The organism is Streptomyces endocoffeicus (assembly GCF_016741935.1).
Lineage (GTDB): Bacteria > Actinomycetota > Actinomycetes > Streptomycetales > Streptomycetaceae > Streptomyces > Streptomyces endocoffeicus.
In genome coordinates this window covers 57672-113721 of sequence record NZ_JAERRG010000010.1, presented here as the reverse complement: position 1 = coordinate 113721, position 56050 = coordinate 57672, and the positions used below count along the sequence as shown (strand labels likewise).

At 72.3% G+C, this 56050-nt stretch carries 54 protein-coding genes and 2 pseudogenes (1 of these 56 running past the window's edge); 14 read left to right on the top strand and 42 right to left on the bottom strand.

The window, feature by feature from the left end:
• Positions 1–27 precede the first annotated feature (27 nt).
• The 3 genes from JK364_RS24860 to JK364_RS24850 form a co-directional block, all read right to left on the bottom strand.
• On the bottom strand, positions 28–1545 hold the full coding sequence (locus tag JK364_RS24860) for a lysine N(6)-hydroxylase/L-ornithine N(5)-oxygenase family protein (protein ID WP_201853410.1): 1518 nt from the start codon (positions 1543–1545) through the stop codon (positions 28–30).
• Positions 1542–2942 carry a pyridoxal phosphate-dependent decarboxylase family protein gene (locus JK364_RS24855; RefSeq protein ID WP_201853409.1) on the bottom strand — a complete coding sequence of 467 codons (1401 nt, stop codon included), beginning with the start codon at positions 2940–2942 and terminating at the stop codon, positions 1542–1544. The genes JK364_RS24860 and JK364_RS24855 overlap by 4 nt, the downstream gene beginning before the upstream one ends.
• A 177-nt stretch (positions 2943–3119) precedes the next feature.
• Positions 3120–3356: a hypothetical protein gene (locus JK364_RS24850; protein ID WP_201853408.1), complete on the bottom strand. Its 237-nt coding sequence runs from the start codon at positions 3354–3356 to the stop codon at positions 3120–3122.
• Between the two features lie 125 nt (positions 3357–3481).
• Between JK364_RS24850 and JK364_RS24845 the strand changes: the two genes are divergently transcribed.
• Entirely contained in the window at positions 3482–4102 is a 621-nt protein-coding gene (locus tag JK364_RS24845) for a dihydrofolate reductase family protein (protein ID WP_201853407.1), read from the top strand.
• A gap of 180 nt (positions 4103–4282) precedes the next feature.
• Here JK364_RS24845 and pepN read toward each other — a convergent pair whose 3' ends face one another.
• A complete protein-coding gene (gene pepN, locus JK364_RS24840; RefSeq protein WP_201853406.1) occupies positions 4283–6904 on the bottom strand; it encodes an aminopeptidase N in 2622 nt (873 codons plus the stop codon).
• A gap of 79 nt (positions 6905–6983) precedes the next feature.
• On the bottom strand, positions 6984–7361 hold the full coding sequence (locus JK364_RS24835) for a chorismate mutase (RefSeq protein ID WP_201853680.1): 378 nt from the start codon (positions 7359–7361) through the stop codon (positions 6984–6986).
• 357 nt (positions 7362–7718) lie between these two features.
• Between JK364_RS24835 and JK364_RS24830 the strand changes: the two genes are divergently transcribed.
• On the top strand, positions 7719–8105 hold the full coding sequence (locus tag JK364_RS24830) for a VOC family protein (RefSeq protein WP_201853405.1): 387 nt from the start codon (positions 7719–7721) through the stop codon (positions 8103–8105).
• 132 nt (positions 8106–8237) lie between these two features.
• Here the strand turns inward: JK364_RS24830 and JK364_RS24825 are convergent, their stop codons facing one another.
• On the bottom strand, positions 8238–9035 hold the full coding sequence (locus tag JK364_RS24825) for a S1 family peptidase (protein ID WP_201853404.1): 798 nt from the start codon (positions 9033–9035) through the stop codon (positions 8238–8240).
• A 264-nt stretch (positions 9036–9299) separates the two neighbouring features.
• On the opposite strand from JK364_RS24825, the gene JK364_RS24820 reads away from it, so the two are divergent.
• Positions 9300–10187: a hypothetical protein gene (locus tag JK364_RS24820; protein ID WP_201853403.1), complete on the top strand. Its 888-nt coding sequence runs from the start codon at positions 9300–9302 to the stop codon at positions 10185–10187.
• An 82-nt stretch (positions 10188–10269) separates the two neighbouring features.
• Positions 10270–10743 carry a PPOX class F420-dependent oxidoreductase gene (locus JK364_RS24815; protein ID WP_164434212.1) on the top strand — a complete coding sequence of 158 codons (474 nt, stop codon included), beginning with the start codon at positions 10270–10272 and terminating at the stop codon, positions 10741–10743.
• Between the two features lie 16 nt (positions 10744–10759).
• Here JK364_RS24815 and JK364_RS24810 read toward each other — a convergent pair whose 3' ends face one another.
• The 18 genes from JK364_RS24810 to hisI form a co-directional block, all read right to left on the bottom strand.
• Positions 10760–12256, bottom strand: coding sequence for a glycosyltransferase family 39 protein (locus JK364_RS24810; protein ID WP_201853402.1), 1497 nt, complete (start codon positions 12254–12256; stop codon positions 10760–10762).
• Between the two features lie 57 nt (positions 12257–12313).
• A complete protein-coding gene (locus JK364_RS24805; RefSeq protein WP_201853401.1) occupies positions 12314–13372 on the bottom strand; it encodes an ABC-2 membrane transporter-related protein in 1059 nt (352 codons plus the stop codon).
• Complete coding sequence (locus JK364_RS24800) at positions 13369–14301, bottom strand: ABC transporter ATP-binding protein (RefSeq protein WP_201853400.1); 933 nt, start codon at positions 14299–14301, stop codon at positions 13369–13371. Before JK364_RS24800 ends, JK364_RS24805 begins: the two co-directional genes overlap by 4 nt.
• The gene (locus JK364_RS24795; RefSeq protein WP_099013411.1) at positions 14298–14720 is read right to left on the bottom strand and encodes a GntR family transcriptional regulator; all 423 of its coding nucleotides are present in this window, start codon (positions 14718–14720) and stop codon (positions 14298–14300) included. Before JK364_RS24795 ends, JK364_RS24800 begins: the two co-directional genes overlap by 4 nt.
• A gap of 262 nt (positions 14721–14982) precedes the next feature.
• On the bottom strand, positions 14983–16443 hold the full coding sequence (locus JK364_RS24790) for a glutamate synthase subunit beta (RefSeq protein ID WP_201853399.1): 1461 nt from the start codon (positions 16441–16443) through the stop codon (positions 14983–14985).
• Positions 16436–20986 carry a glutamate synthase large subunit gene (gene gltB / locus JK364_RS24785; protein WP_201853398.1) on the bottom strand — a complete coding sequence of 1517 codons (4551 nt, stop codon included), beginning with the start codon at positions 20984–20986 and terminating at the stop codon, positions 16436–16438. Before gltB ends, JK364_RS24790 begins: the two co-directional genes overlap by 8 nt.
• A gap of 300 nt (positions 20987–21286) precedes the next feature.
• Complete coding sequence (locus JK364_RS24780; RefSeq protein ID WP_201853397.1) at positions 21287–22018, bottom strand: VIT1/CCC1 transporter family protein; 732 nt, start codon at positions 22016–22018, stop codon at positions 21287–21289.
• A gap of 188 nt (positions 22019–22206) precedes the next feature.
• Positions 22207–23190: a prolipoprotein diacylglyceryl transferase gene (gene lgt, locus JK364_RS24775; RefSeq protein WP_201853396.1), complete on the bottom strand. Its 984-nt coding sequence runs from the start codon at positions 23188–23190 to the stop codon at positions 22207–22209.
• Between the two features lie 70 nt (positions 23191–23260).
• Entirely contained in the window at positions 23261–24079 is an 819-nt protein-coding gene (locus JK364_RS24770) for a DsbA family protein (RefSeq protein ID WP_201853395.1), read from the bottom strand.
• A gap of 221 nt (positions 24080–24300) precedes the next feature.
• Positions 24301–25119: a tryptophan synthase subunit alpha gene (gene trpA, locus JK364_RS24765; RefSeq protein ID WP_201853394.1), complete on the bottom strand. Its 819-nt coding sequence runs from the start codon at positions 25117–25119 to the stop codon at positions 24301–24303.
• On the bottom strand, positions 25119–26366 hold the full coding sequence (gene trpB / locus JK364_RS24760; protein ID WP_201853393.1) for a tryptophan synthase subunit beta: 1248 nt from the start codon (positions 26364–26366) through the stop codon (positions 25119–25121). The genes trpA and trpB overlap by 1 nt, the downstream gene beginning before the upstream one ends.
• Positions 26367–26455: 89 nt before the next feature.
• Entirely contained in the window at positions 26456–26608 is a 153-nt protein-coding gene (trpM, locus tag JK364_RS58115) for a tryptophan biosynthesis modulator TrpM (protein WP_372453215.1), read from the bottom strand.
• 23 nt (positions 26609–26631) lie between these two features.
• Entirely contained in the window at positions 26632–27441 is an 810-nt protein-coding gene (trpC, locus tag JK364_RS24755; RefSeq protein ID WP_020872130.1) for an indole-3-glycerol phosphate synthase TrpC, read from the bottom strand.
• Between the two features lie 164 nt (positions 27442–27605).
• Positions 27606–28016, bottom strand: coding sequence for a DUF2752 domain-containing protein (locus tag JK364_RS24750; protein WP_201853392.1), 411 nt, complete (start codon positions 28014–28016; stop codon positions 27606–27608).
• A 117-nt stretch (positions 28017–28133) separates the two neighbouring features.
• Positions 28134–28391: an HGxxPAAW family protein gene (locus tag JK364_RS24745; RefSeq protein ID WP_201853391.1), complete on the bottom strand. Its 258-nt coding sequence runs from the start codon at positions 28389–28391 to the stop codon at positions 28134–28136.
• A gap of 595 nt (positions 28392–28986) precedes the next feature.
• The gene (locus JK364_RS24740) at positions 28987–29682 is read right to left on the bottom strand and encodes a TIGR02234 family membrane protein (protein WP_372461981.1); all 696 of its coding nucleotides are present in this window, start codon (positions 29680–29682) and stop codon (positions 28987–28989) included.
• Positions 29683–29798: 116 nt separating this feature from the next.
• Positions 29799–31334 carry an anthranilate synthase component I gene (locus JK364_RS24735; protein ID WP_307841379.1) on the bottom strand — a complete coding sequence of 512 codons (1536 nt, stop codon included), beginning with the start codon at positions 31332–31334 and terminating at the stop codon, positions 29799–29801.
• 47 nt (positions 31335–31381) lie between these two features.
• Entirely contained in the window at positions 31382–31771 is a 390-nt protein-coding gene (gene hisI, locus JK364_RS24730) for a phosphoribosyl-AMP cyclohydrolase (RefSeq protein ID WP_201853388.1), read from the bottom strand.
• A 156-nt stretch (positions 31772–31927) separates the two neighbouring features.
• On the opposite strand from hisI, the gene JK364_RS24725 reads away from it, so the two are divergent.
• Entirely contained in the window at positions 31928–32989 is a 1062-nt protein-coding gene (locus JK364_RS24725; protein WP_201853387.1) for a hypothetical protein, read from the top strand.
• Between the two features lie 192 nt (positions 32990–33181).
• Positions 33182–33814 (top strand): TIGR03085 family metal-binding protein, encoded by a 633-nt coding sequence (locus JK364_RS24720; protein ID WP_201853386.1) that lies wholly within the window; start codon positions 33182–33184, stop codon positions 33812–33814.
• 96 nt (positions 33815–33910) lie between these two features.
• Here JK364_RS24720 and JK364_RS24715 read toward each other — a convergent pair whose 3' ends face one another.
• From JK364_RS24715 to JK364_RS24705, 3 genes are all read right to left on the bottom strand, one after another.
• Positions 33911–34741, bottom strand: coding sequence for an endo alpha-1,4 polygalactosaminidase (locus tag JK364_RS24715; RefSeq protein ID WP_201853385.1), 831 nt, complete (start codon positions 34739–34741; stop codon positions 33911–33913).
• Between the two features lie 271 nt (positions 34742–35012).
• Positions 35013–35888 carry a polysaccharide deacetylase family protein gene (locus tag JK364_RS24710; protein WP_201853384.1) on the bottom strand — a complete coding sequence of 292 codons (876 nt, stop codon included), beginning with the start codon at positions 35886–35888 and terminating at the stop codon, positions 35013–35015.
• Positions 35889–35941: 53 nt separating this feature from the next.
• On the bottom strand, positions 35942–36676 hold the full coding sequence (locus JK364_RS24705; protein ID WP_201853679.1) for an SDR family oxidoreductase: 735 nt from the start codon (positions 36674–36676) through the stop codon (positions 35942–35944).
• 200 nt (positions 36677–36876) lie between these two features.
• On the opposite strand from JK364_RS24705, the gene JK364_RS24700 reads away from it, so the two are divergent.
• Positions 36877–37347, top strand: a complete 471-nt coding sequence (locus tag JK364_RS24700) for an OsmC family protein (RefSeq protein WP_201853383.1) — start codon at positions 36877–36879, stop codon at positions 37345–37347.
• Between the two features lie 2 nt (positions 37348–37349).
• Here JK364_RS24700 and JK364_RS24695 read toward each other — a convergent pair.
• Positions 37350–37775, bottom strand: a pseudogene (locus tag JK364_RS24695) (alkene reductase); the annotation flags it as partial.
• An 83-nt stretch (positions 37776–37858) separates the two neighbouring features.
• Between JK364_RS24695 and JK364_RS24690 the strand changes: the two are divergent.
• From JK364_RS24690 to JK364_RS24680, 3 genes and pseudogenes are all read left to right on the top strand, one after another.
• Positions 37859–38020: pseudogene (locus JK364_RS24690) on the top strand (MerR family transcriptional regulator); the annotation flags it as partial.
• 121 nt (positions 38021–38141) lie between these two features.
• Positions 38142–38813 carry an RNA polymerase sigma factor gene (locus tag JK364_RS24685; RefSeq protein WP_201853382.1) on the top strand — a complete coding sequence of 224 codons (672 nt, stop codon included), beginning with the start codon at positions 38142–38144 and terminating at the stop codon, positions 38811–38813.
• A complete protein-coding gene (locus JK364_RS24680) occupies positions 38810–39886 on the top strand; it encodes a CU044_5270 family protein (protein WP_201853381.1) in 1077 nt (358 codons plus the stop codon). Before JK364_RS24685 ends, JK364_RS24680 begins: the two co-directional genes overlap by 4 nt.
• A gap of 555 nt (positions 39887–40441) precedes the next feature.
• Here the strand turns inward: JK364_RS24680 and hisF are convergent.
• From hisF to hisD, 8 genes are all read right to left on the bottom strand, one after another.
• Positions 40442–41212, bottom strand: a complete 771-nt coding sequence (gene hisF, locus JK364_RS24675; protein ID WP_201853380.1) for an imidazole glycerol phosphate synthase subunit HisF — start codon at positions 41210–41212, stop codon at positions 40442–40444.
• Positions 41209–41619 (bottom strand): Rid family hydrolase, encoded by a 411-nt coding sequence (locus JK364_RS24670; protein WP_201853379.1) that lies wholly within the window; start codon positions 41617–41619, stop codon positions 41209–41211. The genes hisF and JK364_RS24670 overlap by 4 nt, the downstream gene beginning before the upstream one ends.
• Positions 41616–42347: a bifunctional 1-(5-phosphoribosyl)-5-((5-phosphoribosylamino)methylideneamino)imidazole-4-carboxamide isomerase/phosphoribosylanthranilate isomerase PriA gene (priA, locus tag JK364_RS24665; protein ID WP_201853378.1), complete on the bottom strand. Its 732-nt coding sequence runs from the start codon at positions 42345–42347 to the stop codon at positions 41616–41618. Before priA ends, JK364_RS24670 begins: the two co-directional genes overlap by 4 nt.
• Positions 42348–42401: 54 nt before the next feature.
• Entirely contained in the window at positions 42402–43046 is a 645-nt protein-coding gene (gene hisH, locus JK364_RS24660; protein WP_201853377.1) for an imidazole glycerol phosphate synthase subunit HisH, read from the bottom strand.
• Positions 43037–43201, bottom strand: a complete 165-nt coding sequence (locus tag JK364_RS24655) for a CG2302 family histidine operon protein (protein ID WP_201853376.1) — start codon at positions 43199–43201, stop codon at positions 43037–43039. The genes hisH and JK364_RS24655 overlap by 10 nt, the downstream gene beginning before the upstream one ends.
• A 91-nt stretch (positions 43202–43292) precedes the next feature.
• Positions 43293–43886, bottom strand: coding sequence for an imidazoleglycerol-phosphate dehydratase HisB (gene hisB / locus JK364_RS24650; protein ID WP_014059975.1), 594 nt, complete (start codon positions 43884–43886; stop codon positions 43293–43295).
• Positions 43883–45001 (bottom strand): histidinol-phosphate transaminase, encoded by a 1119-nt coding sequence (locus tag JK364_RS24645; protein WP_201853375.1) that lies wholly within the window; start codon positions 44999–45001, stop codon positions 43883–43885. Before JK364_RS24645 ends, hisB begins: the two co-directional genes overlap by 4 nt.
• A complete protein-coding gene (hisD, locus tag JK364_RS24640; RefSeq protein WP_201853374.1) occupies positions 44998–46323 on the bottom strand; it encodes a histidinol dehydrogenase in 1326 nt (441 codons plus the stop codon). The genes JK364_RS24645 and hisD overlap by 4 nt, the downstream gene beginning before the upstream one ends.
• A gap of 156 nt (positions 46324–46479) precedes the next feature.
• Between hisD and JK364_RS24635 the strand changes: the two genes are divergently transcribed.
• The 3 genes from JK364_RS24635 to ybaK are packed head-to-tail and all read left to right on the top strand — an operon-like array spanning position 46480 to position 49380.
• The gene (locus tag JK364_RS24635) at positions 46480–48075 is read left to right on the top strand and encodes an oxidoreductase (protein WP_201853373.1); all 1596 of its coding nucleotides are present in this window, start codon (positions 46480–46482) and stop codon (positions 48073–48075) included.
• Between the two features lie 55 nt (positions 48076–48130).
• Positions 48131–48871 (top strand): LON peptidase substrate-binding domain-containing protein, encoded by a 741-nt coding sequence (locus tag JK364_RS24630; RefSeq protein ID WP_201853372.1) that lies wholly within the window; start codon positions 48131–48133, stop codon positions 48869–48871.
• A gap of 11 nt (positions 48872–48882) precedes the next feature.
• Positions 48883–49380: a Cys-tRNA(Pro) deacylase gene (gene ybaK, locus JK364_RS24625; protein ID WP_201853371.1), complete on the top strand. Its 498-nt coding sequence runs from the start codon at positions 48883–48885 to the stop codon at positions 49378–49380.
• Here ybaK and JK364_RS24620 read toward each other — a convergent pair.
• From JK364_RS24620 to JK364_RS24595, 6 genes are all read right to left on the bottom strand, one after another.
• Positions 49269–50102, bottom strand: coding sequence for a hypothetical protein (locus JK364_RS24620; RefSeq protein WP_201853370.1), 834 nt, complete (start codon positions 50100–50102; stop codon positions 49269–49271). The genes ybaK and JK364_RS24620 overlap by 112 nt on opposite strands.
• A gap of 213 nt (positions 50103–50315) precedes the next feature.
• Positions 50316–51053 carry an SDR family NAD(P)-dependent oxidoreductase gene (locus JK364_RS24615; protein WP_201853369.1) on the bottom strand — a complete coding sequence of 246 codons (738 nt, stop codon included), beginning with the start codon at positions 51051–51053 and terminating at the stop codon, positions 50316–50318.
• A gap of 13 nt (positions 51054–51066) precedes the next feature.
• A complete protein-coding gene (locus tag JK364_RS24610; protein WP_201853368.1) occupies positions 51067–51849 on the bottom strand; it encodes an SDR family NAD(P)-dependent oxidoreductase in 783 nt (260 codons plus the stop codon).
• 21 nt (positions 51850–51870) lie between these two features.
• Positions 51871–53199 (bottom strand): MFS transporter, encoded by a 1329-nt coding sequence (locus JK364_RS24605; protein ID WP_201853367.1) that lies wholly within the window; start codon positions 53197–53199, stop codon positions 51871–51873.
• 228 nt (positions 53200–53427) lie between these two features.
• Entirely contained in the window at positions 53428–54306 is an 879-nt protein-coding gene (locus JK364_RS24600) for a polysaccharide deacetylase family protein (protein ID WP_201853366.1), read from the bottom strand.
• On the bottom strand, positions 54299–55360 hold the full coding sequence (locus tag JK364_RS24595) for an asparaginase (protein WP_201853365.1): 1062 nt from the start codon (positions 55358–55360) through the stop codon (positions 54299–54301). Before JK364_RS24595 ends, JK364_RS24600 begins: the two co-directional genes overlap by 8 nt.
• A 190-nt stretch (positions 55361–55550) precedes the next feature.
• Here JK364_RS24595 and JK364_RS24590 point away from each other — a divergent pair, with 190 nt between their 5' ends.
• A protein-coding gene (locus tag JK364_RS24590) for a LacI family DNA-binding transcriptional regulator (RefSeq protein WP_201853364.1) crosses the window boundary here: on the top strand, positions 55551–56050 show its 5' portion. The gene runs 526 nt beyond the window's last position; the window shows 500 of its 1026 coding nt (coding positions 1–500); the start codon lies at positions 55551–55553; its stop codon lies off the right edge, out of view.

The following is a 56050-nucleotide window of genomic DNA, read 5'->3' as shown; positions in this document are numbered from 1 at the left end:
GCAGGACGAGGCGTGCCCCCGGCGCGGTCAGGTCCGCGTCGGGGTGAGGGGGCTGCGCTGGTCGGGGAGGTGCGGGTTGCCGATGACGGTGCCGCACCGTCCCGACGGCTGGAGCCCGAAGGCGGTGAACGCGGTGCGGGACGGCAGCCGGTAGGCGGGGTCCGTGAGCAGCGAGTTGAGGATGACGGCGGAGCGCCAGGCGGCGAGGCCGAGGTCCGGGGTGCCGACGCCATGGGTGTGGCGCTCGGCGTTCTGGACGTACACCGAGCCCTTGATCATGGGGTCGAGGACCAGGCGGTGGTCGGCGTCGACGCGGGGGCGCTCGGAGGCGTCCCGGCGGATGTAGGGGTCGAGGGCGGCGAGGAGGGTGTCGACGCGGCGCTCTCGGTAGCCGGTGGCGAGGACGACGGCCTCGGTGGTGTGGCGGGCCCGGGTGCCCTGCTCGGTGTGTACCAGGTGTAGTTCGAGCTGGGCGGCGGCGATACGGCCGGCGGTGCGGACGGTGACACCGGGGGTGAGGACGGCGCCGGGCCAGCCGTCGGAGTGCAGGGCCCGGCGGTAGAGCTCGTGGTGGATGGCGTCGAGCGTCTCGTGGGCGATGCCCTTGTAGAGCTGCCACTGGCGGGGCAGCAGCTGGTCGCGGACGGGCTCGGGCAGGGTGTGGAAGTAGCGGGTGTAGTCGGGGCTGAACTGCTCCAGGCCGAGCTTGCCGTACTCCATGGGCGCGAAGGCGGGGGTGCGGGCCATCCAGTGGAGCCCTTCGGCGCCGAGGGGGCGGTTGCGCAGCAGGTCTAGGAAGACCTCGGCGCCGGACTGGCCGGAGCCGATGACGGTGACATGGCCGGTGACCAGGAGCCGTTCGCGGTGTTCGAGGTAGTCGGAGGAGTGGAGGACGGGGACGTTGGGGGCGTCGGCGAGCGGGCGCAGGGGTTCGGGGACGTATGGCTCGGTGCCGACGCCGAGGACGAGGTTGCGGGCGTAGACGCGGCCGAGGGCCCTGCCCTCCTCATCGGTCGCGGCATCGGCTGCGGCCGGATCGGACGCGGGGGCGTCGGCGGCCGGGCCGGGCCGGGCGAAGTCGATTTCGAACAGCTCGTATTCGTGGTCCCAGCGGACGGCGTCGACGCGGTGGTCGAAGTGGAGTCCGGGGAGCTGTTCGCTGACCCAGCGGCAGTACGCGTCGTACTCGGCGCGCTCGATGTGGAAGCGCTCGGCGACGTAGAAGGGGAACAGCCGCTCATGGGCCTTGAGGTACTGGAGGAAGGTCCAGGGGCTGCCGGGGTCGGCGAGGGTCACCAGGTCGGCGAGGAAGGGGACTTGGACGGTCGCGCCGTCGATGAGGAGGCCGGGGTGCCAGTGGAAGGCTGGCCGCTGCTCGTAGAAGGCGGTGCGCAGGGCGGGGACACCGTGGGCGAGGGCGGCGAGGGAGAGGTTGAACGGGCCGACGCCGATACCGGCCAGGTCCACGGGCCGGTCGGCGGCCCGGTCGGCGGCGGTGGCGGGATCGGCGGACGCGGCGGGGTGGGGGGGTTGTGCGGTGCTCATGGGGTGGTGTTGCCTTCCACGAGTTCGAGCAGCCCGCGCAGATCGTCGGGCTGGATGTGCGGGTTGAGAACGGTGGCCTTGAGCCACAGCCCCGAAGGAGTGGCGGCGCGGCCGAGGACGGCCGCCCCGTGGTGGAGCAAGCGGCGGCGCAGCGCGGCGACGGCGGCGGGCGGTGCCCCGGTGGGGCGGAAGAGAACGGTGCTGATGGTGGGGCGGGCGTGGAGCTCGAGCCCGGGGCGGGCCTCGATGAGGTCCGCGAGGTGCTGGGCGGCCGCGCAGACGTGGTCCACGAGTTCGCCGAGACCGCGGCGGCCGAGCGCCCGCAGCGTGACGGCGATCTTGAAGATGTCGGGGCGGCGGGTGGTGCGGAGCGAGCGGCCGAGCAGATCGGGCAGGCCGGCTTCGGTGTCGTCGTCGGCGTTGAGGTAGTCGGCGTGGTGGGCCAGCGCGGCGAGCGCGGCGCCGTCGGGCACGGCGAGGAGGCCCGCGGCCACCGGCTGCCAGCCGAGTTTGTGCAGGTCGAGGGCGACGGTACGGGCGCGGTCGAGCCCGTGGAGCCGTTTGTGGAAGGTGTCGCTGAAGAGGAGGGGCGCGCCGTAGGCGGCGTCGATGTGGAGGGTGGCGGCGTGGTGGTCGCAGACGTCGGCGATGTCGGGGAGCGGGTCGATGGCCCCGGTGTCGGTGGTGCCGGCGGTGGCGACGACGAGGGTGGGGGCGTCGCACGGCTGGTCGAGGGCGGAGTGGAGCGCGACCGGGTCGAGGACGCCGCCGGGGGTGGAGAGGGTGAGGGGCTCGGGCAGCCCGAGGAGCCAGGCGGCGCGCTGGACGCTGTGGTGGGCGTTGGCGCCGCGGACGATACGGAGGGGAGCGCCCTGGGCGGCCTCGCGGGCCAGGAGCAGGCCGAGCTGGTTGGATTCGGTGCCGCCGGTGGTGACGAGGGCGTCGGGGTCCAGGCCGTGGGGGTGGACGAGTTCGGCCAGGGCGCGGCAGGTCAGCGTCTCGAGCGCACAGGCGGCGGGGGCCTGGTCCCAGGAGTCGAGGGAGGGGTTGAGCGCGGAGACCGCGAGGTCGGCGGCGGTGGCGACGGCGAGCGGCGGGCAGTGCAGATGGGCGGTGCAGCGGGGGTCGGCGGGTTCGGCGGCGCCATGGGCGAGGGCGCGGACGAGGCTGCGCAGCGCGTGGTGGGGCCCCTCCCCCTCGTCGGGGATGAGCGGCCGGGCCGCACCGCGTATCCGCCGGGCCACCGCGGCCGGTCCCCCGGCCGGTAGGGGCCCACCGCGGTCGGCGGCGCCGTGAGCGAGGGCGTTGAGGACGGTGTCGACCATCGGGCGGAGCACGTCCGGTCCGCTCTGGCCCCCGGCGAGGAGGCGGGCGGTTCCGGATGCGGGCACGGGCATGGGTGTGCCCCTAGGGGGTGTCTGGGCGGCGGGCAGGGCTGCCTAAATTACTTCGCGCGCCGGTGGTCCGATCCGGGGTCGGGGTCAAGTGCACCCGTACGTGGTACGGCCCGGCCCCGCGGATTGATCGACGGGGCCGGGCCGCCCCGGGCCTGCCGCCTCGTCCGGCCCGATCGGTTACTCGATGTGCCCCGTCTCGGGGTCCACCTGGCGGAGGAAGTCCCGTGCGGACTCCTCCAGTTCCGGTGTGCTCATGGAGTCGGCTCCGTGCACAGCGGTGGTGAAGCCGTAGCCCGGGTTGGGCCCGGTCAGCCAGGTGAAGTCGTACGTCCCGGATTCGCCGGGACGCTCGGCGACGTCGAACCGCTCCCCGTCGACCTTCAGCATCCGCTGGCGGCGCGCTCCTCGATCCATGCCGTCAGTCTGCCCCGTGCCCGGACCGGGATGCGATCGGCATCGCGTCATGCCTGTTCCGGGTCGCCGCTCGACGGCAAGCTCACCGCGGAGGCGACGGAGGCCGCCACGAGGAGGAGAGAGCGATGATCGAACGAACGGGCAGGGTGATCTGCGACATCACGATCTCGGCCGACGGGTACTCGGCCGGGCTCGACCAGACCGAGGAACGGCCGTTCGGCGACGACGGCGGCGACGGATCCGGCGACAAGCTGCACGCCTGGATGTTCGATACGCCCGACGAGAACCGGGCCGAGGTCGACCGGATGACCGCCGCCGCGGCGTTCATCATGGGGCGCAACATGTTCGGCCCGGTGCGCGGCGCATGGGATCGGCGGTGGAACGGCTGGTGGGGCGGCAACCCCCCGTTCCACGCACCGGTGTTCGTGCTCACCCACCACGCGCGCGAGCCGCAGCCGATGGACGGCGGCACCACGTACTACTTCGTCACCGACGGAATCGCGTCGGCGCTGGCACAGGCACGCGCGGCGGCCGGCGACGGCGAGGTCGCGATCCATGGCGGCGCGACCACCGTCAACCAGTACCTCGCCGCCGGTCTGATCGACGAGTTGCGGCTGCACATCGTGCCGTTCACGCTCGGCGCCGGCACGCGGCTGTTCGAGGGCGTCCCGCCGCTGAGACTGGAGCAGGTGACGTCGCGGTCGGCGAGCCTGGTCACGCATATGACCTACCGCGTGCTGCCCTGAGCCCGGCGGCGGTCATGCGATGCGGAGGAGGCCGGCCGACGTGAAGTTCGCGCACGCCGGGACACCGCCCCAACTGCGCGCCGCCGGCCGGCACCCCGGGCCGACCGGCCCCCACCCCATCACCGCGCGGCAGGGGCGGCGGGGCGACCGAGCGCCCTCGCCGTCCCCGCCGTCGCGGGGTCACCCGCCCTGCTTCTCCCGTACGCGCAGGGCGCGCCGCAGGTCGTCGATCTGGTCGGCGAGGCGGCGGTGGAGGGCGGGTACGGCGTCGGGGGAGGCGAGGCACTCCTCGCCCAGGCGCAGGGTTTCGGCGTCCACGGTGCTCGGGAAGCCGAAGCGGGCGACGGTGTCGGCGATGGCGGGGCCCCGGCGGGCGCCGAGCGCGACGGCGGCCGGGAAGTAGCGCGGCACGTAGTCGGCGAGGACGTCGTGGTGCTCAGGCTGCCAGAAGCCCGCGACGGTCGCGGTGACCAGGTAGTTGGAGAGCTCGGCCCTCTGGCCGTCGGCCCCCTGACCGTCGGCTCCCTGGCCGTCGGTGTGCCGGTCGTCCTCCCCGTCCCCGAAGAGGGTCTGCCACGCGGCCTCCTTCGCGGCGGCGTCCGGCAGGGCGGCCCGGCAGCGGGCGGCGCCCTCCTGGCCGGTGGCGCTGGAGTCGCGGGCGCGTTCGGCGTCGATGTCGGCGGGGCCGACGGCGCCGAGGACGGCGAGGCGGCCGAGGATCTGCCAGCGCAGCTCGGGGTCGAGGGCGGGGCCGCCGGGGACGGTGTCGCCGTCGAGCCAGTCGCTGAGCTCGGCGGGCGCGGTGGCGCTGCCGATGAACGTACGGACGGCGGCGAGCCGCAGCCCGTCCCCGGAGCCGTCCTCGGTGCGGCGCAGCAGATCGCGGCAGGTGGCGCTGATGGTGGCCAGGGCGGCGGGGCGCCACTCGGCGGGGAGGTAGCGGTCGGCGATCTGGGTACGGGCGAAGGCGAGGACGCCCTGGACGATCGCTATGTCGGTCTCGTGCGGCAGATGCGCGCGGGCGGCCTCGAGGTAGTCGGTGGCGGGCAGGTCGCCGTCGCGCACCATGTCGCGGGCGGCGTTCCAGACCACGGCGCGGCTGACGGCGTCGGGGAGGCCGGACAGCGAGCGGTGGACGGCCTTCCAGGAGGCGGGGTCGAGCCGGATCTTGGTGTAGGTGAGGTCGCCGTCGTTCAGCAGCAGCAGATCGGGGCGGGGGCCGGTGAAGGAGAGGCTGAGGCCGGGCTCGGCGCCGTCGAGCTCGGCCTCGACGCGCTCGCGCAGGACCAGCTGGTGCGGGGCGGCGGGCGCGTGGTCGTACAGGCCGATCGCGATGCGGTGCGGGCGCCGGGTGGGGAGGTCCCCGTCCGGGCCGCCGCCCTGGTGGCGGATCTCGGCGCTCCACCGGTCGCCGTTGGCGGTGACGACCGGCGCGAGGGTGTCGACACCGGTGGTGCGCAGCCAGCGGTCGGCCCAGGCGTGGACGTCACGGCCGGAGGAGCGGGCGAGCGAGTCGATGAAGTCGGCGAGGGTGGCGTTGCCGAAGCGGTGCCGGGTGAAGTGGTCGTTGATGCCGTCGAGGAAGGTCTTCTCGCCGAGCCAGGTGACGAGCTGACGCAGCGCGGAGGCGCCCTTGGCGTAGGAGATGCCGTCGAAGTTGAGGCGGGCGGCGGCGGTGTCGGGGACCAGCTCGGGCGCGGGCGCGACCGGGTGGGTGGAGGGGCGCTGGTCGGCGTCGTAGCCCCAGTTCTTGCGGCGGACGCCGAAGTCGGCCCAGGTGTCGGTGTAGCGGGTGGTCTCGGTGAGGATCTGGTAGCCCATGTACTCGGCGAAGGACTCGTTCAGCCAGATGTCGTCCCACCACTTCATGGTGACGAGGTCGCCGAACCACATATGGGCCATCTCGTGGGCGATGACCATGGCGCGGGTCTGGCGCTCGGCGTCGGTGACGGCGGAGCGGAAGACGAATTCGTCGCGGAAGGTGACCAGGCCCGGGTTCTCCATGGCGCCGGAGTTGAACTCGGGGACGAACGCCTGGTCGTAGGAGTCGAAGGGGTACGGCTCCTCGAAGATCTCGTGGTAGCGGTCGAAGCAGCGCCGGGTGATGTCGAAGAGCTCGTCGGCGTCGGCCTCGAGATAGGGCGCGAGGGAACGGCGGACATGCAGCCCGAAGGGGAGTCCGGCGTGCTCGGTGCGCACCGAGTGGTACGGGCCGGCGGCCAGCGCCATCAGATAGGTGCTGATGGGCGGGGTGGGCGCGAGCTGCCAGCGGCCCTCCCCGGGGGCGCCGACGCGGGTGGCGACGCCGTTGCCGAGGACGGTCCACTCGGGCGGGGCGGTGACGCGGACGTCGAAGACGGCCTTGAGGTCGGGCTGGTCGAACGCGGTGAAGACGTCGTTCGCGTCCGACATGCAGCACATGGTGTAGAGGTACGTCTCACCGTCGGCCGGGTCGGTGAAGCGGTGCATGCCCTCGCCGGTGTGGGAGTAGCGCATGTCGGTCTCGACGCGCAGCTCGTGCTCGCCCGCGGTGAGCCCGGTGAGCGGGAGCCGGCCGCCCGCGAGCGCCTCGGCGGTCTCACCGGTGAGGTCCAGTTCCCGGCCGTCGAGCACGGCGCGGTGGAGGGCCGCCGGCTGGAGCTCGGCGAAGGTGTCCGCGCCCGCCTGGCGCGCGCTGAAGCGGATGGTCGTGACGGAGCCGAAGAGCTCCTCCCCGCGGGTGAGGTCGAGGTCGATGGTGTAGCGGTGGACCTCGATGAGGCGGGCTCGGTGCTGCGCTTCCTCGCGCGTCAGTACGGACATGGGGACATGCTGCCCTACGTGCGGCGGGCCGGACACGGGTGGGAAGTGGTTGCCCGGGGCGGACAGTCGCCCGGGCGCACTACCGGAGTGCGCCCTCGGGCCCCTCGGTGCCGTTGTCGGACCGCGCGATGGTCTCGTGGTGCCGGATGACCTCGGCGATGATGAAGTTGAGCAGCTTCTCGGCGAAGGCGGGGTCGAGCTTGGCGCTCTCGGCGAGCTGCCGCAGCCGGGTGATCTGGCGCGCCTCACGGGTCGGATCGGCCGGGGGGAGCCGGTGGGCGGCCTTGAGGTGGCCGACCTGCTGGGTGCACTTGAAGCGCTCGGCGAGCATATGGACCACGGCCGCGTCGATGTTGTCGATGCTGTCGCGCAACCGGGTCAGCTCGTCGAGGACGGACGGGTCGATCCCCTCGGGGTCTCCCGGCGTCGCCGGCTGTCCGGCGGTGTGGTCGCTCATGCTGTGCGTCATGCCTCCCGAGAGTACTTTTCCCCGGGGCCCGGTTCCGCCCGGGGTGCTTCGGCCCGCGTCGGCCGCGTCCGGGGCCTGCCCTCGGTCGGCCCCGGACCGCCCCGACCCCTGTGGGGGGTTTGGGGTCCGGCCCACGGGGGCGCGGAAGGGGGCGGGGCGGTCGTTGGTGGAGGGCCGCTGCCGAATACGGCGCCTCCACCGTGGAGGAGTCGCCTGGGCGGGGAGAGGTTCCACTTCCGACCCGACTTTCCCGGTGGCCTCCGGCCCGGCTTGCCCACGGCTTCCGGCCCGGCTTTCGTCTGCGGGCCCGCTCCGGAGGGAGTCGTTCCGGGCTAGGGTCCCGACATGATCGCGACGCTTCAGTGCACCGTCATCGACTGTCCCGACCCCGCCGCGCTGGCCGCCTTCTACGGCGAGATCCTGGGCTGGCGGGTGGACGGCAGCGATCCCGAGTGGGCGACCCTGACGGCCGAGGACGGCCGTAAGCTGGCCTTTCAGCTGGCGCCGGACCACCAGCCGCCGCGCTGGCCGGACCCGGCCCACCCGCAGCAGATCCATCTGGACTTCGACGTGGAGACGCGCGCGGACGCGGAGCGGGCGCAGCGGGAGCTGATCGAGCTCGGGGCGACGTTCCTGCACGACAGCGGCGGGGAGCGTTCGGGGTTCCGGGTCTTCAACGATCCGGCCGGGCACCCGTTCTGCATCTGCTACGGACAGACGGAACCGAGCTGACGGTGACGCTGAGGGAGCTCAGCTGATGGAGTTCAGCTGATGGAGCTCGTACGGGAACCCATACGGCTGACCGGGGCCGGCACGGTGGCCGGGCCCCGGTCAGTTCCCGTCGAAGGCGATGCTGAGGAGGGGTCAGCCGCCGAGCTGGGTGGCGCCCGCCTTGATGTCCTTGGCGAAGGTGCTCACCTCGGTGTAGACGCCGGGCTTACCGGGCCGTGCGCAGCCCTCGCCCCAGCTGACGATGCCGACCTGGATCCACTGGCCGCTGTCGTCCTTGCGGAACATGGGGCCGCCGGAGTCGCCCTGGCAGGTGTCCACGCCGCCCTCGGCCATCTTCCCGGCGCAGATCTCCTCGCCGGTGACGAGCTCGTCGTAGGCGGACTTGCAGGTGGCGTCGTCGACGAACGGCACGCTGGCCTTCAGCAGGTAGCGCTGCTGGCCGCCGCCCTCGACCGCGGCGCCCCAGCCGGCCACGGTGAAGTCGCCCTTGTTGTACGCCGTGGTCTCGGCGATCTTCAGGGTGGGCTGGTTGATCGGCTTGGCGAGCTTGATGAGCGCCCAGTCCTTGCCGGTGCCGTTGTAGCCGGGGGCCTGGAGCACCCGGGTGGACTTGACCTTGACGGCGCTCGAGCTCTGGAGGTCCACGACGCCCGCGGTGGCCGTGATGGAGGTGTTGGCGCCGGAGCCGTCCACACAGTGGGCGGCGGTGAGGACTATGTCCTGGGTGTAGAGGGCGCCGCCACAGCCCATGGAGAGCCGGACCATGAAGGGGAATTCGCCCTGCGCGGCGCGGGTGCCGCCGACCACGGAGGGGCTCGGCTCGGGGCCGGTGGGCTGGGCGTTGGCGCTGCCGGGGGTGAGGCTGAAGGCGGTGAGGGCGACCGCGCCGAGGGCCGAGGCTCTCTTGATGTGCTTCAGCGTGTTCCGCAACGGACTGTCCTTTCGTGGGGGGTTCGAGGCATGTCAGGCTCATGCCAAGCATCGATTCGCGGCTCCGCCACGTGACAAAAATCCGGAAACCTCTCCGAAATCCCGTGGATGAGCCGGTAAAACGCCCTGTGATTATGTGGACCGGGTGAACGGGGTGACAAGGGTCGGTTTCCAGCCAGCGCGGCCTACCCACTGCCCCGCCGAACGACCGTAAGGTTGATGTGAGACAGGGCGCACGGCTGGCGACGGGCACGGGGTGACGGCGTGGCGGCACCGGGCAGCGACATCGAGCACGGCTATCCCCACCTGGACACCGTCCGGGCCGCGATCACCGCGCTCTACCACCGACTGTCCCGCGACACGGTGGACACCTTCGGGCTCAGCGTGGTCCCCGGCGATGTGGCCTTCGCCGACCAGGACGACCTCTACCTGGGCGTACAGCGGGTGGCCCGGGTCATGGTGCAGCACCTGCGGCTGCCGGACGCCCGGATGATCGTGAGCTTCCGGGAGATGCGGCACGCGGGAAACGTGGAGCTGGCCGCGGGCCCGGAGTACTTCATCGAGCTCAACTCCCGCTTCAAGACCCACCGCAGGGACATCGGCGCGGCCCTGGCCCACGAGGTCACGCATGTGTATCTGCACCGCCTGGACCTGTCGTTCCCCGGCACACGCGACAACGAAATCCTCACCGACACCACAGCCGCCTATCTCGGCACGGGCTGGTTGCTGCTCGACGCCTACCGCCAGGACTCGGTTTCCAGCCAGAAACTGGGCTATCTGACGCCGGAGGAGTTCGGCTACGTCCTGGCCATGCGGGCGCTGCTCTTCGCTGAGGACCCCTCCCCCTGGTTCACCTCTCCGCAGGCGTACGAGGCGTACGCCAAGGGGCTGGAGCTGGCCCGCCGCGAACAGGCCCGGCCGCCGCTCACCGCGGCCGGCTGGACCGGCCGCCGCCGCTACGCCAAGGACCGCCGGTCGGCCCAGTCCGGCCATCCCTCCCCCACCGGAGGCGACTACGCCTTCGACGCGGGCCCTCCGCTGAGCGTCTCCTTCCCCTGCCCGACCTGCCGTCAGCGCATCCGGGTCCCGGTACGCGGGCGGCTGCGGGCCCGCTGCGGGCTGTGCCGTACGGTGCTGGAGTGCGACACCTGACACCTGACACCTGACACCTGACGCCGGGCCGGGCCGTGGCCCTACGGCCTTGGAGTGCGCTCGACGTCGTACGCTCGCCTGCATGAGCCCCTCCATCGCCACCAACACCCAAGTCGGCCTCGACGAGCTGCTGGAGTTCGTACGCCCGCGCCACCGTGCGCTGCTGATGACCCGCCGGACGGATGGCTCGCCCCAGGCGTCCCCGCTGACCTGCGGAGTCGACGACTCCGGCCGGATCGTCATGTCCACTTACCCCGAGCGCGCCAAGGTGCGCAACGCCAAGCGCGACCCCGCCGTGAGCCTCGTCGTGCTGTCCGACGAATGGAACGGCCCGTGGGTGCAGATCGACGGCACCGCCGAGGTGATCGACACCCCGGAGTCCGTCGAGCCGCTGGTCGAGTACTACCGCAATATCGCGGGCGAGCACCCGGACTGGGACGAGTACCGCGAGGCGATGCGCAAGCAGGGCAAGTCGCTGATCCGGGTCACCCCCGAGCGCTGGGGCCCGGTCGCCACGGGCGGCTTCCCGGCCCGGCTGGTGGAGCACGAGGGCTGACCGCGCCCGGCAGTGTTCAGCACTTCCCCGCGCGCCCGTAGAGCACGATCCGCATCCCGGTGACATCCCTGACGGCGCATCGGTGGAAGTGTTCCGCGAGCACCTCCCGTTTCATCCGCTCCTGAGGGGTGTCGTCCAGCGGCTGGCCGGGCGGGTCGTTCACCGTCACGATCCGCCCGGCCGTCAGCATCCGGGCCCTGATCAGCGGTGCGGGCAGCTCGATGCCGTGCAGCGTGCCCGAGGGGATCGCGGGCCGGGCCAGCGCCAGCTCCCGCAGGCCCCGGAAGTCCCCCGGGCTGGACATGATCGGCTCCCGGCGCCGGGCGGGCAGGAAGAGCACCCCGTCGCCGGGCCGGCTCAGCTCCCGTACGGAGCGTGCGGCCGCGAGGGGGTCGTCGAGCCGGCTCTCCGGGGTCCGCAGCTGGAGGGAGTACGGCAGCAGGGCCGCCACGGTGGCCACCGCCAGCCCTCCGGCCAGCGCGCGGGGGGCGGCGACGGTGCGCGACAGCGCGTCCAGCCGGGCCCCGATCAGCAGCGCGAGACCGGCGTAGGCGTAGAGCACATACCGGTCGACGTAGAGCGGATGGAGATACGACACCGCCAGCAGCGCGGCCGGGGGCAGGATCAGCAGCGCGAGCGCGAGGTCGCGCAGCGGGACGGGCCCGTGCGCGGGCAGCGGTCCCCGGGCGCAGCCGAGGCCCGCCAGGGCGATGACGCCGAAGCCGAGCAGTTCGGGCGGGCCCGGCGGGGAGATCCAGCCGACCAGCGCCGCCTGCTGCTGACTGACGATCACCAGCGGCGCCAGCACCAGGGCCACCACGGAGGCCGACTGCCCCCACGCCCAGCCGAAGCGCGCACCCACCCGGGCCCGGTACAGCGCGACGCCGTGTGCGGCGACGGCCAGGATCGCGAACTCGTGCAGCAGACAGGCCAGCGCCGCGACGGCGGCGTATCCGGCCCAGGTGCGTTTGCGGGGCCTGGCCACGGCGCTCAGCAGCAGATGCGTGGCCGCGACGACGGCGGCGCAGACCAGGGCGTAGGACCGCCCCTCCTGTGCGTACCGCTGCACCGCCGGGAACAGCGGGAAGACCAGCCCGGCGGCGAGTCCGGCGCGTGCCCCCGCGAGCCGCCGCCCGAGCAGTCCGACCCCGGCGGCCGCGGCGGCCATGGCCAGCACCGAGGGGAGCCGGAGGGCGACGAGACCGCCGTCCCAGAGGGCGAAGACGCCATGCATGATCAGGTAGTACAGACCGTGGGCGACATCGGCCTGGCCGAGCAGATGCCAGATGTCGGCGACGCTTCGGTGGGCGACCTGATACGTCGTCGACTCGTCCCGCCACATGCTGTTCTCGCGGCGGATCCCCCACAGCCCGAGCGCCAGCGCCAGCCCGGCCGGAACGAGCCCGACGGCGGCGCGCCCGGTACGCCCGGTGCGGCGGGACACCGGGTCCGGGGGCGCCGGGCGGGCGCGCGGGGCAGCCCCGGCGGTGTCGAGGGCAGGCGAGACGGCCATGGGAGGGGCAACTCCGATCGGAGCGGAAGGGCTGCTGGTGGAGGGAAGTGGCGCCGGTCAGGCCCTTCTGCGGCCGATCCACCACAGGCAGAGGGCGGCGAGCGCGACGGCCGCGGCCAGGCAGATCCCGGCCTGCATCCACTGCATGGGCCAGTAGTGGCTCGCCGGGTGCAGCTCCTCGTACCACCTCTTGGTGGCGCCGAGCCGGGCGAAGCAGCGTTCCCAGCCGTGCGCGCCGGTGGCGGACGAGCAGCTGTCCAGGGGGATCTTCGCCCCGGACCGGCTCAGATAGCCGTTGCCCATGCCACGCCACGCGTTGACGTAGACCTGAGGGGAGGTGTCCTCGGAGAGGGCGGAGACGATCGTCCGTGGCGTCATCAGATGGGGACGCAGGGCGTCCAGCCCGTACTGGACACCGGCGGTGGCCCCCAGCGTGACCACCATGGCGGGCACGGTGCGCCGCAGCAGCAGCCCGGCCGCGGCGCCGAGGAGGAAGGACAGCGGGGCGAGGGCGACCGCCGCCGGGCCGGTCGCGTCGAACGGTACGGCGGTGCCCCAGGCGATGTCCTGGAACTGGATCCGGGCCGCCCGCCACCACCAGGTGTAGAGGACCGCGAGGACCGCGGTGCCCGCCGTGACGGCGACGAGCGGGAGCGCGAGTTTGGCGATGAGCCAGCGGGTCCTGCCGACGGACTGGGTCCACACCACCTGGTGGGTGCCCGTCTCCAGCTCCCGGGCGAACAGCGGCGCGCCGACGAAGACGCCGATCAGCACGGGCAGCGCGATGAGCAGCCGTCCGGTGTTGAGCAGCGGTGTGCGGTAGGTGTCCATGAGGTGGCGGAACGCTTCGGCCGTCGGGTTGGTCCCCTCCTGGGGGCTGATCTCCCTGCCGTGGCAGAGCGCTTCCGCGTCCCAGTCCGCGCAGCCCAGGATGTCGTGCGCCCGCATATAGCCGACCATCTCGGCGCGTTGCCAGACGATGTACGCGGCGATCGCCACGACCACGGCCAGGCCCGCCCACAGGGCGGCGCGGTGCTGGCGCGCCACCAGCCACACCAGACCTCGGGCGCGGAGCCGTGCGCCGGGCACCCGGATCCGTATGCCGATCGAGCTCATGCCCCTACCTCCGTAACGGTCGCGCGCGCTTCGGCCGTGAACATCGGCGGGGCGTCGGGAGCGCCCAGATAGCCGAGCAGGACGTCCTCGAGGGAGGGTTCGGTGACGATCCAGCCGTCCCCGGCCGGGGTGCCCTCCGGGCGTATCAGGGCGGTGAGCTGACGGCCCGTCGTACGGGTCTCGACCACGGTGTGGCGGGCGAGCGCCTCCGGTGTTCCGCCGCCGGTCGCGCTCGGGCCGGTGACCAGGCGGTGGGCGGCCTGGATGGTGTCCGCCTCGCCCGCCAGGCGAATCCGGCCGCCGCCCATCAGCAGCAGGTAGTCGCAGACGCCGTCGAGTTCGGCGAGCACATGGGTGGAGATGACCACGCCGGTGCCGCGCTCGGCGGCCTCGGCCATCAGGGCGCCCATCATCCGGCGGCGGCGCAGCGGGTCCTGGTCGGCCATCGGCTCGTCCAGGAGCAGCAGATCGGCGCGCTTGCCGAGGGCGAGGGCGAGGGCCACACAGGTGCGCTGGCCACCGGAGAGCGAGCCGACGCGGGCGGACAGCGGCACATCGGCCTCCGCCACCACCTGTTCGGCGGCCTTCTGGTCCCAGCGGGGGTTGAGCTCCCGGCCCAGGCGCAGGGTGTCGGCCACGGAGAAGCGCGGGTAGAGCGGCTTGTCCTGGGCGACGAAGGCGATGCGCTCGCGGATGCCGGGGTCGGAGGCGGGCCGGCCGAAGACCCGCAGGGTGCCGGTGGTCGGGGTCAGCAGACCGGCGGCGAGGGACAGCAGGGTGCTCTTGCCGGAGCCGTTGGGGCCCACCAGGGCGCAGATCCGCCCGGCGGGCAGCCGGAAGGCGACATCTCTCAGGGCCCAGCCGCGTCGGTACTTCTTGCCCAGCCCGGACGCCTCCAGCGCGCCGGACGCGTCGATCTCGTCGGTCACCCGTTCTCCTCGTGTCCACGCTCGCCGGGGGCGGCGGTCTTGCCGAAGCGCTCTTCGAGGACGGAGGCCACCAGCGCCGTCACGTCCTCGCGGTCGAGCCCGGCGGCGCGGGCCCGGTCGGTCCAGTCGGCGAGCTCCGCGCGCAGCGGTGAGTCCGCGGCGGCGCCGGGCCGTGCCAGCGACCGGCGGACGAAGGTGCCGAGGCCCGGCCGGGGCTCGACCAGCCCTTCGCGCTCCAGCTCGCGGTACGCCTTCAGGACGGTGTTGGGGTTGATGGCGGTGGCCGCGACGACCTCCTTGGCCGTGGGCAGCCGGTCCCCGGGCTCCAGCAGTCCGAGGCGGAGCGCCTGCTTGGTCTGCTGGACGATCTGCAGATAGGTGGCGATGCCACTGCGCCGGTCGATGCGGTACTCGACCACCCGCTTCACCACCCTTTCACTAATCAGTTAGTGGAATGATGGTGGAACGCGTCTGAGGGAATGTCAAACGACCTGGTCAACTGGTTCGGTCAGCGGTCAGGCGACCCGAGCGAACGAGCGACTCGAGCGAACGAGCGACCCGAGCGAACGCCGGCCGAAACGCCACGCGGCGCCTACCCCCGGTCGGGAGGGGGAAGGCGCCGCGCGGCCGGTCCGTACGCCGTTGTACGGGCGGAGATCCGGGAAAGCCGGGAGGACCGGGTCAGACCATGAGGGCCCGGTCGGTGGGGCGGATCGGGGCGGGCAGTTCGCTGGCCCCGGCCAGATAGCGGTCCACCCCGCGCGCCGCGGAGCGGCCCTCGGCGATGGCCCAGACGATCAGCGACTGGCCGCGGCCCGCGTCACCGGCCACGAAGACACCCGGCACATTGGTGGCGAAGTCGGCATCGCGCGCGATGTTGCCGCGCTCGTCCAGCTCCAGGCCGAACTGCTCGACCAGGCCGTTCTTCTGGTCGGTGCCGGTGAAGCCCATGGCGAGGGTGACCAGCTGGGCCGGGATCTTCCGCTCGGTGCCCGGCTTCTGCTCCAGCTTGCCGTCCTTGAACTCCACCTCGATCAGGTGCAGCCACTGGACATTGCCGTCCTCGTCGCCCTCGAAGTGGGTGGTGGAGACGGAGTAGATCCGCTCACCGCCCTCCTCGTGCGCCGAGGTGACCTTGTAGAGCATCGGGAAGGTCGGCCAGGGCTGGCCCGCGTGCCGCTCCTCGCCCGGCCGGGGCATGATCTCCAGCTGGGTGACGGAGGCGGCGCCCTGCCGGTGGGCGGTGCCGACGCAGTCCGCGCCGGTGTCGCCGCCGCCGATGACCACGACGTGCTTGCCCTCGGCGGTGATGGGCGCCGTGGTGAGGTCGCCCTCCTGCACCTTGTTGGCGAGCGGCAGGTACTCCATCGCGAAGTGGATGCCGTTCAGCTCCCGGCCCGGGGCCGGCAGGTCGCGCGAGGTGGTGGCGCCGGCCGCGATGACCACGGCGTCGTACCGCTTGCGCAGCTTGGCGGCGTCGATGTCGCGGCCGATCTCGGTCTCGGTGCGGAACTTGGTGCCCTCCGCGCGCATCTGCTCGATACGGCGGTTGATGTGCCGCTTCTCCATCTTGAACTCGGGGATGCCGTAGCGCAGCAGCCCGCCGATGCGGTCGGCCCGCTCATAGACGGCGACCGTGTGACCGGCCCGGGTGAGCTGCTGGGCGGCGGCCAGGCCCGCCGGACCCGAGCCGATCACGGCGACGGTCTTGCCGCTGAGCCGCTCGGGCGGCTGCGGGGTGACGTCACCGGAGTCCCACGCCTTGTCGATGATGGTGACCTCGACGTTCTTGATGGTCACCGCCGGCTGGTTGATGCCGAGCACACAGGCCGACTCGCACGGGGCGGGGCACAGCCGCCCGGTGAACTCGGGGAAGTTGTTGGTCGCGTGCAGCCGCTCGCTGGCCTCGCGCCAGTCCTCCCGGTAGGCGTAGTCGTTCCACTCGGGGATGAGGTTTCCGAGCGGACAGCCGTTGTGGCAGAACGGGATGCCGCAGTCCATGCACCGGCCGGCCTGCTTGCTGATGATCGGCAGCAGCGAACCGGGGACGTAGACCTCGTTCCAGTCCTTGACGCGCGTCTCCACCGGGCGGGTCTCGGCGACCTCGCGGTCAGTGCTCAGGAAGCCCTTGGGGTCAGCCATTGATCGCCGCCTCCATCATCTTCTCGTGGGTCTCGGACTCGGAGAGCCCGGCACGCTCGGCGGCGTCCTTGGCGGCGAGCACGGCCTGGTACGTAGCGGGGATGATCTTGCTGAAGCGGGTGCGGGCGGTCTCCCAGTCGTCGAGCAGCGCGCCCGCGACGGTGGAGCCGGTCTCCTCGTGGTGGCGGCGCACCGCGTCGTGCAGCCACCGCTGGTCGGTGTCGTCCAGCGCGCCGACGGCGTCCCGCAGATCGACGTTGACGTTGTCCGGGTCGAGGTCGATCACATAGGCGATGCCGCCGGACATCCCGGCCGCGAAGTTACGGCCGGTGCGGCCGAGGACGACCGCGTGGCCACCGGTCATGTACTCACAGCCGTGGTCGCCCACGCCCTCGGAGACGACCGTGGCGCCGGAGTTGCGGACGCAGAACCGCTCGCCGACCCGGCCGCGCAGGAACATCTCGCCGCCGGTCGCGCCGTACGCGAGGGTGTTGCCCGCGATCGTCGAGTACTCGGCGAGGTGGTCCGCGCCCCGGTCCGGGCGGACGATCACGCGGCCGCCGGAGAGGCCCTTGCCGACGTAGTCGTTGGCGTCGCCCTCGAGCCGCAGCGTGACACCGCGGGGCAGGAACGCGCCGAAGGACTGACCGGCCGAGCCGGTGAAGGTGATGTCGATGGTGTCCTCGGGCAGGCCCTCGCCACCGAACGTACGGGTCACCTCATGGCCGAGCATGGTGCCGACGGTCCGGTTGATATTGCGGATCGCGACCTGGGCCCGGACCGGCTCGGCGGCCTCGGCGCTCTCGGCGTTCAGCGCGTCGGCCGCCAGCTTGATCAGCTGGTTGTCGAGCGCCTTGGCCAGCCCGTGGTCCTGCTCGATCGCCTGGTGGCGGACGGCGCCCTCGGGCAGCTCGGGCACGTACAGCAGCGGGGCGAGGTCCAGGCCCTGCGCCTTCCAGTGCTGGACGGCGCGGGCGGTGTCCAGCAGCTCGGCGCGGCCGATGGCCTCCTCCAGGGAGCGGAAGCCCAGCTCGGCGAGGAGCTCGCGGACCTCCTCGGCGATGAACTGGAAGAAGTTCACCACGAACTCGGCCTTGCCGCTGTAGCGCTCGCGCAGCACCGGGTTCTGGGTGGCGATGCCGACCGGGCAGGTGTCCAGGTGGCAGACGCGCATCATGACGCAGCCGGAGACCACCAGCGGCGCGGTGGCGAAGCCGAACTCCTCGGCGCCGAGCAGCGCGGCGATCACCACGTCACGGCCGGTCTTCAGCTGGCCGTCGGTCTGCACCACGATGCGGTCGCGCAACCCGTTGAGCAGCAGCGTCTGCTGGGTCTCGGCGAGGCCGAGCTCCCAGGGGCCGCCCGCGTGCTTGAGCGAGGTGAGCGGCGAGGCGCCGGTGCCGCCGTCGTGGCCGGAGATCAGCACCACATCGGCGTGGGCCTTGGAGACGCCCGCGGCCACCGTGCCGACGCCGACCTCGGAGACCAGCTTGACGTGGATCCGGGCCCGCGGGTTGGCGTTCTTCAGATCGTGGATCAGCTGGGCGAGATCCTCGATCGAGTAGATGTCGTGGTGCGGCGGCGGGGAGATCAGACCGACGCCCGGGGTGGAGTGCCGGGTCTTGGCCACCCACGGGTAGACCTTGTGGCCGGGCAGCTGGCCGCCCTCGCCGGGCTTGGCGCCCTGCGCCATCTTGATCTGGATGTCATCGGAGTTGACCAGGTATTCGCTGGTCACGCCGAAGCGGCCGGAGGCCACCTGCTTGATCGAGGAGCGCCGGGCGGGGTCGTGCAGCCGGTCGGAGTCCTCGCCGCCCTCACCGGTGTTGGACTTTCCGCCCAGCTGGTTCATGGCGATGGCGAGGGTCTCGTGCGCCTCCTGGGAGATGGAGCCGTACGACATGGCGCCGGTGGAGAACCGCTTGACGATCTCGCTGACCGGCTCGACCTCCTCGATCGGGATCGAGTGGCGCTCGCCCTTGAAGGAGAACAGACCGCGCAGCGTCATCAGCCGCTCGGACTGCTCGTTCACCCGCTCGGTGTACTTCTTGAAGATGTCGTAGCGGCGCGACCGGGTGGAGTGCTGGAGCCGGAAGACCGTCTCGGGGTCGAAGAGGTGCGGCTCGCCCTCGCGGCGCCACTGGTACTCGCCGCCGATCTCCAGCGTGCGGTGGGCGGAGGGGACGCCGGAGGCGGGGTACGCCTTGGCGTGGCGGGCGGCCACCTCCTTGGCGACGACATCCAGGCCCGCGCCGCCGATCTTGGTGGCGGTGCCGTGGAAGTAGGCGTCCACGAAGGACTCGTCCAGGCCGACGGCCTCGAAGACCTGCGCGCCCCGGTAGGAGGCCACGGTCGAGATGCCCATCTTGGACATGACCTTCAGGACGCCCTTGCCGAGCGCCTTGATGAGGTTCTTGATCGCGGTCTCGGCCTCGACACCGGGCAGGAAGGTGCCGGCCCGGACCAGGTCCTCGACCGACTCCATGGCCAGGTACGGGTTGACGGCCGCGGCTCCGTAGCCGATCAGCAGCGCGACATGGTGCACCTCGCGGACGTCGCCCGCCTCGACCAGCAGCCCCACCTCGGTGCGCTGCTTGGTGCCGATGAGGTGGTGGTGGACCGCGGAGGTGAGCAGCAGCGAGGGGATCGGGGCGTGCTCGGCGTCCGAGTGGCGGTCGGAGAGCACGATCAGCCGGGCGCCGTCCTCGATGGCGCGGTCGGCCTCGGCGCAGATCTCGTCCAGCCGGGCGGCGAGCGCCTGACCGCCGCCACCGACCCGGTACAGGCCCGAGAGGTTCGCCGCCTTGAGGCCCGGCATGTCCCCGTCGGCGTTGATGTGGATGAGCTTGGCCAGCTCATCGTTGTCGATCACCGGGAAGGGCAGGGTGACGCTGCGGCAGGAGGCCGAGGTCGGCTCCAGCAGATTGCCCTGCGGGCCCAGCGAGGAGATCAGCGAGGTGACCAGCTCCTCGCGGATCGCGTCCAGCGGCGGGTTGGTGACCTGCGCGAACAGCTGGGTGAAGTAGTCGAACAGCAGCCGCGGCCGCTCGGAGAGGGCGGCGATCGGCGAGTCGGTGCCCATCGAGCCGATCGGCTCGGCGCCGGCCTTGGCCATCGGCGCGAGCAGGACGCGCAGCTCCTCCTCGGTGTACCCGAAGGTCTGCTGACGGCGGGTGACCGAGGCGTGGGTGTGCACGATGTGCTCACGCTCGGGGAGGTCGGCCAGGTCGATCAGACCGGCCTCGAGCCACTCGCCGTACGGCTGCTCGGCGGCCAGCTCGGCCTTGATCTCGTGGTCCTCGATGATGCGGTGCTCGGCGGTGTCGACCAGGAACATCCGGCCCGGCTGGAGCCGGCCCTTGCGGACCACCTTGGCCGGGTCGATGTCCAGGACGCCGACCTCGGAGGAGAGCACGACCAGACCGTCGTCGGTGACCCAGTAGCGCCCGGGCCGCAGACCGTTGCGGTCCAGTACGGCGCCGACCTGGACGCCGTCGGTGAAGGTGACGCAGGCCGGGCCGTCCCAGGGCTCCATCATCGTGGAGTGGTACTGGTAGAAGGCGCGCCGGGCCGGGTCCATGGAGGGGTGGTTCTCCCACGCCTCGGGGACCATCATCAGCACCGAGTGCGGCAGCGAGCGGCCACCGAGGTGGAGCAGCTCCAGGACCTCGTCGAAGGTCGCCGAGTCGGAGGCGTCCGGGGTGCAGACGGGGAAGATCCGCTCCAGGCCCTTCTCCCCGAACAGGTCGCTGACCAGCTGGGACTCCCGGGCGCGCATCCAGTTGCGGTTGCCCTGGACGGTGTTGATCTCACCGTTGTGGGCGACGAAGCGGTACGGGTGGGCCAGCGGCCAGCTCGGGAAGGTGTTGGTGGAGAACCGGGAGTGGACCAGCGCGACGGCGGTGGCGAAGCGGCGGTCGGAGAGGTCCGGGAAGAACGGCTCCAGCTGACCGGTGGTCAGCATGCCCTTGTAGACCAGGGTGCGCGCGGACAGCGAGGGGAAGTAGACCCCCGCCTCGCGCTCGGCGCGCTTGCGCAGCATGAACGCCTTGCGGTCCAGGGCCACGCCGGTGCTGGTGCCGTCGGTGACGAAGAGCTGGCGGAAGGCGGGCATGGTGGTCCGGGCCCCGTTGCCCAGCAGCTCGGGGGCGACGGGCACCTCGCGCCAGCCGAGGACGGTCAGGTCCTCCTCGGCGGCGAGCCGCTCGATGTGCTCCGCGGCGGCCGCACCCTCGGCCTCACCCTCCGGGAGGAACGCGATGCCCACCGCGTAGGCACCGGCTTCGGGCAGCTCGAAGCCGGTCACACTGGCCCGCAGGAAGGCGTCCGGAACCTGGACGAGGATGCCCGCGCCATCGCCGGAGTCGGGCTCGGAACCGGTGGCGCCGCGGTGCTCGAGGTTCCTCAGCACGGTGAGAGCCTGCTCCACGAGCTCGTGGCTGGCCTCGCCGGTGAGGGTCGCCACGAAGCCGACGCCACAGGCGTCGTGCTCATTGCGCGGGTCGTACATCCCTTGGCGGGCAGGGTGGGATGCGGAACGCATCGGCTCTCCCGTCGTCGTCATGGCATTTTGCGTGTGCCGAGGGACGACGTTGGCCCTCCGCGAGAATTTCGTGCAGGTTACATGATGGGGTGAATCTCAGGAAGCGGAAGTTCCGTTTCATCATGCGGACACCCCAGGGGTGGGGTGAGGTAAGGCAGTACGGGCATTGGGGATGGGGCGACCGGCGTCGCCATGGCGCGGATCGGGCGACACTGCCCAAGCGCTTCGGGCTTATGCCCGCCCGTAAAAGGATCGAAACCGAGGAGTAACGGCGTGATTATGCGGCTCACCGTATGACCGTCATCCTACGGCCGTTCCGAAGAAAGCGCCCAGGGCATAGGTCACACCCGCCGCCGCGCCACCCAGCGCCAGCTGCCGCAGCCCGCTGTACCACCAGCTCCGGGCGGTCACCCGCGCCACCACCGCACCGCATCCGAAGAGCCCGATCAGCGCCAGCAGCAGGGCCGGCCACAGCGCCGAGGCGCCCAGCAGATACGGCAGCACCGGCAGCAGCGCGCCCAGCGCGAAGGAGCCGAACGAGGACACCGCCGCGACCAGCGGCGACGGCAGATCGTCCGGGTTCACGCCCAGCTCCTCGCGGGCGTGTATCTCCAGCGCCTGCTCGGGGTCGCGGGAGAGCTGCTCGGCCACCTCACGGGCCAGGGCCGGCTCCACCCCGCGCGACTCGTAGAGCGCGGCCAGCTCCTCCAGCTCGTCCACCGGGTGCTTGCGCAGCTCGCGCCGCTCCACCTCCAGCTCGGCCTGGACCAGCTCGCGCTGGGAGGCGACGGAGGTGTACTCACCGGCGGCCATCGAGAAGGCACCGGCCGCGAGGCCCGCGAGACCGGTGATCACGATGGTCTGCCGGTCCACGGCGCCACCGGCCACACCGGTCATCAGCGCCAGGTTGGAGACCAGTCCGTCCATGGCCCCGAAGACGGCGGGGCGCAGCCAGCCGCCGTTCACATCACGGTGGGTGTGGTTGTCGCGGTGGGCGATGTGCGGTGACTCGGCGCTGTCAATGACGGACATATGAAGATGTGCTCCCTTCGAGAAGGGTGTGGCGATGCGGCCCTCACCCCAACGGTTCGAAGGTACGCACGAATTCCCCCGCTCCGCCAGCAAGGAAGGCCGAACTTACCTCGCTGACCTGCGCAAACGCAGAAGGGCCGCCAAACCCCGAGGGGTCCGGCGGCCCGATGGGCGCACCTAGGCGCGCGTCAGGGATTCTTGGTGGGCTCCGCCTCGGCGGCCATCGCACCGGCCTCGTCCGCGTCCGCGCCGTCGCCCTTGGCCTCCTCGGCCGCGCTCTTGGTCGTGACGTCGCTCTTGGTCGTGGCGTCGCCGCTCGTCTCGGGGACCGGGGCCGCGCCGTCCTCGGCCGCGGCCGGTTCCACGACCTCCTCGCGGCCCGGGGACCGCTTCGCGGAGATCACCAGATAGGCCACCGCGGCCAGGAAGACCACGACGGACGTCCAGTTGTTGAGCCGCAGCCCCAGCACATGGTGGGCGTCGTCCACCCGGAGGTACTCGATCCAGAAGCGGCCCACGGTGTACGCCGCGACGTAGAGGGCAAACGCCCGGCCATGCCCCAGCTTGAAGCGGCGGTCCGCCCAGATCACCAGCAGCGCCACACCGACGCACCACAGCGACTCGTACAGGAAGGTCGGGTGGTACGTGCCGGCCACCCGGCCCGCGTCGGCGTCACCGTCGATCTTCAGCGCCCAGGGCAGCGTGGTGGCCTTGCCGTACAGCTCCTGGTTGAACCAGTTGCCCCAGCGCCCGATGGCCTGGGCGAAGGCGATTCCGGGGGCGATGGCGTCGGCGTACGCCGGGAGCGGGATCCCCCGGCGGCGGCAGCCGATCCAGGCGCCGAGCGCGCCCAGCGCGATGGCCCCCCAGATCCCCAGGCCGCCCTGCCAGATCTTGAAGGCGTCCACCCAGTCACGGCCGTCGGTGAAGTACAGCTCGTAGTCGGTGATGACGTGGTAGAGGCGGCCGCCGACCAGACCGAAGGGCACCGCCCAGACGGCGATGTCGGCGACGGTGCCGACCCGGCCGCCACGGGCGACCCAGCGCCGCCCGCCGTACCAGACCGCGACAAAGACGCCGATGATGATGCAGAAGGCATAGCCGCGCAGCGGGACCGGACCGAGATAGATCACGCCGGACGAGGGGCTGGGAATGTAAGCGAGGAGGTCCATGACAGGACCGACGCTACCGTGCCGGGCGGGAGATGCGGCAACCCACCCGGCAACGGCTGCGTAACAAGGATCAGTCGCGGGCCGCCGCGAGGACCATGCGCTTGAGCTTGTTGGGGCTCAGCGGCTTCTTGGGGTCGCCGTAGACCGACTTTCCGCCCAGCAGCACGGTCGGCGTGGAGGCGTAGCCGGAGTGGGCGAAGACGTCGTTGGACTTGCGCACCCAGGCGTCGTGCCGGCCGTCCTCGACGCAACGCCGGAAGGCGGGCGTGACCAGCCCGGGGACCTGGTCCGCGAGCTTGATCAGCCTGCCGTTGTCGGCGTAGGTGTCCCGGGTCTCCTGGGACTGGTGGCGGTAGAGCACATCGTGGTACGCCCGGAACTTCGCGGGGTCCTTGTCCTGGGCGCAGGCCGCCGCGTTCGCGGCGCGGAGCGAACCGGTGCCGCCGAGGTTTCCGTCGATGATCGTCACCAGGTGGTACTCGACCCTCATCCGGCCGGTGTCCTGCAGCTCGTGGACGGTCTTGCGGAAGACGTCCTCGAACTGCTTGCACCCCGGGCAGCGGAAGTCCTCGTAGACCGTCAGGGTCACCGGGCCCGCCTTCCCCGCCTTCCCTTCCTGCCCGGGCTTCTCCGACTTCCCCGAGGGGATCACCAGACGTCCCTTGCCGACGGCTCCGCGCGGCGGCACCAGGGCGCTGCCCGACTTCCCCGAGTCGTCGTCGGTCCTGGACGCGAACATGCCCACGCCCACCGCCGCGCCGAGGACGGCCACCACCGCCCCCAGGACGCCCAGCGTCCGCTTACGCTTCGCACGCGCCCGGTCCCGCTCGCGCTGTTCCCGCAGGCGCTCTCGGGCGCCGCGCTTTCCCTCACGGTTTCTCTGGCTCACGCCCTCGCCTAACGAGGCGGAGGAGCACCGCTGAGCTCCTCCGCCCCGTGTTCCCTCGAACGAGCGACCCTCTAACGGGCGAGGCAGACGCTCTCCTGGCGAAGCCCCGCCTTCCAGCCCCTCCGGCGATTGAGGAGCGGGGTCTGGGGCGGAGCCCCAGTTTCGGGAAGGGGCGGGGAGGGGAGCAGCCCGCGCAGGCGGCAAGATCCGTCGGGCACCCTCTAACGGGCGGTGCGGACGCCCTCCGCCAGCTCACCCGCGAGCTCGCGCAGCCCCGCCAGACCGGCCTCGGTGTCACCCTCGGCGTCCAGCAGCCGCTTGACGAAGGCCGAGCCCACGATGACCCCGTCGGCGAACACCGCGACCTCCGCCGCCTGAACGGCATTGGAGACGCCGAGGCCCACGCAGACCGGGAGCGAGGTGGTGGCGCGGGTGCGCTCCACCAGAGCGCGCGCCTCCTGGCCCACCGATTCCCTCGTTCCGGTGACGCCCATCAGGGACGCCGCGTAGACGAAACCGCTGCCCGCCGCCGTGATCTTCGCCAGCCGCTCATCACGGCTGCTGGGCGCGACCACGAACACGGTCGCCAGACCGTGCTGCTCGGCGGCCTTCCGCCAGATCTCCGACTCCTCGACCGGCAGATCGGGCAGGATGCAGCCCGCGCCGCCCGCCTCGGCGAGATCGGCGGCGAACCGCTCGACGCCGTACCGGTCCACGGGGTTCCAGTACGTCATGCACAGGATCGGGGCGCCGGTGCGGGCGTGCACCTCCCCCACCGTGCGGATCACATCGCGGATCCGGACCCCGTTGCGCAGCGCGATGTCGTCGGCGGTCTGGATCACCGGCCCGTCGAGCACCGGATCGCTGTGCGGCAGCCCGACCTCGACGATGTCGCAGCCGCCCTCGATCATGGCGGTCATCGCGTCCACCGCGCCGTCGATGGTGGGGAAACCGGCGGGCAGATAGCCGACGAGCGCGGCGCGCCCCTCGTCCTTGGCGCCCGCCAGGACGGACCCCAGCAGTTCCAGGTTCCCGGCCATCACTTCGCCCCCTCGTCGCCCTGCTGGTCGTAGAGCCCGAAGTACTGGGCCGCCGTGTCCATGTCCTTGTCACCGCGCCCGGAGAGATTGACCAGCACCAGGCCGTCGCTCCCCAGCTCCCGGCCGAGGTCCAGGGCGCCCGCGAGCGCGTGGGCGCTCTCGATCGCCGGGATGATGCCCTCGGTTTCCGAGAGCAGCCGCAGCGCCCGCATGGCCTCGTCGTCGGTGACCGCCCGGTACTCGGCGCGGCCGATGTCCTTCAGATACGCGTGCTCAGGGCCGACGCCCGGGTAGTCGAGACCGGCCGAGATCGAGTACGGCTCGGTGATCTGGCCGTCCTCGTCCTGGAGGACGTAGGACCGGGAGCCGTGCAGGATCCCGGGCTCGCCCTGGCTCAGCGTGGCCGCGTGCTCCCCGGTGGCCACGCCGTGCCCGGCGGGCTCGAAGCCGACGATCCGCACGCCCTCGTCCGGCAGGAAGGCGTGGAACAGCCCGATCGCGTTGGATCCGCCGCCCACGCAGGCCGCGACCGCGTCCGGCAGCCGACCGGTCCGCTCCAGGATCTGCCGCCGCGCCTCCACGCCGATCACCCGGTGGAAGTCGCGCACCAGCGCCGGGAAGGGGTGGGGTCCGGCCACGGTGCCGAAGAGGTAGTGGGTGCGGTCCACATTGGCGACCCAGTCCCGGAACGCCTCGTTGATGGCGTCCTTGAGGGTGCGGCTGCCGGACTTCACGGCGATGACCTCGGCGCCCAGCATCCGCATCCGCGCCACGTTGAGCGCCTGCCGCCGGGTGTCGATCTCGCCCATGTAAATGGTGCACTCGAGCCCGAACAGCGCGCACGCGGTGGCCGTGGCCACCCCGTGCTGACCGGCGCCGGTCTCGGCGATGACGCGGGACTTGCCCATCCGCTTGGTGAGCAGGGCCTGCCCCAGCACGTTGTTGATCTTGTGGGACCCGGTGTGGTTGAGGTCCTCCCGCTTGAGGAAGACCCGGGCGCCCCCGGCGTGCTCGGCGAACCGCGACGCCTCGGTCAGCGCGCTGGGCCGGCCGGTGTAGTTGACCAGCAGATCCTCGAGCTCGGCCGCGAAGGCGGGGTCCGCCTTGGCCTTCTCGTACTCGGCGGCGACCTCGTCGACCGCGGCGACGAGCGCCTCGGGGATGAACTTGCCGCCGAAGGCACCGAAATACCCCTCGGCGCTGGGCACCTGGCCCTCGAGGTCAGGGATGAAGAAATCAGAGGACATGCGACGTACTCCTCGATCGGGGCAGCGCCCCGCGACAGATGGGATGGCCCACTACGGGTGGGATGGATGGGAAAGCGTGCGGTGTGCGCTCAGCGCACTGCCGCCCGGCGCCATCGCCGCCCGTTGATCTGCCCCGGCTCGCATCCGATGTGGTAGCGCACGCGCCGCCCCCGCACCCGCCTCGCGGGCGCGCGGCAGCCCCGGGGCCGACAGCCCCGTGCCAGGCGCGCGTACGTCTCCATGGTCCGCCGATCCCGCCCCGTCGTCAGTCCCGGCCGTGGCGCAGCGCCGGATGGGCGCCCGCCGCCACCAGATCGGCCACCGCGGCCTTGGGGTCGCGCCCGGTCACCAGGGACTCGCCGACCAGCACCGCGTCCGCGCCGTCGTTGGCGTAGGCGATCAGGTCGTGCGGGCCGCGCACCCCGGACTCCGCGATCTTGACGATATGGTCCGGGATCTCCGGTGCGATCCGGGCGAAGTTCGAGCGGTCCACCTGGAGGGTCTTGAGGTCGCGCGCGTTGACGCCGATCACCCGGGCCCCGGCGTCGACCGCACGGGCGGTCTCCTCCTCGTCGTGCACCTCGACCACCGGCGTCAGCCCGATCGACTCGGCCCGCTCGATGAGCGAGACCAGCGCCTGCTGCTCCAGCGCGGCGACGATCAGCAGGATGACGTCGGCGCCGTGCGCCCGCGCCTCCCACAGCTGGTACGAGGTGACGATGAAGTCCTTACGGAGCACCGGAATGTCGACCTTCGCCCTTACGGCTTCCAGGTCGGCCAGCGATCCGCCGAAGCGGCGCTGCTCGGTCAGCACGCTGATCACGGCCGCGCCGCCCGCCTCGTAGTCCGCGGCGAGCCCCGCGGGGTCGGCGATCGCGGCGAGCGCGCCCTTGGAGGGGCTGGACCGCTTGACCTCGCAGATCACCTTGACGCTGTCGCCCTTGAGCGCCGCGACACCGTCCTTCGCCGGCTGGGCCTTGGCCGCCCGCTCCTTGAGCTCGTCGAGGGCGACGCGCGCCTGCCGCTCCGCGAGGTCGGCACGGACTCCGTCGATGATCTCGTCGAGCACACTCACCGAGCGGCCCCCTTCCGTGACGGGGATGAAGCTGAAGCTTCTGAATCTGTACCGGGTGGGGCGGTCCACCGCGCCACCTGGCACTGCGATGGTAGCCGCCGGTAGGCCGAGGTCTCGCATCCGGTTGACGCGGACGCCCGCCACACGCACATACACAACAACGGTCACGGCACCAGTAGTCCCCCGAACGGGAAATTCCGGACGATTGTGAAGACCAGGGCCACCACGCCGAGCGCCCCCGCGTGCCACAGCCGCGGTGCCGGGAAGCGTCCGCGCACGCACCACACCGCCCAGCAGACGGCGAAGGCCGCGTAACAGCCGACGGCGAGGGCGTTGTCACGCAGCGCGGCCGCCAGATCGCCGTGGGCCAGGGCATGGGCACCGCGCAGCCCGCCGCAGCCGGGGCAGTACAGCCCGGTCAGCCGCAGCAGCGGGCAGACGGGGTAGTGGCCGGGCTCCCGGGGGTCCACGGCGCCGACGTAGCCGAAGGCGACGAGAACGCCCGCGAGCACGCCGAACGGGGCGGCCAGACGCCGCACCAAGGGGACGAGGGCGGTCGGCGGTGGTTCGGTCACACCGCCGAGTCTGCCCGGGGATCCACGAAGGCGCAGCTCAGGGCCGGTGCGCCAGCCTCCGTACGGCTCAGTGCCGCGTACGGTGGAGGCGGGCACGGCCCCGGGCCGCGCCGGGGCTCAGCTCTGGGTCTGCGTCTGCGACTGCGCCGCGGGCTGGGGCTGCGGCTGCGGCGGGTGCTGCGCCTTGGGCATGCCCAGCCCGGCCGCGCGCATCGCCGCGCCGACGACACCGCCGAGGACGATGATCACCATGCCCGCCCAGAAGCCGAGCGGGTTGGCCGCCACGGTGAACGCGCCGGCGACGCAGAAGCCGATGAAGGCGATGGTGACACCGGTCCAGGCGGCCGGGGTGTGTCCGTGGTCGTGACCCGCCATGAATTCTCCTCGTAGCTGTACGCGCCTTGTCCGGGCGCTCGGGGGGCGAACGCTCCCACGCCATTGTCCCCGATGCGCGAAACGCCCTTGAGCGGGGGTGGGACCTTACGGTGCGAGGCGGGAGGGCGGGCGGCGAGGGCGGCGCCCTGGGGCGGGGCCTACGGGGGTGTCCGACGGTTCGTGCCGCCTGCGGCGGGCTGTTCCCCTCCCCGCCCCTTCCCGAAACCGGGGCTGTGCCCCTGGCCCCCGAGGCCCGGGGCGGAGCCGCGCCACGCGGCGAAGCCGCATACCGATGCCGCGGGAAGGGGCGGAGCCCCGGTTCGGGGTCTGGGGCACGGGTTAGGGGCGCAGCCCGGGGGCCCGGGGCGCAGCCCCGTCCGGGGGCCCGGGGCGCAACCCGGGGATTAGCGGCACAGCCCCGGTTTCGGGGTCTAGGGCATAGCCCGGGGACCTGGGGCGCAGCCCGGGGGGCTGGGCATAGCCCGGGAACCTGGGGCGCAGCCCCGGTTTCGGGGGTCTGGGGCGGAGCCCCGGTTTCGGGAAGGGGCGGGGAGGGGAACAGCCCGCCGCAGGCGGCACGGGCCGTCGGACACCCCTAGGCGCCGCGCTCGGCCTCCTGCCGCGCCGGAGCCTCCGTCGGGTCCTCGCCGCGGTCCAGGGCCTTCCACAGCTCCTCGGGACGGTCCGGGTCGGAGGCGGCGGCGCCGCGCCGGGCGCGGCTCCGTGCCGGGGCGCCCGCGGTGCCCGCGCGCTCGTACCGGCCGGACATGGCGGGCCAGTGACGGCCGTAGCCCAGGGCGAGCACGCCCGCGAGCAGCAGCAGCACCCCGCCCACCGCGGCGACCCACGGCCAGGGGGTGTACGCCACGTCGTGAATGGGGCTGTGGGTCAGCCCGCTCACCTTGGACGCCTTCTCCTCCAGCGCCGCCTTGTCGGACGCGCCGAGGGCGGAGCTGATCACGATGCCCGCGCCGCAGAGGGCCAGCAGCGCCGCGACGACGCCACGGCCGAGGCGGCGCACGGCGAAGACCGCGACCAGCGCCGCCAGGCCGACGACGGCCAGCGCACCGGGGAGTCCGGTGATGTCATCGCCGTTGGCGCTCTGCGAGAGGGATCCCTGGGCGACGGAGGCGGTGCCCTCGGCCCACTTGCGGCTGGTGGCCAGCAGGACCAGGGCGGCGCCGAGCGCACCGGCGAGCAGGGCGATGGCAAGGCTGCTCCGGCGGCCGCGCGCGACGGGGGCGGAGGGCTCGTGCTCGGCCCTGGGCTGGGGTACGGCTGCTGCAGTCACGCCTACCACTATCCCCCACCCGGGTACGGGAGAGTTCCCGGGTGGGGGATATGGGACCTACCGGGAGCCACCGGCCACCGGGAACCACCGCCCTGGCAGCCACCGGCCACCGGGAACTACCGCCCCAGGCGGCCCGCCGCATGCACCGCCCGCAGCACCGCCGCCGCCTTGTTGCGGCACTCCGCGTCCTCGGCCACCGGATCGGAATCGGCGACGATCCCGGCGCCCGCCTGGACGTACGCCGTGCCCTCGCGCAGCAGCGCGGTGCGGATGGCGATCGCGGTGTCGGAGTCGCCCGCGAAGTCGAGATAGCCGACACAGCCGCCGTACAGCCCGCGGCGGCTCGGCTCCAGCTCCTCGATGATCTGGAGCGCCCGCGGCTTGGGAGCGCCGGAGAGGGTGCCCGCGGGGAAGCAGGCGGTGAGCGCGTCGAAGGCCGTACGGCCCTCGGCGAGGCTGCCGGTGACGGTCGAGACGATGTGCATGACATGGCTGTAGCGCTCGACCGACATGAAGTCGACGACCTCCACACTGCCGGGCTCGCAGACCCGCCCGAGGTCATTGCGCCCGAGGTCGACGAGCATCAGATGCTCGGCCCGCTCCTTGGGGTCGGCCAGCAGTTCCTCGGCGAGCGCGGCGTCCTCCTGCGGGGTGGCCCCCCGGTGGCGGGTGCCGGCGATGGGGTGCAGCATCGCCCGGCCGTCCTCGACCTTGACCAGGGCCTCCGGGCTCGAGCCCACCACATCGAAGCCCTCGAACCGGAAGAGGTACATATAGGGGCTCGGGTTGGTGGCGCGCAGCACCCGGTAGACGTCGAGGGCGCTCGCCGCGCACGGCGTCTCGAACCGCTGCGAGGGGACGACCTGGAACGCCTCGCCCGCGCGGATGCGCTCCTTGATGTCGTCCACCGCTGCCATGAAGTCCTCGCCGCCCCACAGCGCGGTGTACTCGGGCAGCTCGGAGTCGGGCAGCGCGGCGGGGTCGGTCGCCACGGGGCGGACCAGGTCGGCGGCCATCGCGTCGAGCCGGGCCACGGCGTCCGCGTACGCCTCGTCCACACCCGTGTCGAGGTCGTTGTGGTTGATCGCGTTGGCGATCAGCAGCACGGTGCCGTCCCAGTGGTCCAGCACCGCGAGGTCCGAGGTGAGCAGCATGGTCAGCTCGGGCAGGCGCAGATCGTCCCGGCCGTGCTCGCCGACCTTCTCCAGGCGGCGGACGATGTCGTAGCCGAGGTAGCCGACCATGCCGCCGGTGAACGGCGGCAGCTGGACCAGCCCGCCGAGGTCGCGCGGGGTGTGCAGGGCCTCGACGGTGGCGCGCAGCGCCTGGAGCGGGTCGCCTTCGGTGGGGACGCCGACCGGCGGGGTGCCCAGCCAGTGGGTGCGGCCGTCGCGTTCGGTGAGGGTGGCGGCGCTGCGGACGCCGATGAAGGAGTAGCGGGACCAGGAGCGGCCGTTCTCGGCGGATTCGAGGAGGAAGGTGCCGGGGCGCTCGGCGGCCAGCTTGCGGTAGAGGCCCACGGGGGTGTCGCCGTCCGCGAGCAGCTTGCGGCTCACGGGGATGACGCGGCGGTCGGCCGCCAGCTTGCGGAAGGTCTCGAGATCCATCGTGACAGCGTCCTGGGTCTGGGGCTGGGGAGCCCGGCGGGGCACGGGGGCTGGGGACTTGCTGGGGCTTGGTTTTTGGGGTGGTGGCCGGTCTACCGGTCGGTCCGCGGGTCGGTCCGCGGGTCGAGCGGGAGCTCGTCGGCGTCGAAGCAGGTGCGGTCGCCGGTGTGGCAGGCGGCGCCGACCTGGTCGACCTTGACGAGGACGGTGTCGGCGTCGCAGTCGAGCGCGACGGACTTGACCAGCTGGACATGGCCGGAGGTGTTGCCCTTGACCCAGTACTCCTGACGGCTGCGGCTCCAGTAGGTGCAGCGGCCGGTGGTGAGGGTGCGGTGCAGCGCCTCGTCGTCCATCCAGCCGAGCATCAGCACCTCACCGGTGTCGTACTGCTGGGCGATGGCGGGGAGCAGGCCGTCGGCGCCGCGCTTGAGGCGGGCGGCGAGGGCCGGGTCGAGGGCGGAGGGGCGGTCGGAGCCGGTCATGCGACCATTCTGCACGTCCGGAGGGGGGTCCCCGCGAATGATCTCCGCCGGACCGGGAGCCGGACCGGAGGCCGGACTGGAAAACCGGGCTGGGAAACCGGCCGGTAGGCCGGGCCCGATGGACGGATTGTCAGTGGAATGGGGCATGCTTCGGGCATGACGTTTCCGCCGCCGTCGAACGAGCCCAACCGGCCTGGAAACGGCGGGGGGTTCGGTCCACCACCGCCGCAGCCGCAGCAGCAGCAGCAACCACCACAGCCTCAGCCCGCGCAGCCGCAGCAGCCCGCGCAGCCCCCGCAGGCGCAGCAGCCCCCGCAGGCGCAGCAGCCGCAGCAGGCGCCGCAGCCGCAGCAGGGCTTCGGGCCGCCGCCCCCGGCGGACCAGCCCGCCCAGCCCGGTCCGCCCGCGCAGCCGAGCGGCGGTTTCGGTCCGCCCACCCCACCGGCCCTGCTGCCCGGCGGCCCGCCCCCGGGCGCGCTGCCGCCGGGGGCCATACCCCCGGGGGCGCTGCCGCCCCCACCCCCGCCGCCCGGCAGCGGTGGCTCCAGGACCACGGCGATCGTCATCGCGGCGGTGGTGGCCGTGGCGGTGGTCGTCGGCGCGATCGTCATCGGGACGAAGGACGACGGCGGCAAGGAGACGTCTGCCGACGCCGGCCCGTCCGCCTCCGCCTCCGCCTCGGACCAGCCCCTCTCCTCGCCCTCGGACGCCGAGTCGTCCGCCGCCCCGTCGGGCTCGGAGGACCCCGGCGAGGGGGCGCCGCTGGGCGGCGGCAGCGAGGCCCCCGACGGGGATCCGGGCGCCTCGGAGTCGGCGGCCCCGGACGCGTCGGAGTCCGGCGCGCCCGGGGACAAGGTGCCGTATGTGGTGCTCGACCCCGGCCAGTGCTTCGACCACCCGGCGATGGACAGCAGCGTCACCAAGGTCGAGAAGCGGTCCTGCCACGGCCCGCACGACGGCGAGGTGATCGCCAACGAGACACTGAGCGGCGACTTCTCCACCGAGAAGGCGATTCAGACCAAGGCGCTGGCGCTGTGCGGGACGGATGCCAAGAAGCGGCTCAAGAGCGTCCCCAACGACGGCCGGATGTACTACTACTACGCGCTGTACCCCGCGCTGGGCACGTACTCCATCCAGGGCGAGGACCAGGTCTCCTGCGCGCTCACGCTGAGCGCCGGGCGCGACGGCAAGAAGCTGAGCAAGCCGCTGCCGGGGTAGGGAGTGTCGGGCGGTACGCGTACGCCTGCGGCGGGCTGTTCCCCTCCCCGCCCCTTCCCACAACTGGGGCTCCGCCCCAGACCCCGCTCCTCAAGCGCCGGAGAGGCTGGAAGGCAGGGCGGAGCCGCACCGCCGGGGCGCGCGGGGGCGCTCCTCATGGCTGCGGGCGGGCCCCGGTCGTAGGGTGGACGCATGTCCACTCACGCGAAGCGCGAACGCCTGCTCCTCGCCGACCTCTTGGACGGCGCGGGCCCCGGGGCCCCGACGCTGTGCGAGGGCTGGAGCACCCGCGATCTGGCGGCCCATCTGGTGGTCCGCGAGCGCCGCCCCGACGCGGCCGCCGGGGTGCTGGTCAAGCCGCTGGCCGGGCGGCTGGCCCGGGTGCAGGAGGAGTTCGCGGCGCGGCCGTACGAAGAGCTGATCCAGCTGTTCCGCACCGGTCCGCCGCGGATGTCGCCGTTCGCGCTGAAGCAGGTGGACGAGGCGGCCAACAGCTTCGAGTTCTACGTCCACGCCGAGGATGTGCGCCGCGCCCAGCCGGACTGGACACCGCGCGAGCTGGACCCGGTCTTCGCCGACACGCTGTGGTCCCGTATCGAGCGCGGCGCCCGGATCTTCGGCCGCCGCTCCCCCGTCGGCCTGGTGCTGCGCCGCCCGGACGGCCGTACGGCGGTGGCCCACCGCGGCACCCCGGTCGTCACGGTCACCGGCGAACCGGGCGAGCTGGCGCTCTTCCTCACCGGCCGCCAGGATTCCGCCCGGGTCGAGCTGGAGGGCGACAAGGAGGCCGTGGCCGCGGCGCACGAGGCCAAGTTGGGCATCTGAGCCGCCCCCGCCGAACGCCACCCGCCACCCGCCACCCTCCGAACGCGACGCGTCCCCGCCCGCGCCGGGCGGACGGGGACGATACGAGGGAATTCCCTAACAGGTCTCGCGGACGTAGCCGTCCTCGCCCGCGGGCGAGACGCCCTCGTCCCGCCGGACGACGCTGAGCCGGTCGCCCCAGCCCGCGCACGCCTTGGCGAAGCCCTCGTCGCCGTACTCGACCACCACCACATGGTCGTCGTACGCCTTGGCGAACTCACCGCACTCGTCGTACTCGCCGCACTCCTCGACCACCGCGAAGTCCAGTCCGGCCGCCTTCCGGTCGGGGAGGAGCTCCGCGGTGTTCTTCTGCGCGATGGCCAGCCCCTGGGCGTGGGCGTGCTCCGACAGCAGGGCCATGAACGCCTTGGCGTGAGCGGTGGTCAGCAGCTTCTTGGAGCGTTCGTAGCTGTCGTAGTTGTCGGGCTCGACGGCGTCGAACCCCTTGTTGGCGCAGCCGTCGATCCACCCGTCGACCTTGTCCGCCACGCGCTCGCGCTTCGCGGCGGTCCGGAGGTCGAGCAGCGGTTCCTTCCACTTGGTGTCGATGACGAGATCGCCGTTGCTGTCGCGCAGCAGCAGGTCGTCCGGCCACTGGTCGCGCTCGCCCGGCTGGACCTGGAAGGCGTTGACGTAGCAGATGTTGTACAGCCCGTTCGCCGGGGAGTCCCCGCGGTCGCGGCTGACGATGTCGACACCCTTCGGCGGGGTGTACGCCCCGCCGATCTGGTAGTCGAAGCCACCGTGGACGGGCGGCAGCGCCACTTCGGACGCGCTGGCTCCCGAGGACATGGACACGGTCACGACGGCGGCCGCCGCGGCGGCGGCCGTCACCACCGACGCGAGGGCCCAGCGGCGACGAAGACGTGCGGCATGGTTGGCTGGCATGAAAGCTCCAACACTCGCGGGTAGCGTCCCCGCCTCGGATGGCATCCGCCGTCCTGGCGACTGTGTCCGGGCTCGGGACCGGCACCGGGTCCCTACCGGCTGGGCGCACCTCTTGCGCGGCACGGGGCAAGTACACCGTGCGGCTGCTGCGATCAAAGCGGGCCGCGGCAACGGCGTCAAGTCGGCCGTCCGGCTGAACCGGATGGCATCACGTCGGCCGTCCCCCTGGACCGGATGGCATCAAGCCAGCAGCCCCATGGATCAGATGGCGTCACGTCGGCGGCCCCCCGGACCAGATCCGCTGGAGCGGCCGGTAGTCGATCACCTCAACGCCCTCCTCCGCCAGCAGTTCGCGGGCCCGCGCCGACGTCAGGAACGCGTGGTCGCCGTGGCGCACCCGCCATCCGCCGCCGGGCTCGGCGGCCCGCGACCGGGCGTCGTCCAGCCCGGGGTGGACCGCCCACTCGCTGAGCCCGGGCGGAAGAGCGCGCAGCAGCTCGGCGTAGCGGGCCGCCTTACCGTCGATGTCGAGGGCGAAGCTGTCCAGGAAGTCATGGTCGGTGACCGGCAGCCCCCGCCCGCGCGCCGTCCGGCGGCCGCCGTCGAGCCAGACCCGCACCGCCAGTCCGTACTCCCCCGCCAGCGCCACGGTCACCTCGAAGACGTCCTCGTGGCCGCCGTCGGCCAGACAGTGCCAGTCCAGATGAGTCGGCGTCAGTCCCGCGTCGGCCACGGCCTCGATCTGGGCCCGGAACTCCCGCTCGACCTCCTCGGGGCGCGCCCGCGCGAGCAGCTCCTCCCGCCGGTCGGCGGTGAAGAGCTCGCCCCGCTCGTCCAGCAGCGACGCCACCGTCCCCTGCGCGCTCAGCGGTCCCCACCGGAGGTGGTCCGCGTCGCGGACGAGCGTGAGGTGGATGCCGAACGGGATGCCCGGCCGCGCGCGCAGCATCCGCAGGGCCTGCGGCGCCCCCGGGCACGGCACCATCAGACTGCAGGAGCTCGCGATCCCCTCCTCGATCGCGTCGATGACGGCGGCATTGACCGACTCGTGCATGCCGAGGTCGTCGCAGTTGACGATGAGCACCCGCGCATCGGGCGGGAACCCCAGCAGCTGACTCGACAGCTGACTCGACGTAGCTCCGTCCATGCCCTCAGTGTGAGCCGCCGTCACCGATCGCCCTACCGGTTTTCCGCCCGCCCCTACTGGGCGCTCGCGGCCGGGCGCACCACGATCTCGTTGACGTCGACCTCGGGCGGCTGTCCGATGGCGTACGCGATGGCATCGGCGATCGCGGAGGCGGGGATGGCCACCGAGCGGTAGGTCTTCATGGCCTCACGGGCGCTCGGATCGGAGATGGACTCGGCCAGCTCGGACTCGGTCACGCCCGGGGAGACCAGGCTGACCCGGATGTCACCGGCCGACTCCTGGCGCAGCCCCTCCGAGATGGCGCGTACGGCGAACTTGGTGGCGCAGTACACCGCGGCGGTGGGCGACACCTCGTACGCGCCGACCGAGGCGACGTTCACGACATGCCCGCCGCCCTGCTCCCGCATCACCGGCAGGGCCGCGGCGATGCCGTACAGCACACCGCGCACATTCACATCGAGCATCCGGTCCCACTCGTCGACCTTCAGCGCCTCGAGCGGCGAAAGGGGCATCACCCCGGCGTTGTTGACCATCACATCCACCCGCCCGAACCGCTCCCGGGCGGCCGTCACGAAGGCCCGCATGTCATCGGCCGCGGTGACGTCCAGCCGCTGGTACGCCGCGCTGCCGCCCTCGGCGGTGATCTCCCCGGCCAGCTCCCCCAGCCGCTCCGTCCGCCGCGCCCCCAGATAGACCCGGTGCCCCTCTGCGGCGAGCCGGCGCGCGGTCGCCGCCCCGATCCCGCTGCTGGCCCCGGTGATGAGCACGACCTTGCCGGTCCCGGTCATGGCGTTCATGGCGTTCATGGCGTTCATGGCGGTATCCCTTTCCGTCCTGGTGCCGCTCTGTTCTGACCCCACCGAGTCTGCGCAGGTCAGAACCCCCGTACCAGGACGGGCTCCTCCTGGGTGCGACACTCCCGGTCAGCACGGCACATGGGCGGGAGCCAGTTCCGGCACCGCTGGGACACGAGGGGAGCGCACAGACGATGGGCCGACAGCACACCTACCGCGCAACTGTCCGGTGGACCGGTAACACCGGTTCGGGGACGAGTGGTTACCGGAACTACGGGCGGTCGCACGACATCCTCGGCGAGGGGAAGCCGACCCTGCGGGGCAGTGCCGATCCCGCGTTCCTGGGGGATCCGGAGTGCTGGAATCCGGAGGAGTTCCTGCTGGCCGCGCTCTCGCAGTGCCACATGCTGAGCTACCTCTCCGTATGCGCCCGGGACGGGGTGACGGTCACGGCGTACGAGGACGTCGCCACCGGCGTCATGGAGGAGACGGCCGGGCTCGGCGGGCACTTCACCGAGGTGGTGCTCAACCCGGTGGTCACCGTCGCGGACGAGGCGATGCTGGAGCGGGCGCGTTCGGCGCACGGGGACGCCCATCGGACGTGCTTCATCGCGAACTCGGTCAACTTCCCCGTCCGCCACGAGCCTGCCGTCCGGGTCGGCTGAGCTCAGGCCGCCGTCAGCGTCGGGTAGTCCGTGTAGCCGGTCTCGCCGCCCACGTACATCAGATAGGCGTCCCGGATGGGGTTGAGCGGGGCGCCGGTGCGCAGGCGGGTCACCAGGTCGGGGTTGGCCAGGAAGGTGCGGCCGAGGGCGATCAGGTCGGCGCCCTCGGCCAGCAGCGCCCCGGCCTGGCGCATACCGCCGTCGGCGGGGACGCCGTCTCCGGGCAGGGACGGGTTGGCGATCAGCGTGGCCGGCCAGGAGGCGCGGAGCTCCCGGAAGAGCGGCTGGTCCGGCCGGGCGCGGACGATGTGCAGATAGGCGAGGCCGGTGTCCGCGAGCTCCTTGACGAGCGCGGGGTAGAGGGCCTCGGTGTCGCCCTCCTCGATGCCGTTGACGGTGGATCCGGGCGAGATGCGCAGGCCCACCCGGGCGATGTCAGATTCAAGCCCGGACCGGCAGGCGAGGTGAGGAATGCGGATCGGCGAACTGGCGCGGCGCACCGGTGTCAGCGATGCGCGACTCGGACGGCGGCCCGTCGCGGACGGCCAACGGGCAGCTGGTCTCCGACCTGACGGTGGAGCGGGAGCGCATCGACCGCATGATCGCGGACCTGCTCCGCTCCCGTGAGGTCCTGGACGAGGTGATCGAGGCGGCGTCGGTCCCGGCCGAGTAACCGGGCGCCCAACCCCTGCCACGCGCCGGACACCTCGTAAGCGCCCGCGCCCCATGTGTGGCGCAGGTCACGGGAACCACCTCCGCCGTGCGGAGAGGCACGGGTGTGAGGTGTGAACGAGATGAGTGATGGCCTGCGGGCGCGGATACGGGCGGGTGACCGCGAGGCGTTCGCGGAGCTCTACGAGAGTTACGCGCGCATGGTCTACAACCATGCCTTCCGGCTGACCGGCGACTGGTCGGTGGCCGAGGAGGTGATGGGCGATACGTTCCTCGACGCCTGGCGGACCCGGGAGCGGCTGGAGCCGGGCGACGGCACGCTGAAACCGTGGCTGCTGGGCGTGGCGACGAACAAGGCCCGCAACGCCAACCGCGGCATCGGCCGCCGGCTGGCCTTCCTGGCCCGCCGCCCGGCCCCCGCCCCGATGGCGGACTTCGCCGACGAGACGGCGGGCCGGATCGACGACGCCCGCCGGCTCGCCGCCGTACGCACGGTGTTCGGCCGGCTGCGGCGCGGGGAGCAGGAGGTGCTGGCGCTGTGCGTCTGGTCCGGTCTGGACTACGCGCAGGCGGCCGAGGCCATGGGCATCCCGGTGGGAACGGTGCGCTCGCGGCTGTCCCGGGCCCGCGCCCGGCTGCGCACCCTCGCCGACCAGCGGCTCGTGGAAGAAAGGCGCGCGGAAGAAAAGCTCGCGGAAGCGAAGAAGGAACCGCCGCACCGGCGCGGAGAGGTACAGCGTGAGGCCGCGTTCGCGGCCCTGCCCTTTCAGGAGTTTCAGGAGGACCCCCGATGAACGCCGCCGGCTCCGGGCCCGCCCGGCCCGAGCGCGAGCGCGAGGACGCCGCGTACGAGGACACCGCGTACGACGCGTACGAGGACACCGCGCGCGCGGAGTTCGCCCGGCTGCTTCCTCCCGTCCCGGCCGAACGGGACGTGCCCTCCGCTCCGTACCTCCACCACAAGGACCGGTTGATGCAGCACATCGACGACGACCAGAACCGCACCCCCGCGCCCGCCCGGAAGGTCCGGTGGCGGCTGCCGCGCCCGGCGCTGCTGATGCCCGCCGTGGCCCTTGCGCTGGCCGGGGCGCTGGCCGTCACCCTGACCTCGGGCGGCGACTCCGGCGATGGCGCCCGCCCCCGCGAGACCGCCACCGTCCTGCTCGACCGGATCGCCGGAACCGCGGCGAAGTCGGACGTCAAGCCGGTGCGACAGGACCAGTTCGTCTACGTCAAGAGCGTGGGGCGGGGTGCCGAGCTGAAGGACGACGGCTCCTCCGAGCTGGAGCCGCGGGGCGAGCGGGAGGTCTGGCTGTCGCAGCGGGTGAAGCGGATCACCAAGATCGGCGAGATCCACGAGGGCGGGAGCTACTTCCCGCTGCGCGAACTGGGAGGCTCTCCGGCGGGCATCATCCGTCCCACGTACCAGTGGCTGGCGTCCCTGCCGACCGACCCGGACGCCCTGCTCAAGGAGCTCTACCGGATGACCGACGCGGACAAGGGCCAGGAGAAGGCGCAGGCCGTCTTCGACCAGATCGGCTCCCTCCTGGGCGAGACGGTGATGCCGCCGGAGAACGCCGCCGCCCTGTACAAGGCCGCCGCGAAGATCCCCGGGGTGACCCGGCACGAGGACGCGGTGGACGCGGCGGGCCGGCACGGGGTGGGCATCGTCCGCACCGACGAGCGGGGCTTGAGCGCCACCGAGTGGGTCTTCGACCGGGACAGCCTCGCCTACCTCGGTGAGCACAGCTACCGGACGAAGGACGCCGGGGCGGGCAAGAAGGGCGACGTCCTCTCGGAGCGCGCCGTCCTGAAGCGCGGCATCGTCGACGCGTACCGCCAGCGGCCGGGCTCCGCCGCGAACTAATACCAAGCACGCCCGCGGCACAGACACGCGGCTCCACCGCGCGGCCGGGGCTCCGCCCCTGAACCCCGGGACCTGGGGCTGAGCCCCGAACCGGGATCCGGGGCACAACCCACGCCCAGGGCCCAGGGCACGGCCCCGAACCGGGATCCGGGGCGCAGCCCCCGCCCGGGGCCCAGGGCACAACCCACGCCCAGGGCCCGGGACACAACCCCGAACCGGGACCCGGGACACAACCCACGCCCAGGGCCCGGGGCACCCCCGAACCGGGATCCAGGACACAACCCACGCCCAGGGCCCAGGGCACGGCCCCGAACCGGGATCCGGGGCGCAGCCCCCGCCCGGGGCCCAGGGCACAACCCACGCCCAGGGCCCGGGACACAACCCCGAACCGGGACCCGGAACGCAGCCCCCACCCGGGGCCCGGGGCGGAGCCCCGAAGCGGGGCCTGGGGCGGAGCCCCAGTTTCGGGAAGGGGCGGGGAGGGGAGCAGCCCGCCGCAGGCGTCACATTCCGCCGGACGCCCCACCCCCACCCCCCAGGCGGCGCGCCAGCGCCTCAGCGGACCGGATGCCCCGCGTCCCGCAGCGCGTCCTTCACCTGGCCGATCCGCAGATCGCCGAAGTGGAAGACGGAGGCCGCGAGCACCGCGTCGGCCCCCGCGGCGATGGCCGGCGCGAAGTCGGCCGCCTTGCCGGCGCCGCCGCTGGCGATCACCGGGATGGTCACGTGCTTGCGGACGGCCTCGATCATGGCCGTGTCGTAGCCGTCCTTGGTGCCGTCCGCGTCCATGGAGTTCAGCAGGATCTCCCCGGCGCCCAGCTCCGCCGCGCGGTGGGCCCATTCGACGGCGTCGATGCCGGTGCCGCGGCGGCCGCCGTGGGTGGTGACCTCGTAGCCGGACGGGGTGACCGTGCCCTCCCCGCAGCGGCGGGCGTCGACCGAGAGGACGAGCACCTGGCTGCCGAAGCGCTCGGCGATCTCGCGGATCAGCTCGGGGCGGGCGATGGCGGCGGTGTTGACGCCGACCTTGTCCGCCCCGGCGCGCAGCAGCTTGTCGACGTCCTCCGGGGTGCGGACGCCGCCGCCGACCGTGAGCGGGATGAAGACCTGCTCGGCGGTGCGGCGGACCACGTCATAGGTGGTCTCGCGGTCGCCGGAGGAGGCGGTGATGTCGAGGAAGGTGAGCTCGTCCGCGCCCTCCTCGCCGTAGATCTTGGCCATCTCGACCGGGTCGCCCGCGTCGCGCAGATTCTGGAAGTTGACGCCCTTGACGACCCGGCCGTTGTCCACGTCCAGGCAGGGGATGACTCGGACCGCCAGGGTCATGACTGTCGTGCTCCTCGGAATGCTTCCAGTTCGACTTCCACCAGGACGCGCGAGTCGACGAAGCCGGACACCACGACCAGCGTCGCGGCGGGGCGCACGGCGTCGAAGAGCTCCTTGTGGGCGCGGCCCACCGCGTCCACGTCGCGGGCGTGGGTGAGGTACATACGGGTGCGGATCACCGATTCGACGCCGAGGTCGAACTTGCTCAGCGCGTCCAGCGCATGGCCGAAGGCCGCGAGCGTCTGCTCATACGGATCCCCCTCGCCCTCCAGGACGCCGCGCTCCGCGAGCGGCATCGTCCCGGCGACGAGCACCAGGTCACCGGCCTCGACGGCCCGGGCGAACCCGATGGTCTGCTCCCAGGGACTCTCGGTCTGGACCCGTCGCCCGAACTCGGGTGAGGTCATACGGCCACCGCCTCCAACGCCTCTTCCAAGGTGAACGCCTTGGCGTAGAGCGCCTTGCCCACGATGGCGCCCTCGACACCTTCCGGTACCAGGGTCGCAAGGGCACGCAGGTCGTCAAGCGAGGAAACGCCGCCGGAGGCGACGACGGGGCGGTCGGTCGCGGCGCAGACATTGCGCAGCAGCTCCAGATTGGGGCCCTGGAGGGTGCCGTCCTTGGCGATGTCGGTGACGACGTAGCGGGCGCAGCCCTCGGAGTCGAGGCGGGCCAGCGTCTCGTACAGATCGCCGCCGTCCCGGGTCCAGCCGCGGCCGCGCAGCGTGGTGCCGCGCACATCGAGGCCCACGGCGATGAGGTCGCCGTGCTCGGCGATGATCTTGGCGACCCACTCGGGGGACTCCAGGGCGGCCGTGCCGAGGTTCACCCGGGTGCAGCCGGTGGCCAGGGCGGCGGCCAGCGAGGCGTCGTCGCGGATCCCGCCGGACAGCTCGACCTTGAGGTCCATGGCACGGGCCACCTCGGCGATCTGCGCCCGGTTGTCCCCGGTGCCGAAGGCGGCGTCGAGGTCCACCAGGTGCAGCCACTCGGCGCCCGCCCGCTGCCAGGCCAGGGCGGCCTCCATCGGGTCACCGTACGACGTCTCGGAGCCGGACTCGCCGTGGACGAGGCGGACGGCCTGGCCGTCGCGGACATCGACAGCGGGGAGGAGTTCGAGGCGGTTCGTGCGCATGCGGACAACCTTGGGTGAGAGGGTGCGGGCGGTGAGGGCTGGCGCGGGGGCCGGTCAGAGCGTGTCGAGCCAGTTGCGGAGCAGCCGCGCCCCGGCGTCGCCCGACTTCTCGGGGTGGAACTGGGTGGCCCACAGCGGGCCGTTCTCGACTGCGGCGACGAACGGCTCGCCATGGGTGGACCAGGTGACCCTGGGGGCGGTGAGATGCGGGTTGGTGACCTCGAGCTCCCAGGTGCGGACCGCGTAGGAGTGGACGAAGTAGTACCGCTCGCCCTCGTCCAGGCCCGCGAAGAGCTGGGAGTCGCCGGGCGCCTTGACCGTGTTCCACCCCATGTGGGGGACGATGGGGGCGCGCAGCGGCTCGACCGTGCCGGGCCATTCGTCCAGGCCCTCGGCCTCGACGCCGTGCTCGATACCGCGTCCGAAGAGGATCTGCATGCCGACGCAGATGCCCATGACCGGGCGGCCGCCGGACAGCCGGCGCCCCACGATCCAGTCGCCGCGCGCCGCGCGCAGCCCCTTCATACAGGCGGCGAAGGCACCGACACCGGGGACGAGCAGGCCGTCGGCGGCCATGGCCTTGTCGTAGTCACGGGTGATCTCGACCCGCGCGCCGACATGGGCGAGGGCCCGCTCGGCGGACCGGACATTGCCGAATCCGTAGTCGAGGACGACGACGCTCTTGTCGCTCAATTCCATACCTCGAGCCGCAGGACGCCGGCGAGCAGCGCCATGGTGGCACCGACCCCGAGCAGCGTGATGATGCTCTTGGACATGCCCTGCTTGACGAAGGAGATGACCCCGCCGAGCAGAAACAGCCCCACGAGGATGAACACGGTCGACAGGCCGTTCACGCCGCCACCTCGTTCGCTTCTCCGCCCGCGCGGCGAAAGCGCGGGTCGAATGCCGTCTGCGGCCCGGCGGCCGCGCGTGCGACGCTCACAGTTACAGGGCGCCCTTCGTGGAGGGGAGGATCCCGGCGGCGCGGGGGTCGCGCTCGCTGGCGTAGCGCAGGGCCCGCGCCAGGGCCTTGAACTGGCACTCCACGATGTGGTGGGCGTTGCGCCCGTAGGGCACGTGGACATGCAGGGCGATCTGCGCCTGGGCCACGAAGGACTCCAGGATGTGCCGGGTCATCGTGGTGTCGTAGGTGCCGATCATCGGCGCGATGTTCTCCGGCTCGGTGTGCACCAGGTACGGGCGGCCGGAGAGGTCGACCGTCACCTGGGCCAGCGACTCGTCCAGCGGCACCGTGCAGTTGCCGAAGCGGTAGATGCCCACCTTGTCCCCGAGCGCCTGCTTGAAGGCGGCGCCCAGCGCGAGGGCGGTGTCCTCGATGGTGTGGTGGGTGTCGATGTGCAGGTCGCCCTCGGTCTTGACCGTGAGGTCGAAGAGGCCGTGGCGGCCGAGCTGGTCGAGCATGTGGTCGTAGAAGCCGACCCCTGTCGACACATCGACCTGGCCGGTGCCGTCGAGGTCGATCTCGACGACGACCGAGGTCTCCTTGGTCGTGCGCTCCACGCGTCCCACGCGGGTCATGCGCTCTTCTCCTTCATCAGCTCGCGTACCGCGTCGAGGAACGCGTCGTTCTCGGCCGGGGTCCCCGCGGTCACCCGCAGCCATCCCGGTACACCGTTGTCCCGGACCAGGACGCCCCGGTCCAGCAGGCCCTGCCACGCCGCGTGGGCGTCCTCGAAGCGACCGAACTGGACGAAGTTGGCGTCGGAGTCGGTCACCTGGCAGCCGATGGTGCGCAGCTCGCTCACCAGCCGGTCGCGCTCGGCCTTGAGCGCCTCGACGTACCCCAGCAGCGTATCGGTGTGCTCGAGGGCGGCCAGCGCGGTGGCCTGGGTGATGGCGGACAGGTGGTACGGCAGGCGGACCAGCTGGACGGCGTCGACGACCGCCGGGTCGGCGGCGAGGTAGCCGAGCCGCAGCCCGGCCGCGCCGAACGCCTTGGACATGGTCCGCGAGAGCACCAGCCGCGGCCGCCCCTCGATCAGCGGCAGCAGCGACGGACGGTGGCTGAACTCCCCGTACGCCTCGTCCACGACGACGAGCGCCCCGGCGGTGTCCGCCCTGGCGTCCTGCGCCGCGTCGTGCAGCGCCAGCACCGTCTCGGCGCCGACCGCCGTCCCCGTCGGATTGTTCGGCGAGGTGATGAAGACGACATCGGGGCGCTGCTCGGCGATGGCCTTACGGGCGGCATCGACATCGATGGTGAAATCGGCGTTCCGGGGACCGGAAATCCAGCCGGTGCCGGTGCCACGGGAGATCAGCGCGTGCATCGAGTACGAGGGCTCGAAGCCGATCGCGGTGCGCCCCGGGCCGCCGAAGGTCTGCAGCAGCTGCTGGAGCACCTCGTTGGACCCGTTGGCCGCCCAGACCTGGGCGACACCGACCTCGAGACCGGCCGTACGGCTGAGGTAGCGGGCCAGCCCGGTACGCAGCTCGACCGCGTCCCGGTCCGGGTAGCGGTTGAGGTTCCGGGCCGCCTCGGCGACCCGCTCGGCGATCCGGGCGACCAGCGGCTCGGGCAGCGGATAGGGGTTCTCGTTGGTGTTCAGCCGTACGGGCACGTCCAGCTGCGGAGCGCCGTACGGGGATTTGCCACGGAGCTCGTCCCGGATCGGGAGATCGTCAATGCCGGTCACTTGCTCGGTGGCACCTTCCAGTCGAACCTTGCCTTCACCGCGGCGCCGTGGGCGGGCAGATCCTCCGCCTCGGCCAGCGTCACCACATGGCCGGCGATCTCGGCCAGCGCGTCCCGGGTGTAGTCCACCACATGGATGCCGCGCAGGAAGGACTGCACGGACAGTCCCGAGGAGTGGCAGGCGCAGCCGCCGGTGGGCAGCACATGGTTGGAGCCCGCCGCGTAGTCGCCGAGCGACACCGGGGCGTAGGCCCCGACGAAGATCGCCCCGGCGTTGCGCACCCGGGCCGCGACGGCCGCCGCGTCCTCGGTCTGGATCTCCAGGTGCTCGGCCGCGTACGCGTCCACGACGGCCAGACCCTGCTCCAGACCGTCGACCAGCACGATGCCGGACTGCCGCCCGGCCAGCGCCGGACCAATCCGGTCCGCGACGTGCTTGGTGGCCCCCACCTGGACCTCGAGCTCCTTCTCGACCGCGGCCGCCAGCTCCTCGGAGTCGGTGACCAGCACCGACGCCGCCAGCGGATCGTGCTCGGCCTGGCTGATCAGGTCCGCGGCGACATGCACCGGGTCGGCGGTGGCGTCGGCGAGGACGGCGATCTCGGTCGGCCCGGCCTCGGCGTCGATGCCGATCCGGCCCTTGAGCAGCCGCTTGGCCGCGGCGACCCAGATATTGCCAGGACCGGTCACCATCGAGACCGGACGGCAGTCCTCGGTGCCGTAGGCGAACATGGCGACCGCCTGGGCGCCGCCCGCCGCGTACACCTCGTCCACGCCCAGCAGCGCGCACGCCGCGAGGATCGTGGGGTGCGGCAGCCCGCCGAAGTCCGCCTGCGGCGGGGAGGCGACGGCCATCGAGACGACCCCGGCCTCCTGCGCGGGCACCACGTTCATCACCACGGAGGAGGGGTAGACCGAGCGCCCGCCCGGTACGTAAAGACCGACGCGCTCGACCGGCACCCAGCGCTCGGTGACCGTGCCGCCGGGCACCACCTGGGTGGTGTGGTCGGTGCGCCGCTGGTCGCGGTGGACCAGCCGGGCCCGCCGGATGGACTCCTCCAGGGCGGCCCGCACGGCCGGGTCCAGCTCGGCGAGGGCGCTCTCCAGCGCCTCCGCGGGGACCCGCACCCGCTCTATGGTCACGCCGTCGAACCGATGGGCGTAGTCGATCAGCGCAGCGGTTCCGCGATGGCGCACGTCGTCGCAGATGGGCCGCACCTTCTCCAGGGCGGCCTCGACGTCGAGCTCGGCACGGGGCAGCAGGTCGCGGTCGATCCCGCCTTCCGGGAAGGCGGCACCGCGCAGATCGATACGGGAGATCACGCGATCAATTGTCTCAGACCCGCCACGAGGCCCCTCCCCCCGTATCAGTCAGTGATACGGACCCCCTAAGTTGACCCTGACCGTTGGCGTTCAACCGGTTACTCAGCGGGAATGTGCTCCGTACGGGGACACGGAGAATCAGGAGGGGACACGGCTGTGACCGAGCCGCACGATGGCGATCCGCCCCCGGGCCTCGATCTGACCACCGCCGAATGGGGCATGTGGCAGGCGTTCCGCAATGGCAGCACCCATGATCTGCGCACCTCCCACCCCCAGCGGAACGACCCCTCAGGACCGTACGCCTGGGGCCCGGAGCGCAGTGTCCGCGCGCGTGTCGTGGCCCTTCTGCTGCTGGACGGGCCGCCCGCGCAGCCGGGCCGGGTCTCGGCGCTCAAGCTCAACGGGGTGCACATCACCGGCACGCTCGATCTGGCCGGCGGAAACATCGAGCCCTATGTGGAGCTCAAGAACTGCCGCTTCGAGCGGGAGGTGCTGGTCCCCGAGGCGCAGTTCACCACCCTGCGCCTGGTGGGCTGCTCCCTCCCCCGGCTGGAGGCGGCCCGGCTGCGCACCGAGGGCGATCTGCATCTGCCGCGCTGTGTGGTCGAGCACGGCATCCGGCTCACCGACGCCCATATCGGCACCGATTTACTGCTCAACCAGCTCATTGTGCGCCGTGACCGCCGGGGCATGTCGATCAGCGCCGACGGGCTGACCGTCGCCCAGGACTTCCAGGCCGACATGATCGAGTCGTACGGCGAGCTGAGCCTGCGCGGGGCGCAGATCGGCGTGTCGCTCAGCCTGCGCGGCAGCCGGCTGCGCAACCCTTACGGCCGTCGCGCGCTGAACGCGCCGCAGCTGACCGTGGAGCGCAGCCTGTACCTCACCGCGGGCGGGGTGAGCACGTACTCCAGCGGCTCCACCCCGCCGTACGGCACCGCCTCCACCCCCAGCCGCGGCACCCGGATCCAGCGCTTCGAGTGCGAGGGCGGGATCCGGCTGGACGACGGGCGGATCGGCGACGCGATCGACCTCGACCAGGCCCGCTTCATCATGGAGAACGACCAGGAGCTGTCGCTGCGCCGGGTCCAGACGCCCGAGCTGCGCTTCCTCGGGGAGCGGCCGCAGCGCGGACGGGTGATCCTCTCCGGCGCCCGGGTGGTCAACCTTGTCGACAAGTCGGTGAGCTGGCCGGGGCCCGGCGGGCTGACCATGGCCGGGTTCAGCTATGAGTGCCTGATCCCGCGCGGCCACTTCCCGCTGGCCCGGCGGCTGGAGTGGGTGGCCGCCGCCACCCCCGAGTACGCGCCCGAGCCGTACGAGATGCTGGCCAACACGATGCGGGCCAGCGGCGAGGACGCCGACGCGCGCGAGGTGCAGCTCGCCAAGCAGCGGCGCCGCCGGGAGACGCTACCGCTCGCCGGGAAGGTGTGGGGCTATCTCCAGGACTGGACGGTGGCCTACGGCTACCGCCCGGGCCGGGCGGCGGTGTGGATGGCGGTGCTGTGGGCGGTCGGCTCGGTGTTCTTCGCCCACAACCGGCCGGAGGCGCTGAAGCCCGATGAATCGCCGAACTGGAACGCCTCGCTGTACACGCTCGATCTGCTGATCCCGGTCATCGATCTGGGCATGGACGGCTACTGGAAACCCGAGGGCGCCGTCCAATGGGCCTCCATCGTCATGATCCTTCTGGGCTGGGTGCTGGCCACCGCGGTCGCCGCCGGCGCGTCCCGACTGCTGCGGCGCCAGTGACCGCTGCTCCGGCGCCAGTGAAAGGGAACGCGCGGGGCCATTAGGCTTACGCCCCGTGACCTCCGCGCGCCTTCCGCTCTTCCCGCTGAACACGGTGCTGTTCCCGGGGCTCGTCATGCCCCTGAACGTCTTCGAGCAGCGGTATCGCTCCCTGATGCGCGATCTGTCGGCGCTCCCCGAGGACGCGCCGCGCCGGTTCGGGGTGATCGCGATCAGGGACGGCCATGAGGTCGCCCCGAGCGCGATCGGCCTCCCGGACTCCCTCAAGATGCCGGACCCCGGCCCCACGGCCGGGTTCGGCCCGGACCCCGCCAAGTCCTTCTACTCCGTGGGATGCGTGGCGGACGCGGCCACCATCCGGGAGCAGGAGGACGGCACCTTCGAGGTGCTGGCCACCGGCACCACCCGCTTCGAGCTGGTCTCCGTGGACTCCTCGGGCCCGTATCTGACGGCCGAGGTCAAGGAGCTGGAGGAGGAGCAGGGCGAGGGCGCCGGGGCGCTGGCCTCGGGTGTCGTACGGGCCTTCCGCATGTACCAGAAGCGGCTCGCGGGCGCCCGGGAGCGGACCCTGGCGGCCGAGCAGGACCTGCCGGGCGAGCCGTCCGTCCTCTCGTACCTGGTGGCGGCCGCGGCCGTGCTCGACACGCCCGCGAAGCAGCGGCTGCTGCAGGCCCCGGACACCGCGAGCCGGCTGGCCGACGAGCTGAAACTCCTTCGCGCCGAGAGCGCGGTCATCGGTAAGCTCCCGTCCCTCCCTGCCGTCGATCTGACCCGCGGTCCCACCAGCCCCAACTGACGCGGACGAACATGCCGAAGAAGACCAAGAAGAACTCGGCGGGCACCCCCGCCACCACCGCCCTGACCGCCGCGGGCACGGACTTCACCGTGCACTCCTACGAGCACGACCCGGCGGCCCCGTCCTACGGCGAGGAGGCCGCCCAGGCGCTCGGCGTCGAACCGGAACGGGTCTTCAAGACCCTCGTCGCGAGCGTCGATGACCGCCTTACGGTCGCCATCGTGCCCGTCTCGGCCACGCTCGACCTCAAGGCGCTCGCCTCGGCGGTCGGCGGCAAGCGCGCCACGATGGCGGACCCGGCGGTGGCCGAGCGCACCACGGGCTATGTACGGGGCGGAATCTCCCCACTCGGCCAGCGCAAGCGCCTCCCGACGGCCCTGGACGCGTCGGCCGACGGCTACGAGACGATCTGCGTCTCGGCGGGCCGCCGCGGGCTGGAGGTCGAGCTGTCGCCCAAGGACCTGGCGTCGCTGACGGCCGCGGTGGTGGCACCGATCGCCCGCTCGTAGCTCTCACGGCGGGCCGGCTCATGGCTCGCGCGCCAGGTGCGGGCCCGCACCACGTGCCCGTCGCGGATCTCCACGTCGTACCCGGCGGCGGGACCGAGCGGTCCCCGGACGGCGAGCGCGTCCCCGTCCAGCCGGCCGCTCTGCCGGATCCACTCCAGCCGGACCAGGGTGTCGGCGGCCAGGGCGCAGGGGTCCGGGCCGGTCGGCGGTGGCCACAGGGCGGGCGCGGGACGGGCCCAGGCGTCCGCCACGCCCTCCACCCGCTCCAGATAGCGGCGGGGGAACCAGCGGGGCGAGGCGAGCGCGGCGATGACGGCGCGGGCCGTGGCCCCGGAGTCCACCACCGCCACCGTCCCGTGCGCCTCCAACGCGGCGTCGGCGCTGCGGGCCCCGCCCGGGGCGACCCGCAGCACCAGGCCCCGGCGCCGGTCCTCCGCCGCGGGCACGGACAGCGGCCCGGACGGCCGAGCGCGGTCCGGACATGCTGGTTCCGCTCCGGGGGCCCAGCGCCGTACGGCAGCGACCAGAGCGACCAGCCCCGCACAGGCCGCGGTCGCGCCGGTGGGTCCGGTCACCAGCCAGCCGCCGCTCCCGACCGCCACCCGCACCCCGGGCCGGTCCACCGCGCCGACCGCGGCGGCCACCGCCCGGCGGGCGGCGACCCCGCTGACCCAGGGCCGCGCCCAGTCGAACGCACCCCGCTCACCGCACGCCCCGCACATCCCGCCACCTTCCTTCTTCCACCGTTCCCGCTGCTGCCGTTCCCGCTTCTGTCGTTCCCGCTTCTGTCGCCCCCGAGCCGTATGCGTCCGGGCCCGGCCCGCCGAGTCCCCGGTCCGCGCCCGACGCGGGGAGGACAGGGCCGCGGCCGACGTGGGGAGGACAGGGCCGCGGCCGACGTGGGGAGGACAGGGCCGCGGCCGACGCCGACGCGGCTACGGCATCACATCGCCGCTGTTGGGGCCGAGGGTCTGACCGACGTACAGATTGCCGCCGGGGTCGCTGGCGAGCAGCACGGCGGTCGGAGCGACCTCCTCGGGCCGGCCGAACCGCCCCAGTGGCAGTTCGGCCTGTTTGGCCGCCTTCCACTCCGGGGTGATCCCGGCGACCAGCGGGGTGTCGATCGGCCCCGGCGCGATGGCGTTCACCAGGACGCCCCGCTCCGCGACCTCCAGGGCCAGCGACTTGGTCAGCCCGATGACCCCGGCCTTGGCGGCCGCGTAGTGGGACAGCGACCGGCCACCCTTGATACCGAGCTGCGAGGCGATGTTGATGACTCTCCCCCAGCCCCGTTCCGCCATCTGGGGGACCGCGTAGCGGCAGCAGAGGAAGACGCCCGTCAGATCGACCGCGAGGGTCTCGGACCACATCCGCGGGTCCATCTCCATCAGCGGCGCCTCCGTGAGGATGCCCGCGGCGTTGACGAGGATGTCGATCCCGCCGAACTCCCCGACCGCGGCCCACATCACCGCCTCCACCGCGGCCGGATCGCTCACGTCCACCGCCGTGTGCCCCGCGGCGCCGGTCCGCCCGGCCACGGCCCTCGCCCGCTCCCCGTCGCGGTCGGCCACCACCACCCGGGCCCCTTCGGCCGCGTAGGCCTCGACGACGGCGCGGCCGATCCCGCTGGCCCCGCCGGTGATGAACGCGGTCCGTCCGTCCAGCGCACCCATCAGCGCTTCCTCCTCATGCCGGCATCCTCACGGTGAGGCCGCCGTCGACGACCAGGCTCTGACCGGTGATGTACGAGGCGCCGTCCGAGGTCAGATAGGCGATCGCGGAGGCGATCTCCCCGGGCCTCCCGACCCGTCCCCAGGGGATGCCCCCGGCGGCACGGGACAGCCCCTCGGGACCGAGCGAGTTGACGGGGTCGGAGGACTGGGGGGTTTCGATGAGCCCCGGAATGACGGAGTTGACGCGGATGCCCCGCGGGGCGAGTTCGACCGCGAGACTGCGGCACAGCCCGAGCACACCGGCCTTCGCGGCGGCGTAGTGGGCATGGTCGTCCCAGCCGTAGACCCCGCCCGCGATGGAGGACACCGCCACCATCGCGCCCGGTCCGTCCATCCGCCGCGCGGCGGAGCGCAGGGTGCGCAGCACCCCGGTGAGGTCGACGGAGAGCATGTCGTCCCAGGCCTCGTCGGTGAGCTGATCGAGCGGTGCCCGGCGCAGCACCCCGGCGTTGGCCACGGCGATGTCCAGGCGGCCGAAGGCCGTAAGGGCGTGTTCGGCGAACGCCTCGACCTGAGCGGGGTCGCGCACATCGACCTCGCACCGTGTGCACTCCCCGCCCGCCGCCTTCACCAGGCGCTCGGTCTCGGCGGGGTCGTGGGGGTCGCCGGGGTAGCTGCCGATGACGGTGCGCACCCCATGGCGGGCGTACTCCACGGCGAGCGCGCGGCCGATGCCGCTGGCCGCCCCGGTGATGACGGCGACGCGCCGGTCCGTGGGATGGTCGGTCCTTGCCACTGTGGTTTTCTCCCGATGGTTTCAGGCTTCGACGGTGTCGACGCGCCGGGCGGCGAACATCACGAAGCCGGACAGAAAGGTGCCGACCGCCCCGACGAGCAGCGCGGTGCGATCCCAGTGGGCGCCGGAGGCGAGCATCGCGGTGGCGATCGCCCCGGCGGCGATGGCCCCGGGCTGGCTGAACGCGTTGATGAACGAGGTGCCGGTGGCCCGGCAGCGGGTGTCGTAGCACTCGCCCATGTAGAAGAGCATCGCGGCGTACGGGCCGACCAGGAAGAACATCCCCAGGGAGTAGAGCACCACCACGGCGACGGTGCCGTGGGCGACGGTCAGCATGAGGGCGAAGAGCACGCCCGAGAGGATCCAGCCGCAGGCGATCACATTCCGGCGTCCGAAGCGGTCACCGGCCCAGCCGTGGAAGAGATATCCGGCGAAGGCCACGGCGTTGATGATGATGAAGAGCACCAGGGAGTTGGCGAAGCTGACGCCCTTGGCCTTGGTGAGCACCGTGGTGCCCAGGACGCTGAAGATCTGAATGCCGAACCAGTTGACCAGCCAGGCGAAGCTGAGCACCAGGGTGTTGCGCCGGGCGCTGCCGCGGAAGATCTCCAGCAGCGGTGCGGAGGGCGTCTCGTCCACGCCGTACTCCGCGGCGACCCGCCGCGCCTCGTCCGCCTTGCCCTCCCGGTGCAGCCGGCGCAGCCGCTGCTGGAGCTCGAACTGCGGGGTCTCCGGCAGCCCCCGGCGCAGCAGGGCGATGACGATGGCCGGGAAGGTGGCCAGCAGGAAGCAGCCGCGCCAGCCGACGAGCGGCAGGAACACGGCGACGAACGCGGCGGCCACGAGGGTGCCGGTGGGCCAACCGGCCTGCACCAGGCTGTAGATGAAGCCGCGGCGCTTCCGGATCGCCTTGTCCTCGGTGACGGCGTAGATCTCATTCAGATAGGTGGTGTTGACGGACTGTTCGGACAGCCCGATGCCGCCCAGGGAGCGGACACCGACCAGATACCCGGCGTTCACGGTGCCGGCCGTGGCGGCGGATGCCAGAGCGGTGCCCGAGACGGTGAGGATCATGCCCTTACGGCGGCCGAGCCGGTCGACGAGCGGGCCGACCCCGAGGACCACGATGGCCGTTCCTGCGGATATCAGGGTGGAGACGAACGCCGCCCGTTCCTCGCTCCAGCCGAAGCGGTCGGAGATCTCCGGCAGCAGGGTGCCGAAGAGGATGTAGTCGTAGACGGCGAAGACCCATGCGAAGAACGCGATGGCCGTCGCCTTACGGGTGGGACGCACCCCGATGCGCGGCAGTCTGCGGGTGGGCGCTTCGGGATCGGAGGAGACTGTGGTCATGACGGGTGCCCCTTGTCGGAAGCGGGGGTCGCCGCGCCGTCGCGGCGAGGGGGACGGAGATGCGGGGACGGAGATGCGGGGACGGAGATGTGGGGACGGAGATGCGGGGACGGAGATGCTTCGGCCAGGGGTGGGGCCGGGGCCCGGCGGCATGAGACCTGTCGCCCGGGAGAGGGCCGCGCCACGCACGGGATGACCGCGCTGGGGGCGGGACGGAGAACGGGTTGATCAGGCGCGGGGGAAACGCGCCTTGAAGTCGGTGGCGATGTCGTCGAAGGTCGACCAGCGCACGCCCTCGTGGCCGCCGATGTATTCGATGAGCCGCTCCAGCATCAGCAGCGTCTGGGGCCTGCCGGAGACATCGGGGTGGATCGTCATGGTGAAGGCCGCGTAGTCCATCTCCCGGTACACCCAGTCGAACTGGTCGCGCCAGGTCTGCTCCAGTTCGCGCGGGGAGACGAAACCGTGGCTGTTGGCGCTGGCCTTGACGAACATCATGGGCGGCAGATCGTCGAGGTACCAGTTGGCCGGGATCTCGACCAGTCCGGTCTCCTGGCCGCGCACCAGCGGTTTCATCCACTCCTCGGCCGGGCGCGAATAGTCGATCTTCGTCCAGCTGTCGCCCACCCGGACGTAATAGGGCGTGAAGTCGTTGTGCATCAGCGAGTGGTCGTAGGTGATACCGCGCTCGATCAGCAGCTCGTTGGTCACCGGCGAGAACTCCCACCAGGGGGCGACATAACCGGTCGGGCGGCGCCCGGAGACCTTCTCGATCAGATCGATGCCGCGGTCCAGGATGGCGCTCTCCTGGGCCCGGGTCATCGCGATCGGGTTCTCGTGCGAGTAGCCGTGGGCGCCGATCTCATGGCCCGCGTCGACCACCTGACGGGTCTGATCGGGGAAGGTCTCCAGGGAGTGGCCGGGGATGAACCAGGTGGTGCGCAGTTCCTTCCGCTCGAACAGCCGGAGCAGCCGTGGCACCCCGACCTCCCCGGCGAACATCCCGCGGGAGATGTCACAGGGCGAGTCCTCGCCGCCGTAGGAGCCCAGCCAGCCGGCCACCGCGTCCACATCGACGCCGAACGCCACGAAGATCTCTTTAGCCATGGGTGTTCCTCTCCAATGAATCCAGTGAATGCGGTGAATGCGGTGAATGCGGTGAATGCGGTGAATGCGGTGAGTCCAGCGAATCGTTGAATTCGGCCCGCACCCGCTCCGGATCGCCATAGGCGCCGAGCAGGGCGATGAGCAGGACCCGCGCCTGGGAGGGGCGCAGGGTTCCGGTGGGGACGGCCCCGGCCCGCACCAGATCCGCGCCGCCGCCGTTTCCGTAGAGCGCGGCCACGGGGCCCGCGTGCACCCGGGTGGACAGGGCGACGACGACGCCGGACGCGGTGAGCCGGGCGACCTCCGCGGCGACCTCCGGGTTGGCGTTGCCCGCCCCGGTGGCTTCGAGCACCACCCCGCGGGCGCCCGCGTCGGCCACCGCGCGCAGCGCCCGGATATCGCATCCGGGGTAGCAGGCCACGATGTCGGTGCGGATTCCCTCGGGGCGGAAGGCGCCGAGGTCCAGCGGCTTGGGGCGCACCGGCACCGCCGAGATCCGCACCTCGCCGTCGCCGACCCGCCCCAGCGGACCGCCGTCGGGTGCCGCGAACGCGGCGGGCGCCGTGGTGTGCGCCTTACGGGTGCCACGGGCGGGGTAGACCTGGCCGTCGAAACAGACCAGCACCCCCAGGTCGCGGGCGGCGATGGCGTCCGCGACAGCGATCGCGTCCGCCAGATTGCGCGGGCCGTCGCCGTCCGGGGCGTCCGCCGGGCGCATCGCCCCGGTGAACACCACGGGCCGGGCGTCGCCGTGAAAGAGATCCACCAGATAGGCGGTCTCCTCCAGGCTGTCGGTGCCGTGGGTGACGACGACCCCGGCCACCGACTCGTCGGCCAGCGCCTCGCGGACGGCCAGGGCGACGCCATGCATATCGGCCGGGGTCAGCAGATAGCTGCCCAGGCAGAACACGTCCCTCGCCTCGATCGCCACCCCCGGCTGCCACGGGAGCCGCTCCAACAGGGCGTCCGCGGGCTCGGCGGCGAGCCTGGTGCCATGGGCGTCCTGCCGCGTGGCAATGGTTCCGCCCGTCGACAGCACGACGATCCTGCGCACCCTGCCTCCTCATCGATGACGCGAAACCGATCTCGTGTGGCTCGATCTCGCACCCAAACGTTTGGGCCAATCGTTTGGGTAGGATGTGGGCCACCGACGGCGGGTGTCAAGAGGTCCGCTGTTACCATCGCGCCAACTGGCCGCGACCGAGGTCCGGCTGCGGCAGCGGGACAAGGGGAGGCCGAGCGGAGTGGGTACGCAGCGATCAGGACCGGTCACCCTGCGCACCATCGCCGATCAGCTCGGCCTCCATGTCTCGACCGTGTCGCGGGTGCTGCACGCCAAACCGGACGAGAGCCTGCGCGCCGCCTCGGCCAGCACGGTCGAGCGCGTCCGCCGCCTCGCCGACGAGCTCGGCTATCAGCCCAACCCGCACGCCACGAGCCTGCGCACCCGGCGCAGCAACCTGGTGGGCGTGCTGGTGCCCCGGCTGTCCGACATGGTGCTGGCCACGATCTACGAGGGCATCGAGGAGGCCGCCGCCGAGCACGGACTGTCCACGTTCGTCGCCAACACCGGCGACCGCCCGGAGACACAGCGCACCCGCACCAATATGGTCATCGGGCGGCGCGTCGACGGCATGATCTTCGGCGACGCGTATGTGGACGGGCGGTTCCTGGACGAGGTGGCCGGCCGCGGCATTCCGTTCGTCCTGGTCAGCCGCACCGCCGGGGCCCATCCCTCGGTGAC

Bases quoted from the DNA above. Each gene is read 5' to 3' on its own strand.
- JK364_RS24620 (WP_201853370.1), bottom strand. From the start codon at position 50,102: ATGTGCGGGGCGTGCGGTGAGCGGGGTGCGTTCGACTGGGCGCGGCCC.
- JK364_RS24710 (WP_201853384.1), bottom strand. From the start codon at position 35,888: ATGGACGGAGCTACGTCGAGTCAGCTGTCGAGTCAGCTGCTGGGGTTC.
- JK364_RS24615 (WP_201853369.1), bottom strand. From the start codon at position 51,053: ATGGGTGCGCTGGACGGACGGACCGCGTTCATCACCGGCGGGGCCAGC.
- JK364_RS24705 (WP_201853679.1), bottom strand. From the start codon at position 36,676: ATGACCGGGACCGGCAAGGTCGTGCTCATCACCGGGGCCAGCAGCGGG.
- JK364_RS24685 (WP_201853382.1), top strand. From the start codon at position 38,142: ATGAGTGATGGCCTGCGGGCGCGGATACGGGCGGGTGACCGCGAGGCG.
- JK364_RS24830 (WP_201853405.1), top strand. From the start codon at position 7,719: ATGATCGCGACGCTTCAGTGCACCGTCATCGACTGTCCCGACCCCGCC.
- ybaK (WP_201853371.1), top strand. From the start codon at position 48,883: ATGCCGAAGAAGACCAAGAAGAACTCGGCGGGCACCCCCGCCACCACC.
- JK364_RS24845 (WP_201853407.1), top strand. From the start codon at position 3,482: ATGATCGAACGAACGGGCAGGGTGATCTGCGACATCACGATCTCGGCC.
- JK364_RS24670 (WP_201853379.1), bottom strand. From the start codon at position 41,619: ATGACCTCACCCGAGTTCGGGCGACGGGTCCAGACCGAGAGTCCCTGG.
- JK364_RS24780 (WP_201853397.1), bottom strand. From the start codon at position 22,018: ATGTCCGTCATTGACAGCGCCGAGTCACCGCACATCGCCCACCGCGAC.
- lgt (WP_201853396.1), bottom strand. From the start codon at position 23,190: ATGGACCTCCTCGCTTACATTCCCAGCCCCTCGTCCGGCGTGATCTAT.
- trpM (WP_372453215.1), bottom strand. From the start codon at position 26,608: ATGGAGACGTACGCGCGCCTGGCACGGGGCTGTCGGCCCCGGGGCTGC.
- JK364_RS24700 (WP_201853383.1), top strand. From the start codon at position 36,877: ATGGGCCGACAGCACACCTACCGCGCAACTGTCCGGTGGACCGGTAAC.
- hisH (WP_201853377.1), bottom strand. From the start codon at position 43,046: ATGGAATTGAGCGACAAGAGCGTCGTCGTCCTCGACTACGGATTCGGC.
- trpB (WP_201853393.1), bottom strand. From the start codon at position 26,366: ATGTCCTCTGATTTCTTCATCCCTGACCTCGAGGGCCAGGTGCCCAGC.
- hisI (WP_201853388.1), bottom strand. From the start codon at position 31,771: ATGACCGGCTCCGACCGCCCCTCCGCCCTCGACCCGGCCCTCGCCGCC.
- JK364_RS24600 (WP_201853366.1), bottom strand. From the start codon at position 54,306: ATGGCTAAAGAGATCTTCGTGGCGTTCGGCGTCGATGTGGACGCGGTG.
- hisB (WP_014059975.1), bottom strand. From the start codon at position 43,886: ATGACCCGCGTGGGACGCGTGGAGCGCACGACCAAGGAGACCTCGGTC.
- hisF (WP_201853380.1), bottom strand. From the start codon at position 41,212: ATGACCCTGGCGGTCCGAGTCATCCCCTGCCTGGACGTGGACAACGGC.
- JK364_RS24860 (WP_201853410.1), bottom strand. From the start codon at position 1,545: ATGAGCACCGCACAACCCCCCCACCCCGCCGCGTCCGCCGATCCCGCC.
- JK364_RS24810 (WP_201853402.1), bottom strand. From the start codon at position 12,256: ATGGCCGTCTCGCCTGCCCTCGACACCGCCGGGGCTGCCCCGCGCGCC.
- JK364_RS24805 (WP_201853401.1), bottom strand. From the start codon at position 13,372: ATGAGCTCGATCGGCATACGGATCCGGGTGCCCGGCGCACGGCTCCGC.
- JK364_RS24725 (WP_201853387.1), top strand. From the start codon at position 31,928: ATGACGTTTCCGCCGCCGTCGAACGAGCCCAACCGGCCTGGAAACGGC.
- JK364_RS24680 (WP_201853381.1), top strand. From the start codon at position 38,810: ATGAACGCCGCCGGCTCCGGGCCCGCCCGGCCCGAGCGCGAGCGCGAG.
- JK364_RS24815 (WP_164434212.1), top strand. From the start codon at position 10,270: ATGAGCCCCTCCATCGCCACCAACACCCAAGTCGGCCTCGACGAGCTG.
- pepN (WP_201853406.1), bottom strand. From the start codon at position 6,904: ATGTCCGTACTGACGCGCGAGGAAGCGCAGCACCGAGCCCGCCTCATC.
- JK364_RS24720 (WP_201853386.1), top strand. From the start codon at position 33,182: ATGTCCACTCACGCGAAGCGCGAACGCCTGCTCCTCGCCGACCTCTTG.
- gltB (WP_201853398.1), bottom strand. From the start codon at position 20,986: ATGCGTTCCGCATCCCACCCTGCCCGCCAAGGGATGTACGACCCGCGC.
- JK364_RS24850 (WP_201853408.1), bottom strand. From the start codon at position 3,356: ATGGATCGAGGAGCGCGCCGCCAGCGGATGCTGAAGGTCGACGGGGAG.
- JK364_RS24855 (WP_201853409.1), bottom strand. From the start codon at position 2,942: ATGCCCGTGCCCGCATCCGGAACCGCCCGCCTCCTCGCCGGGGGCCAG.
- priA (WP_201853378.1), bottom strand. From the start codon at position 42,347: ATGCGCACGAACCGCCTCGAACTCCTCCCCGCTGTCGATGTCCGCGAC.
- JK364_RS24745 (WP_201853391.1), bottom strand. From the start codon at position 28,391: ATGGCGGGTCACGACCACGGACACACCCCGGCCGCCTGGACCGGTGTC.
- JK364_RS24790 (WP_201853399.1), bottom strand. From the start codon at position 16,443: ATGGCTGACCCCAAGGGCTTCCTGAGCACTGACCGCGAGGTCGCCGAG.
- JK364_RS24605 (WP_201853367.1), bottom strand. From the start codon at position 53,199: ATGACCACAGTCTCCTCCGATCCCGAAGCGCCCACCCGCAGACTGCCG.
- trpA (WP_201853394.1), bottom strand. From the start codon at position 25,119: ATGGCCGGGAACCTGGAACTGCTGGGGTCCGTCCTGGCGGGCGCCAAG.
- JK364_RS24835 (WP_201853680.1), bottom strand. From the start codon at position 7,361: ATGAGCGACCACACCGCCGGACAGCCGGCGACGCCGGGAGACCCCGAG.
- JK364_RS24715 (WP_201853385.1), bottom strand. From the start codon at position 34,741: ATGCCAGCCAACCATGCCGCACGTCTTCGTCGCCGCTGGGCCCTCGCG.